This is a genomic window from Tistlia consotensis USBA 355 (assembly GCF_900177295.1).
GTDB classification, from domain to species: Bacteria; Pseudomonadota; Alphaproteobacteria; order Kiloniellales; family DSM-21159; genus Tistlia; species Tistlia consotensis.
This window is the reverse complement of sequence record NZ_FWZX01000003.1, coordinates 1-51,666: the sequence shown is the minus strand read 5'-3', so window position 1 is coordinate 51,666 and position 51,666 is coordinate 1. Positions and strand designations below refer to the sequence as shown.

The window sequence follows — 51,666 nt, the reverse complement described above, 5'->3', positions numbered from 1 at the left end:
AGGGCAAGCACCACTCGATCTTCGTCGAGCCGGGCGAGCGGGACAGCGCCGAGTACCGCTCCTTCTGGGACAACCTGCGGCGCGGCGAGTTCCAGGCCGGCGAGTTCAAGCGGCTCGGCAAGGGCGGCAGGGAGGTCTGGATCCAGGCCACCTACAACCCGATCCTCGACGCCAGCGGCCGGCCCTTCAAGGTCGTCAAGTTCGCCAGCGACGTGACCCGCCAGGTCATCGCGCGGATGCGCAGCGAGCACGTCCGCAAGATGATGGAGAGCGTCGCGGCCGGTGCCGAGGAGCTCAACGTCTCGGTGCGCGAGATCGCCGATTCGATGACCAAGTCCAAGGCGACCTCGGAGGGTGCCTTCGACCTGGTCGCCTCGGCCGGCGAGTCGACCGGGCGCCTGGCGGAGGCGGCGAAGTCGATGGGCGGCATCGTCGACGCGATCGACAGCATCACGGCGAAGATCAACCTGCTGGCGCTGAACGCCTCGATCGAGTCGGCGCGGGCCGGCGAGGCCGGCAAGGGCTTCGCGGTCGTCGCCAACGAGGTCAAGAGCCTGGCGACCCAGGCCAAGGGGGCGACCGAGCAGATCGCCCGCGAGATCGAGGGCATGCGCGGCGTCTCCGGCGACGTCGTCTCGGGCCTCGGCTCGATCCGGCATGCCATCGAGCAGGTTCGCGAGTACGTGACGGCGACCGCGGCGGCGGTCGAGGAGCAGAGCGCCGTGGCCAACGACATGTCGGCCTCGATGCAGCGCGCCTCCCAGGAGGCCGCCGCCATCGGGCAGTAGGCGCGGCGTGCCGGCCGGCGTGGGCCGTCAGCCCGTCGCCGGGCCCGAGGCGTGACGGCGGGCGTAGTAGCCGCTCTCGATCTCCTCGATCAGTCCCGGACGGCTCGGCGACCAGCCGAGCCGCTCGCGGGCCCTCGCCGCCGAGACCCGGCTGTTCGAACCGAAGGTGTAGTGGGCGCCGGACGGCCCCCAGCGCTGCACCGCCTCGTTGAGGTCGAGCGGCTCGGTGCGGTCGCCGAGCCGCAGCATGCGCCCGATCGCGACCGCGATGTCCCTGAGCCGGGCCTCGCCCTGCGCGGCGAAGAAGAAGTCGCCGGGCTCGGCGCCGTCGAGGGCCAGCAGGTAGAGCGCGACCAGGTCGTCGATCTGGACGTGCGACCAGATGTTCTCGCCCGGGCCGAGGTGGCGGGCGACGCCGCTCTGCTTGGCCAGCAGGATCAGCTCCGGCACCTGCACGCTCTCGGGCTTCGGGCCGCTGCCCTCGCCGTAGATCATCGAGGGGCAGACGACGATGCCGCGGACCTTGTCCGCCGCGGCGGCCATGACGGCGCGGTCGATGGCGTGGCGTCCGGCCTTCTCGAAGCGCGGGCCGACGAAGCTCTCCTCGGTGACCGTCGGCGCGTCGTGGCGGCCGGCCGCCATGTCGCCGACGATGCTGGTGCCGCTGGTCCGGATCAGCGTCTTGCCGCTGCCCTCCAGGGCCGTGAGGAAGGCCGAGACGCCATAGGGGTCGTCGGCACTGGCCGCCTCGATCACCGCGTCGTGAGCCTTCGCCTCGGCGATCAGCAGCGACCAGTCGGCGAGGCTGCCGGCAACCGGGCGGGCGCCCATCGCTTCGACGGCGGCCTGGCCGACCGGGTCGCGGGCGAGGCCGCTGACGCTGTCGCCGCGCGCGACCAGGGCGCGAACCAGCGAGCCGCCGATGTAGCCGGTGGCGCCGGTGACGAAGACCTTCATGCTTGCTCTCCTGTCTCCGGCCGAGCCTCGGCCGGCCCGCGAGGATGGGCCGGCGCGGCGGCGGGTGCAACGGCGGGCGCCTTCCGGCCGCGGCTTCGGCTCGGCCCGACCGGTAACGGACGCGCGGGCCCGCGGTTCCGCATCTCGGCGGGCCGGCTTGCGGGACCGGAGGCGCCGGGCCAGACTGGCGGCCGGACGAGGAGGGGAGCGGGGATGGCCTTCGGACGGATCCTGGAGCTGCGGCGCTATCCGGTCAGCTCGCTCGGCGGCGAGCGGCTCGAGGCCGCGATGCTGGAGAGCGGCGAGCCGGGCGGCATCGTCGGCGATCGGCTCTGGGGTCTGGTCGCCGAGGACGACGGCGAGATCGCCAAGCCCGAGAAGCGCCGGCGCTGGCGGCCCGTGCCGGAGCTGCACGGCCGCTCGGCCGCGGGCGGTGTGGAGGTTGGCCGCGACGGCGGGCCCTGGCACCCGGTCGGCTCGGCCGGGGCCGCGGCGCTGGCCAGCGGCCATCTCGGCTTCGCGGTCGGCTTCCGGCCGCACGGCGGGAGCGAGGGGCAGGGCGCCGTCGCGCCGCGCTACCAGCGGGCCGACCTGCATCTGCTGACCACCGCGTCGCTGCGCCACCTGGCCGGCCTGCTGCCGCCGACGGCGCGGCTCGAGCCGCCCCGCTTCCGGCCCAACCTGCTGGTCGAGACCGGCGAGGCCGAGGGCTTCGTCGAGGCCGGACTGGTCGGGCGGAGCCTGACGGTCGGCACGGCGCGCGTCACCGTCGTCGAGCCCTGCAAGCGCTGCGCCTTCACGACCCTGGCCCAGGGCGACCTGCCGCTCGACCCGGCGATCCTGCAGGCCATCGCCCGCGCCGGGGGCGGCAGCTTCGGCGTGCTCTGCCGCGTCGAGCAGGGCGGCGCGCTCGCCGTCGGCGATCCGGTGACGCTGTCCGCGGCGTGACCGCGGCGGCCGGACGGCAGCCGGTCAGAGCACCCAGCGGAAGGCGCGCCGGAGTTCCGCGACGCCGTCGGCCTCGTAGCAGCGGCCGTGGGCGAGGGCGATCCGCTCCGGCGCCCAGGCGATCATCCGCTCGACCGCGGCGCGCAGGCGCCGGCGGCGGCCGAGGAAGGAGAGCTGCATGTCGTAGGGCGCCTTGCCGTCCGGGTCCGCGGCGCCGGCGAGCTGCATGGCGAGGCGCCAGAAGCGCGAGCGGATGCGCCGCGGCTCGAAGTTCTCGATCAGGTCGGTCAGGATCAGCGTCCGCGTCGGCCGGTGGAAGAAGTCGACCTCGGTCAGCAGGCTGCCGGGCACCAGGACCTGGTCGAGCACCTCGGCCCAGGCCGGCGGCGGCGCGTCGCCGAGCGTGGCGTGGGCCGGCAGCGGGCGCTTCGCCTTGCGGGCCAGGCCGGGGGCGGCATGGACCTCGGCCCCAGGAAAGCGCGCGGCCCAGGCCGGCAGCCACCAGTAGTGCAGGCTGTTCGGCGCGACCAGGAAGCGCACCGGGCCGAGCGCGGCGAGCTGCTCGAGCAGCGGCTCGCTCGGATGCGTCGGCGAGTGCAGCCAGAGGCCGCCGTCCGGCAGGCGGACCACGGTCATGCGCGTCGGGAAGGGCACCTTCAGGCCGACATAGCCGAAGCGGATCTCGGGCCCGTCGATGACCCAGAGCTCCGGCGCCAGCGGCTTCGGAACGTCGAGCGGCGCGTAGGGCTCGAAGGCGAGGGTCGTCAACGACCTGCCTCCTTCCGCGGTGTCGCCACGATTCGCCGTCAGCTTCCCACCCGCGCCGCCGCGGAACAAGGGTCTGTGAACCGGCGCCGCCGGGCCGCGGAAGACCGACTCGGCCGGCCGGAGCGATCATCACCGTGCCATTCCCCGGAGACGCGCCCATGGAAGGGGCCGGCCTGACCATCGCCCTGCTCGATTCCGGTGTCGGCGGCCTGTCGGTGCTGCGCGCGATGACGGCCGCGCTGCCCGACGCCGACATCCTCTACCTTGCCGACTTCGCCGGGCTGCCCTACGGCGCCAAGTCCGACGCCGAGCTGGCCGGCCGGCTGGTCGGGCTGCAGCGCCGCCTGGCCGCCGAGGCGGCGTCCGAGGCTCCGCTGGACGCCCTGGTCGTCGCCTGCAACACCGCCAGCACCCTGGCCCTCGAGGCCCTGCGCGCCGAGGCCGGCTTCCCGGTCGTCGGCACGGTGCCGCCGATCAAGACTGCGGCCGAGATGACCCGCAGCGGCGTGATCGGCCTGCTGGCGACGGCCGCGACGGTGCGCCGCCCCTACGTCGACCGGCTGATCGCCGAGCATGCCGCGCGCTGCCGGGTGGTCCGGGTCGGTGCCGCCGGCCTGGTGCCGCTCGCCGAGGCCGCGCTGCGCGGCAGCCCGCCCGACCCGGAGGCCGTCGCCCGCGAGCTGGCGCCGCTCGCCGTGGCCGAGGGGCTGGACGCGGTGGCGCTCGGCTGCACCCACTATCCGCTGCTGGCCGGCGTGCTGGCCGCGGCGCTGCCGGGCGTCGCCCACTGGATCGACGCCGCGCCGGCGATCGCCCGCCAGCTCTGCCGCGTGCTGGCGCCGCGCCTCGCCGCCGGAACGGACGGCGTCGAGGGCGAGACGCCCCGGCGCCGCTTCCTCTTCACCGGCCCGGCGGCCGGCATCGAGGGGCTGGCGCCCGCGCTCGCCGGCTACGGCTTCGCCGAGGCGCGGCCGCTGGGGCGGGCCGATTCCCTGCCGCCTAGTTCGCCGGCGGCAGCTTCACGGTGATCTCGATCGAGGAGTACCAGGCCGCGACGTTGGCGATGTCGGCGTCGCTGAGGCCCTTGGCGACCACCGACATCATCTCGTTGGTGCGCTGGCCCGAGCGGAAGGCCTCGAGCTGCTTGCGCAGGTAGAGCTCGTTGTTGCCGGCGAGGTTCGGCGCCATCGGGATCTTGGCGATGCCGTCGAGGCCGTGGCAGGGCTGGCAGACCTGGGCCTTCTTGCGGCCGGCGGCGGCATCTCCGGCGGCGGCCGGGCCGGCGGCCAGCAGGGTCGCGGCGAGCAGGCCGCAAAGCAGGGCGAAAGCGGTGCTTCGGGTCATGGGCTCTCGGGGTCGGAAAAGTGGTCGGGACGGCGGACGGCCGGGACGCGGAGCCCCGGCCGTCCGGTTCTCAGGTCTCGCCGCGGCTCACATGCCGTAGGAGATGCGGTAGATCGCGCCGACCAGGTCGTCGGAGACGATCAGCGAGCCGTCGGGCAGGGTCTTCACGTCGACCGGGCGTCCGAGGTACTCGCCGGCGTCGGTCAGCCAGCCCTCGGCGAAGGGCACGGTCTCGCCGACCGAGCCGTCCGGGTTGACCGAGGTGAACATGACCCGGGCGCCGATCGGCTTGGTGCGGTTCCACGAGCCGTGCTCGGCCGAGAAGATGCCGCCCTTGTAGGCCGCCGGGAACATCGAGCCGCTATAGAAGGTCATGCCCAGGTCGGCCGCGTGGGCGACCATCTCGACCGCCGGGAACACGACGTCGGCCGGCGGCTCCTGGTCCTTGTACTCGTTGGTCCGCACGTGGCCGCCGCCGTACCAGGGGAACCCGAAGTTCTGGCCGGCCGCGGTCTGGCGGTTCAGCTCGCCCGGCGGGACGTCGTCGCCCATGCCGTCGACCTGGTTGTCGGTGAACCACAGCTCGCCGTTGGCCGGGTTGAAGTCCAGGCCGACCGAGTTGCGGACGCCGTAGGTGTAGACCTCGCGGCCGGTGCCGTCGGTGTTCATCCGGACGATGCCGCCGAGGCCCCACTTCTTGTAGCCGTCGAGCTTCTCCGCGGCAGGCACGTTGAAGGGCTGGCCGAGCGTGATGTAGAGCTTGCCGTCGGGCCCGATCTTGCAGACCCGGGCGGTGTGGTTGTAGCTCTCGTCCTCCTTCGGGATCAGCTTGCCCTGGGGCACGACCTCGAAGGCGGCGACGTCCGGGCTCTCGTAGAAGAACTCCGCGGCCGGGTAGACCAGCACGCGGTTCTGCTCGGCGATGTAGAGGAAGCCGTCGGGCGAGAAGCAGGGCCCGTTCGGGATCGTGAAGTCGATCGAGGGGGCGAAGCGCTTGACCTCGTCGGCGACCCGGTCCTTGTCGCGGTCGGTCACCGCCCAGACGTCGGTCTTGCGGGTGCCGACGATGGTCACGATGCCCTGCGGCCCGACCGCCATGTGGCGGGCGTCGGGCACGATGGCGTAGAGCGAGATCTTGAAGCCGTCGGGCAGCTTGATCTTGTCCAGGGTCTTCTGGATCGCGGCGGCGCGCTCGCCGCCCTGCTCGACGACCTTGAAGTCCTTGATCCCCGTGGTCTCGAACTTGCCGAGCTTCTCCAGGTTCGTCTCGGCCCTGGCCGGCCCGGTCGCCAGCAGGGCCGCGAGCGCGGCGGCCCCGAGGCTCGTCAGGACTGTGGATGCGAGCTGTACCGTCCTCTTCTGCGAACGCATATCTGCCTCCAAGTCATTCGTTTCCCCACCCGCGCGGCCCGATTCTGCTGCCGGGCCGCCGGTTCTTCTTCTCCTGGATCCGCAGGGAATCCGGCTCGTGCTTAGGTAGATTTGCCCGGCCGCTCCCCTGGGAACCAGGGGTAGCATAGGGGATCCGGAGGCGCTTGGCGATTGAGTTTAAAGAGATTCTAATCGCCCATTCGAGCAGCGCCCAGGCGACCGAGCAGAAGGCGCCGGCGGTCAGAATCGCGCTGACGGCGTGGCCGTATTCCCAGTGCCGGCGCAGGCGCTCCCAGTCTGGCGGCACGATGGTCCAGTTCGCCGTCGCCTGGTTGGTCGGGAAGACCCAGACGAAGAACACGGCCAGGCTCGCGACCATCAGCAGGGCGCCGGCCAGGGCCCAGGGAAAGGCCGCCGGCTGCCGGCGCCGCGCCGCCGCGGCGAGGCCGCAGTCGGCCAGGATCGCGCCGACGAGGGCGATGCCGAAGAAGGCCCAGCCGCGGTAGATCGCCTGGACCGTGAAATAGGCGTGCTGGTCGAGCCCGAGCTTGTTCGGCAGCTCGAAGAAGTGCGCGCCGACCGGCACGAGGGAGAGCGCGGTCAGCAGCAGGGCGATGAAGGGCAGCGGCTTCGACGACAAGGGGTCGGCCTCCGGTGGTTGGGCGGCCTCCCGTCGGCGCGGTCGGACGGAACCGGTCGGGCGGTCGCGGCATTGGTCGGCTGCGCTCGGGGCGAGGCGACGTGACGAAGGTGCCACGAAGAAGGCATGGATTGCATGTCTGCTCGGCCGTGCCGAGACCGATGCCGGGCGCCCGGGCCCGGCCGCGACACCTGGAGGAAAGCGATGACCCGTCCGTCGAGCACCCTGCCGTCCGCCCTGCTGCTGTCCCTGGCCCTGGCCGCGCTGCTCGGCGCCTGCCAGCCTGCGACGCAGGGCGAGATCCCGACGCCGGCCGCGCCGACGGCGGGGCGCAGCGTCGGCGCGGGCGGCGTCTGCGGCGGCCTCGCCGGCATCACCTGCGGCGATCCCACGACCTATTGTCGCACCGGCCCGGCGGAGCAGTGCGGGGCCGGCGACCGGACCGGCATCTGCGTGCCGCTGCCCCAGGCCTGCACCCGCGAGTACAAGCCGGTCTGCGGCTGCGACGGCAAGACCTACGGCAATGCCTGCGAGGCGGCGGCCAAGGGCGTCAGCGTGGCGCGCGAGGACGCCTGTTCCTGAGCGGCGGCCCGGCTCAGTAGCCGAGCAGCCGCGGCAGGCCGAGCGCCAGCCCGGGCACCAGCGTGACCGCCAGCAGCACCGCGAGCTCGGCGAGCAGGAACGGCCAGATCTGCCGGACGATGGCGGCCAGGCCGACCTTGGCGACGCCGTCGGCGACGAACAGGCAGAGGCCCATCGGCGGCGTGATCAGGCCGATCATCAGGTTGAGCACCACGACCGTGCCGAAGTGGACCGGATCGACGTGCAGCGCCTGGGCGACCGGGAACAGGATCGGCACCAGCACGATCATCGCCGCGAGGCCCTCGATGAAGCAGCCGACGACCAGCAGCAGGACGTTGGTCAGCAGCAGGAAGGCGACCGGGTCCTTGACCGTGCCGAGCACGAAGGCGGCGAACTGCTGCGGCACCTGGTCGGTGGTCAGCAGCCAGTTCACCAGGCTGGCCGAGGCCATGACGATCAGGATGATCGAGGCGAGCAGCATCGAGGAGGCGAAGATGCGCAGCAGCGACGCGAGCTTCAGGGTGCGCAGCACGAAGAAGCCGATCAGCAGGGCATAGAGCACGGCCACGGCGGCGGCCTCGGTCGGCGTCACGACGCCGGAGAGGATGGTCGCCAGGATGATCACCGGCATCAGCATCGGGATGATGCCCTGGCGCAGGGCGGCCAGCAGCTCGCGGGCGCTGCGCCGCGGCTTGGGCTCGGGCGCCAGCCGGCGGATTCGCAGGTAGCCGGTCAGCGCGATGCCGAGGCCGAGCAGCAGGCCCGGCACGACGCCGGCCAGGAACAGCGAGGCGATCGATTCCTGGATGATCAGGGCGAAGATGATCATCGGGATCGAGGGCGGGATGATCGGCCCGATCACCGAGGCGGCGGCGATCAGGGCGCCGGAGAAGGCGCGCGGGTAGCCTTCCTCCTCCATCGCCGGGATGAACACGCGGCCGAGCGCCGAGGCGTCGGCGACCGCCGAGCCGGAGATGCCGGCGAAGATCACCGACGACAGGATGCCGACCTGGCAGAGCCCGGTGCGCAGGTGGCCGACGAAGGCGTCGGCGAGGTCGATGATGCGCCGGGTGATGCCGCTCTCGTTCATCAGCTCGCCGGCCAGGATGAACAGCGGCACGGCCATGATCGGAAAGGAGTCGAGGCCGGTGAAGAGGCGCTGGGCGATCAGCATGGCGGGCAGGCCGCGCTCGGCCACGGCGAGCCCGCAGGCGAGGATGATCGAGAAGGCGATCGGCAGGCCGAGCAGCAGCAGGCCGACCAGCAGGCCGAGGGCGCCGGCGCTCACGACGGGGCGCCCGCCGTTCCGAGGGCCCGAGGCTCGGTGCCATCGCGACCGTCGAGCTCGGCCGGAATCAGGCGCAGCGCCTCGATCGCCAGCAGGGCGGCGCCGGCCGGGATCGCGGCATAGGCCCAGACCATCTGGATGCCGCTGGAGGGCGCTTCCAGCATGCCGAGGCTGCGCGCCAGCGGCAGGCCGCTCCAGGCCAGCAGGCCGGCGGTCGCCAGGGTCAGGACGTGCGAGGCCAGGCGGAACCAGCGCAGCAGGCGCGTCGGCAGCGCGTCGGTGGTCACGGTGATGACGATGTGGTGCCCGGCCCGGTAGGCGAGCGCGACGCCGATCATCACGCCCCAGACCATGGCGTAGCGCGAGATCTCCTCGCCCCAGACCAGCGGCGCGTCGAACAGGTAGCGCAGCAGGGCGTTGCCGATCGCGAGGCCGAACATGACCGCGCCGCACAGCGCGAGCAGGGCAGTCGTCGCCAGGTCGTAGGCGCGCCAGAACATGGCGGGTCTCCGGAGCGGCAGGAGAGGGGCCTCGCCCCGCGGCGGGCCGCCGGGCGAGGCCGGCGGGCCTAGTTCGCGAGCGACGCCTCGGCGTCGGCGACGGCGGCCTCGAGGTCGTCGAGCCAGCCCGGCTCGACCTGGCTCTTCAGGTAGGCCAGGACCGGCGGCTGGGCGGCCTTGCGGAAGGCCTCCAGCTCGGCCGAGGTCGGCTTGTAGACGACCATGCCGTGCTTCTGCAGCTCGGCGACGCCCGCCGCCGAGTTGAACTGCTGGATCGAGCGGCCGACGTTGCCGGCGATGATCGCGTCGCGCTTCAGCATCGCCTTGTCCTCGTCCGACAGGCCCTGGAAGAAGGCCTCGTTGACCAGGACGAAGTCGGTGCCATAGACGTGCTGATCGAGCGTCAGATACTTCTGGAACTCGTAAAACTTGTTGCCGAGGATCACCGAGACGGGGTTCTCCTGGCCGTCGACGACGCCGGTCTTGAGGGCGCCGGGGGTCTCGGGCCAGGCGACCGGGGTCGGGATGCCGCCCAGGCCCTTGACCATCTCGACGTAGAGCGGGATCTCCTGGACCCGCAGCTTCAGGCCCTTCACGTCGGCCGGCGACCTGATCTCGTGCTTGTTGTTGGTGAAGTCGCGGAAGCCGGTCTCGCCGTAGGCCAGGGTGCGCAGCGCGGTCTTCTTCAGGCAGTGCTCGGCCAGCTTCCTGCCGAACGGGCCGTCCAGCACCTTCCAGGCGACCGGCGCCGAGGCGAAGAGGTAGGGCGTGTCGAGGATCGAGGCTTCCTTGCAGAAGCTGCCGTAGACGCCCGAGACCATGGTCATCTGGATGGCGCCGGACTGGGCCTGGGCGACCAGCTCCTTCTCGCCGCCGAGCTGGCCGGCCGGGTAGAGCTCGACCTTGATGCGGCCGCCGGACTCGGACTCGACCAGGTTCTTGAAGATCTCGGAGGCGGCGCCCTTCTTGGAGCTCGTCCAGTCCGCCGGGTCGACGTGGGCGAACTTGATGGTGGTCTGGGCGGCGGCGAGGCCGCTGCCGGAGGCGGTGAGGGCGGCCGCGGTCGCGGCTGCCAGGAGCAGGCTTCTCGATCCGATCATCTTGTTCCTCCCATCGGGCCGGTGGTTCTTCGGGCGCCGCCGAGCTGTCCGAGGACTCCGCTGGCCCGTCGTTGCAGGGACGGGCCGGTGGCGGCTCGGCGGAAGCGCTTCGGTCGTCGGTCTTTTCTGACGCCCGCCGCGGGCGCCGCCCTCGGACGGGCCCGCGTCGGCGCTGTTTCGTGCAACGATGTACGAACTAGTTAGTTCGGTCAACGGCCGAGTCGGACGCGACCCGGACCGGCGCTGCCGGTGCGGCTGGGGTCAGGCGGCGACGGAGCGCAGGATGGTGGCGACGACGCTCTCCCGCCGCGCCTCGAGCGCCGCGCGGGAGGTCATGTCGAGGTCGAAGATCGTCGAGAAGGTGTGGCGGTTGGCGACGGCGAAGAAGCAGAGCGCGCTGATCGTCATGTGCAGGTCGATCGGCTCGACGTCGGCGCGGATCGTGCCGTTGGCGCGGCCGCGCGCGCAGATGTCCCTGAGGGCGTCGATCACCGTCAGGTTGGTCTGCCGGATCGCCTTGGAGCGGGCGATGAACGCGCCGTTGTGGATGTTCTCGACCATGACCAGGCGGACGAACTCCTCGTTCGAGCTCTGGTAGTCGAAGGTGAAGCGGACCAGCCTGGCCAGGGCTTCGAGCGGCGGCAGCGCCTCGAGCTCGAGGGTGCTCTCATGGGCGCGGATCCGGGCGTAGGCCTCTTCCAGGACCGCCAGGTAGAGGCCCTCCTTGCTGCCGAAGTAGTAGTAGATCATCCGCTTGCTGGTCGCGGTGCGGTCGGCGATCTCGTCGATCCGGGCGCCGGACAGGCCCTTGGTGGCGAACTCGTGGCGCGCCACCGCCAGGATGTTCTCGCGGGTCTTCTCGGGGTTGTTGGTGCGCTTCGCCTCGGTCGTCCCGGGGCGCGGCGCCTCCCCGGCCTTTCCGGCGGTCGGTCTGGTCATCGGCTGGCGGATCCTTCCTGCTCCGGGCACTGGTGCAGATCGCGACCGGACGGACTCGCTTCGCTGCCCCGGTCCGGCGGCATCCTGCCACGGAAAGGGCGGTCAGAGCTCGGCGAAGCGGTGCAGCATGCGCTCGGCGTCGGGCCTGATGCCGGTGAACAGCTCGAAGGCGCGCACCGCCTGGAACACCGCCATGCCGCCGCCGTCGAGCGTGCGGCAGCCGCGCTGTCGCGCCGCCTTCAGGAGCTCGGTCTCGAGCGGCACGTAGACCACGTCGGCGACCCACTGGCCGGCGTGCAGCAGGTCGGGGTCGAGCGCGATGCCGCCATGGCCGGCCATGCCGGTCGGCGTCGCGTGGATCAGGCCGTCGGCAGCGGCGAGGGCGCTCCGCAGATCGTCGACCCGCTCGACCGTGGCGTCGCCTGGCCGGGCCGAAAGCCGCTCGACCAGGGCATCCGCGCGCGCGGCCTCGCGGTCGTGGATCAGCAGGCGCCGCACGCCGAGGTCGAGCGCGGCGACCGCGACCGCCGCACCGGCACCGCCGGCGCCGAGCTGGACCACGACCTCGCGCTCGGCGTCCGGCAGGCCGCGCCGGAAGCTTTCGGCGAAGCCCCAGCAGTCGGTATTGTGGCCGGAACGGCGGCCCTCGGCGAAGACCACGGTGTTGACCGCACCGATCGCCGCCGCCGCGGGCGACAGCTGGTCGAGCAGGGGGACGACGGCGTGCTTGCAGGGATGGGTGACGTTGGTCCCGGTGAAGCCGGTCAGCTCCATGGCCTCGAGCAGGCGCGGCAGGATCGCCGCGTCGCCACCGAGCCGCTGCAGGTCGACCAGCTTGTAGAGGTAGCGCAGGCCCTGGGACGCGGCCTCGCTCTCGTGCAGCGCCGGCGAGCGGGAGCCGCCGATGCCGCTGCCGATCAATCCGACGAGGTAGGAGCGGTTGTCCGCAGGCGCGGCCATGGCGAGGCTCTCCCGGTGATCGAGGAAGGTAATATGTGCGAACTGGTTAGTACAGTCAATCGACCGCGGCCTCGACCGCAGCCCTGGCCGGCGCGCCGAGCGGGGTGCCGTGCGTGCCGGCGGCGCGCTAAGCTGCGCCCGGCCACCACGACGACCGGAAGGGATTGACGCCGATGGACCAGCCGCTCGCCGCCAGCCCGGCGGCGCTCGACGCCGCGCAGCGCATCACCACGGAAGCCGAGCTCGACGCGCTCTACGGCGCGCCGGTGCCGGCGGCTGTGACCAAGGAACTCGACCATATCGCGCCCTTCTACCGCACCTTCATCGAGAAGGCGCCCTTCGTGCTGATCGCGACGGCGGGGCCGGAGGGGCTGGACTGCTCGCCGCGCGGCGACCCGCCGGGCTTCGTCCGGGTGGTCGACGAGAAGACCCTGCTGCTGCCCGACCGGCGCGGCAACAACCGGGTCGACACGCTGCGCAACATCGTGCGCGACCCGCGGATCGCGCTGCTGTTCCTGGTCCCCGGGGTCGGCGAGACCCTGCGGGTCAACGGCCGGGCCGAGATCCTGGTCGAGCCGTCGCTCTGCGCGGCTTTCGAGATGCAGGGCAAGCCGGCCTGCGCGGTCGTCCGGGTCACTGCCGAGCGGGTCTATGTCCAGTGCCAGAAGGCGCTGGTCCGATCGAAGCTCTGGGATCCGGAGACGCGGATCGCGCGCTCGGAGCTGCCGAGCGTCGGCGAGATGCTGCAGGCCATCGACCGCGGCTTCGACGGAGGGGCCTATGATGCGGCCTACCCGGAAAGGTTGAAGAGGACGCTCTATTAGCGACGATGGTATCGGGGTACCTTGTTCGCGATATGGTCGCACAGACAATGGTTAACCGCGCGTAAATCTCCTCCTGAAACAGTCGCATTGCGCGCATTATGCTGCAATGCACTTGCGCGATGCGTTCCGGGCCAGCCTGTCCTGGCTCGCCTTGCCGGCCCTGGCGGTTCTGCTGCTGCAGATCGGAGCCGTATCGTCGGCCGTCCGACTGGAGCAATCGTCGGTCCCGGGCCTGCAGCTGCTCCACGCGCCGACCCTGGTCGGTCTCGCTCTGGTAGTGTTGGGCGGCAGTCTTGCGCTCTGGGTCGACACCCTGCTGCGCCGCCGCGACCTCGCCGTCGCGCGCCGCGACGGCGCCTATGGCCGCCGGCGCCGCTACACCCAGGTGGCCGCGGAGCCGGCCGTGGCGACCGGCCCGTCGCGCGACGTCGGCCTGGCCGAGGCGCTGGCCTACGTCAGCTTCCGCAGCTGGGGCCGCAGTCCGGCCGAGGTGGCGGCGCTCGGCGAGGAAGCCGAGCAGGACCGCTGCCGCCAGCTGCTGGAGGCGCTCTGCGACGGCTCGCTCACGCTCTGGGGCCGTCGCCGCGACGACGGCGGCCTCGAGGCGATCCCCTCGGCCGACTGGCGCGCTCTGCGCGACGCGTGCGACCCCGGTCGGGCGCTGGCGCTGACGGCCTTCCGCGCAGGCCCGATCGCCGAGCGCTACGACCATCTGCTGGCCAGCCGCGACGACCTGGAGCGGCGCTGGCCGCCCTACCGCGACGGCAGCGGCCTGCGCTTCGGCGAGCCGCGCGTCGCGACCCGCGAGGATTTCCACGGCCGTCCGGTCCTGGTGCGCTGCCTGCTGACCCTGGACAATCTCGGCGCGACCCGGCTGCGGGGCTGCACGGTGGTCGCCGAGACGCTGGAGACGCCGCGCGGCGAGCAGAGCCTCGGCTTCGCCCTCTCGTCGCGCCCGCGCGGCTCCGGCTCGGCCTATGCCGGCGCCTGGGCGACCCAGTTCAGCCTGCCGGCCGGCGATCGCCGGGAGCTGATGATCACCGAGCGCGTGATCGAGAAGCGGGGACGCAACGGCCCGCACCGGCTGAAGCTCGACGGCGGCGACCTGCCGCTCGATCCGGGGGCCAGCTACCTGCTGTCGATCGCCGCGGCGGGCGAGCGCGGCGCGCCGCTGCGCGTCCGGCTGCGCCTGACGATCGACGCCGACCAGCGCCTGACCGCCGAACTCGCCTGACCGCCGAACTCGCCTGACCAGCGAACTCGCCTGACCACCGGGCCCTGACGCTCCGCGCCGGGTCCGTCGCCGGCAGCGGCGCTTCGGTGCTATGCTGCGCGAGGGGGATGGCAGTCCGGCACCGCAACAGAAGAGGGGAGGATTCGGCCATGGAAGCGGCCGTTCGAGCCTGTCTGCAGAACTACGCCACCTTCTCGGGACGCGCGGCGCGTCCGGAGTTCTGGTGGTGGGTCCTGGCGCTCTTCCTCGCCAGCCTCGTCCTGAGCGTCATCGACTATCTGCTGTTCGGCCATGGCCGGGGGCCGATCTCGTCGCTGTTCTCGTTGGCCGTGCTGCTGCCCAACCTGGCGGTCGGCGCGCGCCGGTTGCACGACGGCGAGCGCTCGGGCTGGTGGCTGCTGATCGGCTTCCTGCCGGTGATCGGCGTGATCGTGCTGATCGTCTTCTTCGTGCAGGACGGCACGGTCGGGCCCAATCGCTACGGTGCCGATCCCAAGGGCCGGACGCCGGACTCGGTGGGCCCGCAGCCCGACCCCGAACCGACGGCCTGAGCCGGGCTCAGGCGTCCTGAGGCAGGAGCGCCGCCAGCCAGCCGGCGACCGCGGCGATCCGGGCGAGGCCGCGCAGCTCGGCATGGACCAGCAGCCAGAGCTCGCGGACCGGCAGCCCCGCCGGCCCGGCCGGTCCGGACAGGCGCCGCAGCCGCGGGTCGCGCCCGGCGACCGCATCCGGCAGCAGCGTCCTGCCGAGGCCCGCCGCGGCCGCCTCGAGCAGCGTCGCGCCGTCGTTGGCCGCCAGCGCCGCGGGCCGGCCCTCACGCGCGAGGGCGGCGGCGATCCAGCGCGCCGGCGGCAGGTGCGCCCAGGCCTCGTCGAAGGTCAGCCAGGGCAGGGCCTCGGCGTCGGCGGCCGGCATCGCGGCCGGTGCGTAGACCCCGTAGGCGAGCCGGCCGATCCGGCGTGCGACGACGCTGCGGCTGCTGCCGCGCGGCCGGGCGAGGCGCAGCGCCATGTCGGCCTGGCGCCGCGTCAGGCTGAGGTCGGCGGGCTCGGCGACCAGTTCCAGGCGCAGGCCGGGATGGGCGGCGAAGAGGTCGGGCAGGGCCGGGACCAGCAGGCGCTCGGCGATCAGCGGCACCGCGGTCAGGCGGACGGTGCCGGCGCTCTCCCTGTCGGCGCCGGCGACGCTGCCGCCGAGGCGGCCGGCGGCGCGCTCGATCTCCTCGGCATGGACCAGGGCGCGACGCCCGGCCTCGCTCGGCCGCAGGCGGCCGTCGCCGGCGCGCTCCAGCAGCCGGGCGCCGAGGGCGCGCTCCAGGGCGGCCAGGCGCCGCGAGACGGTGGTCGCGTCGACCCCGAGGTCGGCGGCCGCTCCGGCCAGGGTGCCGGCGCGCGCCGCCGCCAGCAGATGACGCAGGTCGTTCCAGTCGAGCGGCTGCATTTCTGCATTCTGGTCCGGCGGAACTTCGCCTTCCAGCGGGATTTGCGCCGGCCGAGGATCGGCCGGTCGCCAATCCGATCGGGAGATCCGTCATGCTGTTCGCCGTGCTGTTCGAAGACGAGCCCTCGGCCCCGGCCGACCTGCGCCGCCGCCACATGGCCGACCACCTGGCCTTCCTCGAGGCGAACGCCGCTTCGGTCCGGGCGGCCGGTCCGCTGGCCGAGCGCTCCGGCGCCGTCGGCAGCGGGCTCTGGCTGGTCGAGGCCGAGGATGCCGCGGCGGTCGAGGCGCTGGTGCGCGCCGACCCCTTCTGGCCGACCGGCCTGCGCCGCGGCGTGCGCATCCTGGCCTGGCGGCAGGTCTTCGCCGAGGGCCGGCGCCTGATCGAGCCCGATGGCAGCGGAGGGCAACGCAGCGTTTCGTGAAACGGCGGTGCTGCCGGTTTGACCGAGCGCGGCGCTGGGGTATCGTCCGGCCCGCCAGTTCGCGGCCGCCGGCCGCGGCAACCCCAGACGAGGACAAGCCCAGACCATGACCGAGACCTATCGCCTGCTCGCCGTCTCCGGCAGCCTGCGCCGCGACTCCTACAACACCATCGTGGCCCGCTCCCTGGCCGAGAAGGCGCCGTCGGGTGTCTCGATCGAGGTCCTGACCCTCAACGAGCTGCCGGTCTACAACGCCGACGACGACGGCGAGGCGGCCCCGGCCGCGGCCAAGGCGTTGCGCGGGAAGATCGCCGCCGCCGACGGCCTGATCGTGGTCTCGCCGGAATACAATTACGGCATCCCCGGCGCCGTGAAGAACGCCCTCGACTGGGCCTCGCGGCCCGGCTTCAACTCGGTGCTGAAGGACAAGCCCTCGCTGATCATGACCGTCTCGCAGGGGGCGACCGGCGGTGCGCGCGCCCACGCCCAGATCCGCGAGACCCTGGCGGCCTGCCTGTCGCGCGTCGTGGTGCGGCCGCAGGTCACGATCGCCCAGGTCGCCGGCAAGGTCGAGAACGGCAAGCTGGTCGACCAGGCGGTGGTCGATTTCGCGCTGGCCGCGATCGCCGACCTCTGCCGCGAGGTGCGGCGCATGCGCGCCGAGGTCAGCTGAGCGGCCGGCCGATAAGGTCGACGGGCCGCGGGTGGGGCACCATCCGCGGCGGCGTGCGTTCTCCGAATCGGTGTCGGGGCGGCGGCCGCCAGTTGGTCGGCCGCCACTCTTCCTTCAGTTCAATCGATTACCGGCGAAATTTAATGCTCTTGATGAGCAAGACGGCCGGGCGGCCGCTCTGAGCTCTGCGCAGTGCTAGTGCGACAAAATAATATCCTAACAAAACAATATTGGCGGGCTACAATGCCATCATGCCTCAGCGATCCGCGCCCGAGCCGACGGTCGGCTTCCTCGTCAACGAGGTCGCCCGCCTGATCCGGCGCAACTTCAACCATCGCGCCCGCAACCGCGGCCTGACCCAGGCGCAGTGGCAGACGCTGGCGGTGCTCTACCGCCACGAGGGCGTCAACCAGGCGACCCTGGCCGAGCGCATCGAGATCCATCCGGCGACCCTGACCAAGGTGATCGACCGGCTGGCGGCGGCCGGCTGGGTCGAACGGCGGCCCGACCCCTCGGACCGGCGCGCCTTCCTGCTGCACCTGACCGAGGCCGCCGAGCCGCTGATCGACGAGATGCGGGGGCTGGCCGCCGAGGTCCGCGACCAGGCCCTGGCCTCGGTGCCAGAGGCCGCGCGGCGCCAGCTGCTCGACACCCTGCTGACCATGAAAGCCAACCTGCAGCCCTGCGAAACCGATGCCTTCAGAGACCAGCGTGACCGAGCAGACGCAGAACAGGGCTGAGCAGGGCCGCCCCGCGGCGAGCCGCGCGGTGCCGATCCTCGAGGCGCGGCGCCAGCCGCACAGCTTCGATCCGGAGGCCGAGCGCTCGGTGCCGGAGGACGACAAGGCGGCGCCGCGCCGGCCCGGCCGCAAGCGCCGGCTGATCCGCCGCGCCCTGCTGCTGCTCGGGCCGCTGGCCGTGCTCGCCGTGGGCATCGGACTCTACCTCTCGGGCGGCCGCTACGTCGCCACCGAGAACGCCTACCTGCAGGCGGACATGGTGATGATCGCGCCGCAGGTCGCCGGGCCGATCGCCCGCGTCGCGGTCACGGCCAACCAGGAGGTCGAGACGGGCCAGGTGCTGTTCAGCATCGATCCGGCGCCCTTCCGCCTGGCGCTCGACAAGGCCCAGGCGAAGCTGGCGGCGACGCGCAGCGACGTCGAGGCGCTGAAGGCGACCTACGCCCAGAAGCAGGAGCAGCTGAAGGTCGAGCAGTCGAACCTGGCCTACGCCCAGCAGCAGTTCAACCGGCAGAGCGCGCTCGCCAGCAAGCGGGTCGCGACCCAGTCGGCCCTGGACGAGGCGCGGCGCAACCTCCAGGTCGCCCGCGACACGATCTCCGTGGTGCAGCACCAGATCGAGCAGGTCGCCGCCCAGCTCGGCGGCGATCCCAACCTGCCGGTCGAGCAGGAGCCGAGCTACCGCGAGGCCCTGGCGGCGCGCGACCAGGCGCAGCTCGACCTGGAGCACACGGTGGTGCGCGCGCCCTTCGCCGGCGTCACCGGCAAGAAGCCGGAGCTGGGCCAGTACGTCTCGCCGGGCAGCGCGGTGATCGGGCTGGTCGCCGACCGGAACCTCTGGATCGACGCCAACTTCAAGGAAACCGAGCTGACCGACATCCTGCCGGGCCAGCCGGTGACCATCGAGGTCGACACCTATCCGGACCACAGGTGGCACGGCACGGTCGAGAGCATCAGCCAGGCGACCGGCTCGGAGTTCTCGGTGCTGCCGGCGCAGAACGCGACCGGCAACTGGGTGAAGGTGGTGCAGCGCATCCCGGTCCGGATCGCCGTCGAGGCCGATCCCGACGGGCCGCAGCTGCGCGCCGGCATGAGCACCTGGGTCCAGGTCGACACCGGCCGCTCGCGCACGCTCGCCGATCTCGTCTCGCCGGTCCTGAAGCTGCTCGGCGTCGAGACCGCGACGGCCACCGCCTCGAAATGACCGCCGCCGCATCCGGCGGGGCGGGGGGCGAGCCGAACCGGGCCCTCGTCACCGTCTCGATCATGCTGGCGACGATCATGCAGGCGCTCGACACGACGATCGCCAACGTCGCCCTGCCGCACATCCAGGGCAGCATGTCGGCGACCCAGGACCAGATCTCCTGGGTGCTGACCTCCTACATCGTCGCCGCCGCGATCATGACGCCGCCGACCGGCTTCCTGGCGGCGCGCTTCGGGCGCAAGCGCATCTTCGCGGTCTCGATCATCGGCTTCACCGTCGCCTCGATGCTGTGCGGCGCGGCGACCTCGCTGCCCGAGATCGTCGCCTTCCGGCTGCTCCAGGGCATGTTCGGCGCCGGCCTGGTGCCGCTGTCCCAGTCGGTGCTGCTCGACACCTACCCGAAGGAGCAGCACGGCCAGGCGATGGCGATCTGGGGCATGGGCGTCATGGTCGGCCCGATCCTCGGCCCGACCCTCGGCGGCTACCTGACCGACCTCTACAGCTGGCGCTACACCTTCTACGTCAACCTGCCGTTCGGCGCCCTGGCGCTGACCGGCATCCTGCTGTTCGTCCACGAGACCGAGCGCGACGGCCGGCGGCCCTTCGACCTGTTCGGCTTCGCGCTGCTGTCGATCGCCATCGGCGCGCTGCAGATGATGCTCGACCGCGGCCAGTCGCAGGACTGGTTCTCCGCGCGCGAGATCATCTTCGAGGCCGTGGCGGCGGGGCTGTTCTTCTATCTCTTCCTGGTCCAGATGTTCACCGCCGAGCATCCCTTCCTGGAGCCGAAGCTGTTCACCGACCGCAATCTCGCGGTCGGCCTGTTCTTCATCTTCATCGTCGGCATCGTGCTGCTGGCGACCCTGGCGCTGCTGCCGCCCTTCCTGCAGGACCTGATGGGCTTCCCGGTGCTGACGGCGGGCCTGGTGCTGGCGCCGCGCGGCATCGGCACGATGGCCGCGATGTTCCTGGTCGGGCGGCTGATCCGGCGGGTCGACATCCGCCTGCTGGTCCTGTTCGGGCTCGGCATGACCGCCTATTCGCTGTGGCAGATGGCCGAGTTCACCACCGAGGTCAGCAGCTGGACGGTGATCCGCAGCGGCATGACCCAGGGCATGGGTCTCGGCTTCCTCTTCGTGCCGCTCTCGACCGTCACCTTCGCGACGCTGGATCCCAAGCTGCGCACCGAGGGCGCGTCGATGTTCAGCCTGATGCGCAACATCGGCTCCAGCATCGGCATCTCGGTGGTCGTCACGCTGCTCGCCGAGAACACCCAGGTGCTGCACAGCGCGCTGGCCGCCCATGTCTCGCCGCTCAACCCGATGATGCACGCGCCGTTCCTGCCCGGGGCCTGGAGCCTGGGCTCGACGGCCGGCCTCGCGGCCCTGAACCAGCAGATCACCGACCAGGCGCTGACGATCGGCTACCTCGACGACTTCCGCCTGATGATGTGGCTGGTGCTCGGCGCGATCCCCTTCCTGCTGCTGCTGCGCAGCCCGAAGCGCACGGCGCAGCGGCAGGCCGAGATGGCCGCCGCGCTGGACTGATCGCCCGGCGCGCTGCCGGCCTGCGGTCAGGTGCAGTCGAGCTCGTGCAGGAAGCAGGGCGGCGAGGCGTAGCCCTCGGCCGTGTCGGAGAGCGGCCGGCCGCGGCTGCGGTGCCAGGCGATGCCGCGCTCGGTGACGATCGCGTCGAGCGGGATGTCGTGGGGCTGCGGGTGGATCGTCGGCAGGCGCCCGAGCTCGAAGCCCAGGCCGAGCGTCAGCGGGCGCGGGCTGAGCGCCGCCAGGGTGCGGTCGTAGTAGCCGCCGCCGTAGCCGAGGCGATAGCCCGCCTCGTCGAAGCCGACCAGGGCGACCAGCAGGACGTCCGGCTGGACGGGCGCCCGCTCGGCCGGCACCGGGATGTTCCAGATGCCCGGCTTCATCTTCATGCGCGGCTGCCAGGCCCAGAACTCGACCGGCCGGCCCTTCTCGACGACCACCGGCAGCGCCGCCCGCGCGCCCGTCTTCAGGCAGTCGCGCACGAAGGGGCGCAGGTCGATCTCGCGCTTGAAGGGCCAGTAGAAGCCGATCAGCCCGGTCGCCAGCTCCGGCACCTCGGCGGCGCGCAGGTTGGCGACCACCGCCGCCGCCTCGGCGCCGTCGGTCGCCGGCAGGGCCAGGCGCCGCTCGATCAGCTCGGCCCGCTTCGCCTTGCGCCAGGCGCGGACCTCGGGCCAGTCCCGCATGGAATCGTCCTGCATCGGCAGCTCCTCCTTCGGCGGCCGGGCCGAGGCCGCGGCAGCACTCTTCTTGATTCGAATCCTTCGCCAGGGTGCGACCTGCGCCGGCCTTTGGCAAACGCCGTCGACGGCGAGCGGGACTTGGCGGGACTCCGATGCGCCGCCGAAGATGAAAAATCGCAGTGCGTGCAGTGAAACAATTATCGGCCCCGGCGCGTTGGATGGCTCAGGGGATTGGGATCGGCACGATGTCCGACGGCAGGCCACGAATTCTTTTCGTCGAGGACGAAGTCTTCATCGGCTTCGAGACCAAGCTGTTGCTCGAGGAGGCCGGCTATCACGTCATCGGTCCGCTCGCCTCCGTGCAGGAGGCCCTGCGGACCCTCGAGTCGACGACCCCCGACATCGCGCTGCTCGACGTCAACCTGAACGGCGTGCGGGTCACGCCGGTGGCGGAGCGGCTCAACGAACGGGCGGTGCCCTTCGCCCTGCTGACCGGCTATTCGCCCGAGACGCTGCACGAGCCGGTGCTGCGCCAGGCCGTGGTGCTGCGCAAGCCCTTCAACGAGCAGCAGGCCTTCGGCGTGCTGCGCCGCCTGCTGGAGCGGGGCGGCGGGTCGGGGGCCGGTCCGGCGCCGTCATGAGCGGCGAGGGGCGGGCAGCCGGTCCGGGCTCCGCCGGCCGGGTCGCGCAGGCCATGGAGACGGTCAACGCCCGGCTGCGCGAGCGGGTCGGCGACCTCGAGGCGCTGCTCGAGGTGGCGCCGGTCGGCATCGTCTACACCGACTCGCCGGACTGCCGCGAGATCGTCGTCAACGACCACGGCGCGCGCATCATGGGGATCCAGAGCGTCGTGCCGCCGGCCGGCGCCGGCGCCCCCTACCGCTACCTGCGGGACGGCCGGGAGCTGCCGGCCGAGGAGCTGCCCCTGGAGACGGTCTGGCGCAGCGGCCGGCCGGTGCACGACTTCCGGGCGACCTACGCGCACGACAACGGCACCCGCTTCGAGCTGATCATGGCCGCGACCCCGGTGTTCGACGGCGAGGGGCGCATCCGGCGGGTCATCGCGGTGTTCGACGACATCACCCGGATGGTCGAGGCCCAGGCCGACGCCGAGCGGCGCGTCCGCCAGCAGGACTACGTCGCCAAGCTGGGCACGCGCAGCCTGCGCGGCGAATCGTTCGACGAGCTGCTGGCGAGGCTGCCGGTCGAGGTCGCCGAGGTGCTGTCGGCCGACTTCGTGAAGGTGCTGGAGTACCGTCCGGCCTCCAACGACTTCCTGCTGCGTGCCTCCTTCGGCTTCGCGACCGGGCCGGCGGCGGCGCTCCTGGTGCCCGGCGGCAACCGCAGCCAGGCCGGCGTCGCCCTGGAGAGCGGGCAGCCGATCTTCGTGCAGGACCTGCCCAGCGACCCGCGCTTCGTCGGCCCCGAGCTGCTGGTCAGCCACGGCGTGAGGAGCGGTCTCAGCGTGGCGATCGGCGACGTCGGCTGGCCGCTCGGCGTGATCGGGGTCCATTCGCGCGAGATCCGCTCGTTCGACGAGCACGACGTGCAGTTCCTGCAGGCCGTGGCCAACGTCCTGGCGGCGACGATCCAGCGCGACGAGACGGCGCGGCACCAGGAGGTGCTGCTGGCCGAGCTGCAGCACCGGGTCAAGAACTCGCTGGCGACGGTCCAGGCGATCGCCTCGCTGTCGTTCCGCAACACCACCGGGATCGGGGCCGACCTGCAGGTCTTCCGCGACCGGATCCGCGCGCTCAGCGCGGCGCACGACCTGCTGTTCCGCACCGGCTGGCGCGCCATCGAGCTGGCGCAGATCGTGCGCAGCCAGCTCGGGCCGTTCCAGGACCGCACCAACCGCATCATCGTCGAGGGCGGCGGGCCGGTTGCGCTGTCGTCCAACGAGGCGATGGAGATGGGCATGGTGCTGCACGAGCTGGCGACCAATGCCGCCAAGTACGGCGCCCTGTCCAGCGAGGCCGGCGGCGTGCGCATCGCCTGGTCGGCGACGAAATCCGGCGCCGGGCGGCGCCTGGTCTTCGACTGGCGCGAGAGCGGCGGCCCCCCGGTCAGCCCGCCGGCGACGCGCGGCATCGGCACGACGCTGATCGCCTCGGCCTTCCACGGCCTGCGGGGCGCGTCGGTCGACCTGGCCTTCGAGCCCGAGGGCGTGACCTGCCGTCTCGACCTGCCGATCGGGCGCGACGGCCGGTCGGCCGCCTCGTCCGGAGAGGCCTAGGCGCGGCGGCCGGTCCGGCGCGTCAGCGGGCGTCCCCGACGGTCAGGACCTTGGCGCCCTTGATCCGGCCGCGCCTGAGCGCACGCAGCGCCTCGTTGGCGCGCGCCAGCGGATAGCGCTCGACCGTCGGCGCCAGCTTCAGGGCGCCGGCCAGGGCCAGGAACTCGGTCAGGTCGGCGTGGGTCACGTTGGCGACCGTCTTGATCTCGCGCTCCAGCCAGAGGTGCTCGGCGTAGGACAGGCGCAGCAGCGCCGCCTTGTCGGCCTCCTCCTTGCGGATCGCATTTATCACCAGGCGGCCGCCGGGACGCAGGCTGGCCAGGGCCTCGACGACCGGCGTCCAGGCCGGGGTCGTGTCGATGATCGCGTGGCAGGGCTCGGGCGGCCGCTGCTCGGTGGCGCCGGCCCAGTCGGCGCCCTGCTCCAGGGCGAAGGCGCGGGCCTCGGCGTCGCGGGCGAAGACCATGACCTTCGCCTTCGGGAAGCGGTGGCGCACGACCGGCAGGACCAGGTGCGCCGAGCCGCCGAAGCCGGTCAGGCCCAGCACCTGGCCGTCCTCCAGGCCGGTCAGCTTCAGCGCCCGCCAGCCGACCGCGCCGGCGCAGAGCAGCGGCGCCGCCTCGACGTCGTCCAGCGTGTCGGGGATCGGCACGGCGTAGGCCTCTGGCACCAGCATGTACTCGGCGTAGCCGCCGTCGGCGTCGCGCCCCGTCGCCTCGAAGGCCGGGTCCAGGTTCTCGTGGGCGCCGCCGCAGGAGCGGTGGATCCAGCCGACGCCGAGTCGCGTGCCGGGGGCGTAGCGCCCGGCGCCGGGGCCGGCCTTGTCGACGCGGCCGACGACTTCGTGGCCGGGCACGACCGGCAGCCGCGGCGGCGCGGTCCGGCCCTCGATCTCGTCGAGCTCGGTGTGGCAGACGCCGCAGGCCGCGACCTTCAGACGCAGCTCGCCGGGTCCCGGCTCGGGCAAGGGCCGCTCGACCAGCGCCAGCGGTCCCTCGCTGGCGTCGGGATCGATCGGCCCCAGCCGGTCTATCACCCAGGCCTTCATGCAGACGCTTCCCCCGCGCAACAGCCCGGTTTCGCGGCTCCCGCTGCCGGAGAGCCCCCGGGCCGGCAGCGCCCTCCGGCCCTGCCGCCATCGGCGTCGGAGCATAGCGCGGCCGGGGCCCATTAGGGCAGGGGCCTCGGCGCCGCACCGGAACGAGGGGCCGGCCGGGCCGCCCACCGCCAGGGGTTGTATGCGCCCTCCGCTTTGGCCACAATTCGTGCGGCACGACAGACCGAAGAGGTTGATATGCTCGAGCGCCTTTCAGCCGCTCTGGCGGTGCTCGTCGTGCCGCTGGCGCTGGCTTCCTGCCAACCCCTCGACAACCAGCAGGGCAGCGTGACGCTGGCGCCCAGCCAGGTCGCCACGATCGCCTACAGCGAGCAGCACGCCGATTTCGTCTGCGGCCTGGACACCCGGCCGTTGCCGCCCTTCATCGGGCAGGGCGATCTCGGCATCGCCGACGTCGGCGCCGGCTTCCGCAACTGGCAGACGCGCCTGAACCTCTGCGGGCGCCTCTACAGCTGGGACGACGAGGGCCTGGTCGCCTTCAACGCGACGCCGCTGACCAGCCTCTCCGGCCTGGTCGCGATCTCCAGCGCGACGCTGCACCTGCACAAGCGGGTCAGGACGATCGCCGGCCGACCGGTGCGCTCGATGTCGGACGGCCTGGAGAGCACGAACTGCCCGGAGGTCCGCTATCCGACCGAGGCCTGGGAGGGCGGCTACCACGCCGTGACCGATCGCAACGCGCTGGTCGACAGCCAGGCGATCGCGACGCATCCCGTCGAGCTCTATCCGGCGGAAGGCAGTGTCGACGCCTCCTACGACGTGACGCGGCTGGTCAAGCGGCTCTATCTCCAGCACCGTCCGATCCAGTTCGCCATGGTCTCGACCTCGGACCTGATCGGGCAGCCGAACAACGACTACTGCATGATGATCCTCGGCAACCTCGCGCTCGAGATCCACTTCCGGAGGCTGACCGCCGCCGGCTCCTGAGCCGGCCCATCCGGGGGCCGCTCAGGCGCGCTCGATGCGGGCGGCGTAGCAGCCGCGCCTGGCGTAGTGGGCGTGCAGGTAGGCGGTCTTCGGATCGGCGAGGAAGCGCTCGATCAGCGGCTCCAGCGCGGCGCCCTCGACCAGGTCGGCATCGATCATCATGTGGCCGGCGTCGAAGGCGCGCAGCGAGAGGGTGCGGGCGAGCAGCGGCGCCGGGACCTCGCCGATGCGGTCGTAGGTCTCCGTTGCTCCTTCGAGCACGAAGACGGCGTGGCTGGAGCGGTAGGGCGTGCCGGCCGGCTGGTGCAGGTAGTTGACCAGCAGCAGGGCCTCGCCGGGCTCGGCGTCGCGCAGCTCGATGCGGTCGGGAAAGCCCGGCTTCTCGTCGGCGACGACGCGCCGGGCGCCCTCTGCGGCGAGCGCCGCCTCGGAGAGCCCGAAGAGCGGGCGGAAGGGGGCGGGCGACAGCCCGGTGATGCGGTAGCTCATGGCGGCGGCTCCTGCGGTTGGCTGCCCTAAGAGCTACGGCCGGCGGCGCGCGCCCGCGATCCGCTTCTTGCGGCGGTCTTCCGGGACGCTCAGACCTCGCGATCGGCCTTGTGGCGGCCGAGGGCGCGGGCGTAGCGCGGCATGACCTCGGGCATGATCGAGCCGCGGGGCGCCGGCCGCGGCACGCCGAAGACCGTGCGCGGGAAGTCGAGCGGCTGCTGGATCTCCCAGATCCGCTCGTGCGCCTCGGGGGGCAGGATCTCGGCCGGGTCGCCGACCGCGATCCAGCCGAGCGGCACCACGGCCTCGGCGGGCAGCACGCTCCGCAGATGGACGATGCCGTTGACCCGGACCTCGGCGCGGCGGCCGATCCGGGCGCCGTTGAAGACCGCGCAGCCGGTCGCCAGGAAGGCCTCGTCCTCGACGGTGCAGCCGGACAGGCTGGCGTGCGGCCCGACCAGGACGCGCGCGCCGAGGCTGAGCGGATGGCGGCGGCTGCCGCGCAGCACGGCGGTGTCCATGACCACGCAGTCGGCGCCGAGCTCGACCGGGCCGCTCTCGGTGACCAGCACGGCGCCGAAGCCGATCGAGCAGCCGGGGCCGATCCGCACGTCGCCGCAGAGCGTGGCGTTGGGGGCGATCCGGGCGGTCGGGTCGACCTGGGGGCGGCGCCCGTCATGCTCCAGCAGCATCGCGTCTCTCCTTCTCGCCGGCGGCGCTGCCGACCGGGCAGGCCGGCCCGTCGCAGAGGCCGTGGTCGCAGAAGCGGCAGAGATGCCGGGCCTGGCTGCGGTCCTCGGTCAGGCCGCCGAGCGCCTTGGCGAGCAGCTTGTGCAGGGTGCCGCGCTCGGCCGTCGACAGCGCTTCGAGCGCGCGGCGGCTCGCCGCCAGGCGGGCGGCCTGCAGCCGCTCTGCGCGGCGGCGGCCGGCAGCGGTCAGGGCCAGGGGCACGCTCCGGCCGGCGGCCTCGGCCTTGCGCGCAACCAGGCCCTCGGCTTCCAGGCGGTCGAGCAGGCGGGTCGCCGCCGGCTGCGACAGGTTGAGGATCGCGGCCAGCGCCGTCGTCGCCAGGGGGCCGTGGTGGCGCAGCGTCAGCAGGGCCGCTGCCGAGCTCGGCGACAGCGGCTCGAAGCCCTGCTGGCTGCGGTCGCTCAGCGCCGTCGCCAGCGCGCCCAGCAGGTTCGCTGTCAGATCATCATGCATGCAGAATGCATGACTCGGATCCGGAGGGAGGTCAAGGCTGGGGCGGATCGGAGGAGGGTGCGAGGCGCCGTCCGGGATCCGTCTGCCCCCCGACCGACGGGCCGGCGGCGCCGCGCACCCCCTCCTCGGACGGAGCCCGAGGGCGCCGTCCTAGGGTTGGATCGCCCGAACGGCGCGGATGGCGCGCGTAAGGCGATCATTTCCCGGGGAGATTTTTCGCCCAAGCGTGTTAAGCGCGGGTTAAGCGGCGCGACCCGGGCGCGTTAGCTCGTCGGGTCGTCGATCAGCGGCGAGGGCTTGGCGAGGCCGCGCAGGTCCTCGGGCTTGTCCAGGAACAGGGTCCGGCCCTCGACGCGGACGCCGTAGGGCGCCAGCGTGCCGAAGGCGCGCGACAGGTTCTCCGGGGTCATGCCGAGCAGCGAGGCGATGGTGCGCTTGTCGACCGGCAGCTCGACGCGCGGGCCGTCGTCCTGCTCCTGCTGCAGGCGCAGCAGGTAGTTGGCGAGGCGCTCGACGGAGCTGCGCAGCTTCTGGTTCTTCAGCGCCTTGACGACCGTGCGGAAGCGCCCGGCCAGCTCGTCGACGATGGCCCGGGCGAAGGCCTCGTCGGCGGCGAAGACCTCGCGCACGCTGGTCGCCGGGATCATCAGGATCTGCGAGCGCTCGAGGGTGCGCGCCGACATCAGGTAGGCCTGGTCGCGCAGCACGGCGGCCAGGATGAAGGTCGAGACCGGGCGGACCAGCTCCAGCGTCGTCTCGCGCCCGCCGGCCGAGGCGTAGAGCTCGACGGCGCCGGCGGTCACGACGTGCAGGAAATCCGCCGGATCGCCCTCGCGGATCAGGGTCACCTGCTCGGGAAAGCGCTGCAGGAAGGCGGCCTGGGTCAAGGCCTCGAAGTTCTCCGGCCGCATGTTGGCGAAGAGGTCGAGGTCGCGGATGCGCTTCAGGTCCTCGTTGCGCACGCCAATGCCCTTTCCCCGTTTCGACCGATAGATTCTTGATTTTTATCAATCATCAGTCAATCAAAATCAATCTGCTAGTCATAATTCCTCAACCGATCAATATAAGTTTGTCACCGACAGTCTTGTTTCAGTATTGAACGATCGTCCCTTGATCTGCGTCAAACAAATCCGTGCTGCGTTGCCGCAAAAGCGACCCCGAAGGCAGCGGCCGGCGTGCCGCTCGCCCGCAGAAAGGGGATCGACGCGATGAACCACCTGGATGGCATTCCGGCCGGCAGACAGCACCGCATGCTCGGCATGAGCACCCTGGCCTTCACCGCCTGCTTCGCGGTCTGGACGATCTTTTCGATCATCGGCATCCGCATCAAGCAGGAGCTCGGGCTCAGCGACACGGCCTTCGGCATCCTGGTCGCGACCCCGGTGCTGACCGGCTCGATCAGCCGCATCTTCCTCGGCGTCTGGACCGAGCAGTTCGGCGGCCGTCTGATCTTCACGCTGCAGATGCTGACCACGGCCGTGGCCGTCTTCCTGCTGTCGATGGTGCACACCTACGAGGTCTTCCTGCTGGCCGCGCTCGGCGTCGGCCTGGCCGGCGGCTCGTTCATCGTCGGCATCGCCTACGTCTCGCGCTGGTACTCCAAGGGGGCCCAGGGCACGGCGCTGGGCATCTTCGGCGCCGGCAACGCCGGCGCGGCGGTGACCAACTTCGGCGCGCCCTTCCTGGTGGTCGCCTTCGGCTGGCAGCAGACCGCGCAGATCTACGCCGTGCTTCTGGCGATCGTCGCCGTGCTCTTCTACCTCTTCACCCAGGACGACCCGGCGCACGTGGCGCGCAAGGCGCGCGGCGAGAAGCCGGTCAGCGCCGCCATGCAGCTGGCGCCGCTGAAGAACCTGCAGGTCTGGCGCTTCGCGACCTACTACTTCTTCGTCTTCGGCGGCTTCGTCGCGCTGGCCAGCTGGCTGCCGCGCTACTACGTCGGCGCCTACCACCTGGACCTCGAGACCGCCGGCATGCTGGCCGCGGCCTATGCCCTGCCGGGCTCGGTGTTCCGGGCGCTCGGTGGCTGGATGTCGGACCGCTGGGGCGCCAGGGCGGTGATGTACCTGACCTTCCTGGTCTCGCTCGGCTGCCTCTTCGTGCTGAGCTATCCCGAGACCCAGTACGTGGTGACCGGCATCAAGGGCCCGATCGCCTTCTCCTTCGGCATCGGCCTGCCGGCCTTCGTCGCGCTGACCGTGCTGCTCGGCTTCGTCATGTCCCTGGGCAAGGCCGCGGTCTACAAGCACATCCCGGTCTACTACCCCGAGCACGTCGGCTCGGTCGGCGGCCTGGTCGGCATGATCGGCGGCCTGGGCGGCTTCGTCCTGCCGATCTCCTTCGGCATCCTCAACGACCTGACCGGCGTCTGGACCGCCTGCTTCATGCTGCTGTTCGCGCTGGTGCTGGTCAGCACCGTGTGGATGCACGTGGCGATCCGCCGGATGGAGCGGCGCAAGTTCCCCGAGCTGACCGCCGAGACCTTCCTCAGCGACCTGCCCGAGGTGCCGCCGGGCCTGGAGCCGGCGAGCCAGCCGGCTGCCCGGCCGGCCGCTCAGGGCGCCGCCCGGCCGCGCGCCGTCCACTAGCCGCTTCCGCCCAGCCAACCCGGGCGGCGGCCGGCAACGGAGATCGTGGGGCGCCGCCGCCCCGTCGGAGACCAAGACCATGGCAAACACCACCGTCGACACCGCCGGCCACGTCCTCAAGCACTGGCGACCGGACGAGCCGAGCTTCTGGGACAGCGCCGGACGGCGCGTCGCCCGGCGCAACCTCTGGATCTCGATCCCCTGCCTGCTGCTGGCCTTCTCGGTCTGGATGGTCTGGAGCGTGGTCGTCGCCAAGCTGCCGCTGATCGGCTTCAGCTACTCGACCAGCCAGCTGTTCTGGCTGGCGGCGCTGCCCGGCCTGTCCGGCGCGACGCTGCGCATCTTCTACTCCTTCATGGTGCCGATCTTCGGCGGCCGGCTCTGGACGACGATCTCGACCGCCTCGCTGCTGATCCCGGCGGTCGGCATCGGCTTCGCCGTGCAGAACCCGGCCACCCACTACCTGGTGTTCCTCGCCCTGGCGCTGCTCTGCGGCTTCGGCGGCGGCAACTTCGCCTCCTCGATGGCCAACATCTCGTTCTTCTATCCGAAGAAGGAGAAGGGCAACGCCCTGGCGCTCAACGCCGGGCTCGGCAACGCCGGCGTCTCGGTGATGCAGTTCCTGGTGCCGCTGGTGATCACCGCCGGCGTGTTCGGCACGCTGGGCGGCGCGTCGCAAGCGACCAGTGCGGGCGGTCAGCTGTGGCTGCAGAACGCCGGCTTCGTCTGGGTGCCCTTCCTCGTCGTCGCGACGCTGGCCGCCTGGTTCGGCATGAACGACATCGCCGACGCCAAGGCCTCCTTCAAGGAGCAGTCGGTGATCTTCAGCCGGCGCCACAACTGGATCATGTGCATCCTCTACACCGGCACCTTCGGCTCCTTCATCGGCTACTCCGCCGGCTTCCCGCTGCTCGCCAAGACCCAGTTCCCCGAGGTCGACTCGCTGCAGTTCGTCTTCCTCGGGCCGCTGGTCGGCGCGCTGAGCCGGGCCGCGACCGGCTGGATCTCCGACAGGTTCGGCGGCGGCCGGGTCACCTTCTGGACCTTCCTGGTGATGATCGCCGCGGTCGCCGGCGTGCTGTTCTTCCTCGGCATCAAGACCCAGCCGGGCGCCTTCTGGGGTTTCTTCGCCATGTTCATGGTGCTGTTCTTCGCGACCGGCGTCGGCAACGCCTCGACCTTCCAGATGATCCCGACGATCATGCGGCAGGAGATTGGCCGGCTGATGCCCGAGCTCTCCGTCGAGCAGCACCGCCGCCAGGCCGATCGCGAGTCGGCGGCGATCATCGCCTTCACCTCGGCGATCGCCGCCTACGGCGCCTTCTTCATCCCCAAGGCCTACGGCACCTCGATCGCCCTGACCGGCGGGCCGGCCATGGCGCTCTACGTCTTCATGGCCTTCTACGCGCTCTGCCTGGTGCTGACCTGGCTGTTCTACACGCGGCGCAACGCCACCGTGCCCTGCTGACCGGCGCCCTGCCGGGCCCGGCGCCGCCGGGCCCGGCCACGTCGCGCCGCTTCCGACCGACCGGAGAGACCTGATGAGCCTTCTGCTGGACCGCCTGAACTTCCTGGCCCCCAAGAACGTCGGCAGCTTCGCCGAGGGCCACGGCACCACGACCAACGAGGACCGCCGCTGGGAGGACGGCTACCGCAAGCGCTGGCAGCACGACAAGATCGTGCGCTCGACCCACGGCGCGAACTGCACCGGCTCCTGCTCCTGGAAGATCTACGTCAAGGGCGGGATCGTGACCTGGGAGACCCAGCAGACCGACTACCCGCGCACGCGTCCGGACCTGCCGAACCACGAGCCGCGCGGCTGCTCCCGCGGCGCCAGCTACAGCTGGTACATGTACTCGGGCAACCGGGTGAAGTACCCGATGGTCCGCTCGGCGCTGCTCAGGCTGTGGCGCGAGGCGCGGGCGGTGCGGACGCCGGTCGCGGCCTGGGCCTCGATCGTCGAGGACAAGGCGAAGCGCGACTCCTACACCACGCGGCGCGGCCTCGGCGGCTTCGTGCGCGCCAAGTGGGACGAGGTCAACGAGCTCGTCGCGGCGGCCAACGCCTACACCGCGAAGACCTACGGCCCCGACCGCATCATCGGCTTCTCGCCGATCCCGGCGATGTCGATGGTCTCCTACGCCGCGGGCTCGCGCTACCTGTCGCTGATGGGCGGCGTCTGCATGTCCTTCTACGACTGGTACTGCGACCTGCCGCCGGCCAGCCCCCAGACCTGGGGCGAGCAGACCGACGTGCCGGAGAGCGCCGACTGGTACAACGCCGGCTTCCTGATCCTCTGGGGCTCCAACGTGCCCCAGACCCGGACCCCGGACGCCCACTTCTACACCGAGGCGCGCTACAAGGGCGCCAAGAGCGTCGTGGTCAGCCCGGACTACTCGGAGGCCGCCAAGTTCTCCGACCTCTGGCTGAACCCGAAGCAGGGCACCGACGCTGCCCTGGCCCTGGCCATGGGCCACGTCATCCTGCGCGAGTTCCACCTCGACCGGCAGGCCGCCTACTTCGAGGACTACTGCCGGCGCTACAGCGACATGCCGATGCTGGTGCGCCTGGTCGAGCGCGACGGCGCCTACGTGCCGGAGCGGCTGCTGCGCGCCTCCGACTTCGCCGGGGCTCTCGGCCAGGACAAGAACCCGGAGTGGAAGACCGTCGCGCTCGACCGCGCGACGGGCTCGGTCGTGGTGCCCCGGGGCTCGGTCGGCTTCCGCTGGGGCGACGCCGGCCAGTGGAACCTGGAGGCCAAGGACGCCGAGGGCCGCGAGGTCGAGCTCGAGCTGTCCTTCGTCGAGGAGGACAAGCACGACCAGGCGGTCGAGGTCGCCTTCCCTTATTTCGGCAGCCGCAAGCACGAGCACTTCGCCAGCACCGAGCATCCCGAGGTGCTGCGCCGCCGCGTGCCGGCGCGTGCCCTGGCGCTGGCCGAGGGCGAGGCGCTGGTCGCCACGGTCTTCGACCTCTTCGTCGCCAACTACGGGCTCGACCGCGGCCTCGGCGGCGACAACGTCGCGACCTCCTTCGAGGACGACGTGCCCTACACGCCGGCCTGGGCCGAGCGCATCACCGGCGTGCCGGCCGAGCGCATCGTCGCGGTCGCCCGGGAGTTCGCGCTCAACGCCGAGAAGACCAAGGGCAAGTCCATGGTCATCCTCGGCGCCGGCCTGAACCACTGGTACCACATGGACATGAACTACCGGGGGATCATCAATCTCCTGGTGATGTGCGGCTGCGTCGGGCAGTCGGGCGGCGGCTGGTCGCACTACGTCGGCCAGGAGAAGCTGCGCCCCCAGACCGGCTGGCTGCCGCTCGCCTTCGGCCTCGACTGGGGCCGGCCGCCGCGGCAGATGAACGCGACCTCCTTCTGGTACGCCCACACCGACCAGTGGCGCTACGAGACGCTGGAGGTCTCCGAGCTGCTGTCGCCGACGGCCCCGGCCGGGCCCTGGGACGGCGCGCTGATCGACTACAACATCCGCGCCGAACGGATGGGTTGGCTGCCCTCCGCGCCGCAGCTCGAGGCCAACCCGCTGGAGGTCGCCAAGGTGGCCGCCGCCGCCGGCAAGGAGGTCAAGGACTATGTCGTCGAGGGCCTGAAGGACGGGTCGCTGAAGCTGTCCTGCGAGGATCCCGACGCGCCGCGCAACTGGCCGCGCAACCTCTTCGTCTGGCGCTCCAACCTGCTCGGCTCCTCGGGCAAGGGCCACGAGTACTTCCTCAAGCACCTGCTCGGCACCAGCCACGGCGTGCTCGGCAAGGACCTCGGCGAGGAGGGCCGCCAGAAGAGCCACGAGGTCGCCTGGCACGACGAGGCGCCGGAGGGCAAGCTCGACCTGCTGGTCACGCTCGACTTCCGCATGTCGACGACCTGCGTCTACTCCGACGTCGTGCTGCCGACCGCGACCTGGTACGAGAAGAACGACCTCAACACCTCGGACATGCATCCCTTCATCCACCCGCTGTCGGCGGCCGTGGATCCGGTCTGGGAAAGCCGGTCGGACTGGGAGATCTACAAGGGCCTCGCCAAGACCTTCTCCGAGGTCGCCCCGGAGGTGCTGGGCGTCGAGCAGGACGTCGTGCTGACCCCGATCCTGCACGACACGCCGGGCGAGATCGCCCAGGCCTTCGACGTCAAGGACTGGAAGAAGGGCGAGATCGAGGCGATCCCGGGCAGGACCATGCCGCAGATCGCCGTGGTCGAGCGCGACTATCCCAACCTCTACAAGCGCTTCACCGCGCTCGGCCCGCTGATGTCCAAGCTCGGCAACGGCGGCAAGGGCATCGCCTGGAACACCGAGCACGAGGTCGAGCTGCTCGGCCGCCTCAACGGCCTCGTCGCGGAGGAGGGGCCGACCAAGGGCCTGCCGCGGATCGACACGGATATCGACGCGACCGAGGTGATCCTGAGCCTGGCGCCGGAGACCAACGGCGAGGTCGCGGTCAAGGCCTGGGCGGCGCTCGGCAAGGCGACGGGCCGCGAGCACACCCACCTCGCGGTGCCCAAGGAGGACGAGAAGATCCGCTTCCGCGACGTCGTCGCGCAGCCGCGCAAGATCATCTCCTCGCCGACCTGGTCGGGCATCGAGTCCGAGAAGGTCTGCTACAACGCCGGCTACACCAACGTCCACGAGCTGATCCCCTGGCGCACCCTGACCGGCCGCCAGCAGCTCTATCAGGACCACCTCTGGATGCGGGCCTTCGGCGAGGGCTTCTGCGTCTACCGGCCGCCGATCGACACCAAGACCGTGACCCCGGCCCTGAAGGGCGACGGCAGCCGCAGGCAGGTCGTGCTGAACTTCATCACGCCGCACCAGAAGTGGGGCATCCACTCGACCTACACCGACAACCTGCTGATGCTGACGCTGAATCGCGGCGGGCCGGTGGTCTGGCTGAGCGAGACCGACGCCGCGAAGGCGGGGATCGCCGACAACGACTGGGTCGAGGCCTACAACGCCAACGGCGCCCTGGTCGCCCGCGCGGTGGTCTCCCAGCGCATCAAGGAGGGCACGCTCTTCATGTACCACGCGCAGGAGAAGATCGTGAACGTGCCGGGCTCCGAGATGACCGGCCAGCGCGGCGGCATCCACAACTCGGTGACCCGCGCGGTGCTGAAGCCGACCCACATGATCGGCGGCTACGCCCAGCTGTCCTACGGCTTCAACTACTACGGCACCGTCGGCTCGAACCGCGACGAGTTCGTGATCGTGCGGAAGATGGACAAGGTCGACTGGCTCGACGAGCCGGCCGTCGCGGCGAAGGAGGCAGCGGAATGAAGATCCGTGCGCAGATCGGCATGGTGCTCAATCTCGACAAGTGCATCGGCTGCCACACCTGCTCGGTGACCTGCAAGAACGTCTGGACCAACCGGGAAGGCATGGAATACGCCTGGTTCAACAACGTCGAGACCAAGCCCGGGATCGGCTATCCCAAGGAATGGGAGAACCAGAAGAAGTGGAACGGCGGCTGGGTCCGGACGAAATCGGGCCAGCTGCAGCCGAAGATGGGCGCCAAGTGGCGGATCCTGGCGAAGATCTTCGCCAACCCGGACCTGCCCGAGATCGACGACTACTACGAGCCCTTCACTTTCGACTACGAGCACCTGCAGACGGCGCCGGATTCCAAGGCCTCGCCGACCGCGCGGCCGCGCTCGCTGATCACCGGCGAGCGGATGGAGAAGATCGAGTGGGGGCCGAACTGGGAGGAGATCCTGGGCGGTGAGTTCGCCAGGCGCTCGAAGGACGTCAACTTCGAGGGCGTCGAGAAGGAGATCTACGGCCAGTTCGAGAACACCTTCATGATGTACCTGCCGCGGCTGTGCGAGCACTGCCTCAACCCGACCTGCGTCGCGGCCTGTCCCTCCGGTGCCATCTACAAGCGCGAGGAGGACGGCATCGTCCTGATCGACCAGGAGAAGTGCCGCGGCTGGCGGATGTGCGTCTCCGGCTGCCCCTACAAGAAGATCTACTACAACTGGTCGAGCGGTAAGTCGGAGAAGTGCATCTTCTGCTATCCGCGCATCGAGGCCGGCCAGCCGACCGTCTGCTCCGAGACCTGCGTCGGACGCATCCGCTACCTCGGCGTGCTGCTCTACGACGCCGACCGCATCGCCGAGGCGGCGGCCGCCGCCGACAAGCAGGACCTCTACGAGGCGCAGCTCGGGATCTTCCTCGATCCCAACGATCCCGAGGTGATCGAGCAGGCGCGGGCCGACGGCGTGCCCGAGGCCTGGCTGGAGGCCGCGAAGCGCTCGCCGGTCTACAGGATGGCGATGGAGTGGAAGGTCGCCTTCCCGCTGCATCCCGAGTACCGCACGCTGCCGATGGTCTGGTACGTGCCGCCGCTCTCGCCGATCCAGTCGGCGGCCGAGGCCGGCAAGCTGGGCCTCGACGGCGCCATGCCCGACGTGCGCAGCCTGCGCATCCCGCTGAGGTACCTCGCCAACCTCCTGACCGCGGGCAAGGAGGAGCCGGTCGCCCTGGCGCTCGAGCGCATGCTGGCGATGCGGACCTACATGCGCGCCAAGACGATCGACGGCGTGATCGACGCCCCCACCGCCGCCTCGGTCGGGCTCGAGCCCGGCCAGATCGAGGCGATGTACCAGATCATGGCGATCGCCAACTACGAGGACCGTTTCGTCATCCCGACCGCGCACCGCGAGATCGGCGAGGACGCCTACGACGTGCGCGGCTCCTGCGGCTTCAGCTTCGGCAACGGCTGCTCGGGCGGGACCAGTGCCGGCAACCTCTTCGCCCAGCCGAAGCGCAAGACCGTCAAGACCCCGACGGAGGTGTTCTGATGACCGTCAGCCTCAAGGTCCTGTCGCTGCTGCTGAGCTATCCGAGCGACGAGCTGCAGCAGGCGGCGCCCGAGCTGCGCGCGGCCCTGGCGGGGGAGGGCCTGCTCGATGCCGCGGCGCATCCCGGCGTCTACGCCCTGATCGACCAGCTGGCGGGCCGGGAGCTCCTCGACCTGCAGGAGCGCTATGTCCTGCTGTTCGACCGCACCCGCTCGCTGTCGCTGCACCTCTTCGAGCATGTCCACGGCGAGAGCCGGGACCGCGGCCAGGCGCTGGTCGACCTGCAGGCGCTCTACGCCGAGCACGGCCTGGTCGTCGAGGCGAAGGAGCTGCCGGATTACCTGCCGCTGTTCCTGGAGTTCCTCTCGACCCGGCCGCTCGGCGAGGCGCGCGGCCTGCTGGCCCAGCCGCTGCACGTGCTGACCGCCCTGCGCGAGCGCCTCGTCAAGCGCGGCAGCGACTACGCCGCGGTCTTCGCCGCCCTGGAGGCGCTGGCCGACGGCGCCGCCTCGGCCGAGGACCTGGCCGCGGCGCGCGCCGAGCCGGACGACGACCCGACCGACCTCGCCGCGCTCGACCGCGACTGGGAGGAGGCGGCGGTCACCTTCGGGCCGGGACTTGGCGGTCCGGGTGACGCCGGGGCCGGGCAGGAGGGCTGCCCCAAGGCCGAGGCAATGCTGAAGCAGATGGGCGCCGACGCGGCTGCGGCCGCGCCGCGCAGCCGGTGAGGAGGGCCGCGCCATGGCCGTTTGGCTGAACACCGTTCTCTACGGGATCTATCCCTACATCGCCCTGGTCGTGCTCGCCGTCGGCAGCATGCTGCGCTACGACCGCGAGCCCTTCACCTGGCGCTCCGGCTCCAGCCAGCTGCTGCGCCGGCGCCAGCTGATCTGGGGCTCGGTGCTGTTCCACGCCGGCATCCTGGTGATCTTCTTCGGCCACCTGGGCGGCCTGCTGACGCCGATCTGGGTGTTCGACGCCCTCGGCATCTCGCACGGCGCCAAGCAGCTGCTGGCGATCGGCCTCGGCGGCGTCGCCGGGGTCTTCTGCTTCGCCGGCGCCACCCTGCTGATCCACCGCCGCCTGTTCGATCCGCGGATCCGCAGCACCTCGAGCTTCAGCGACATCGCGATCCTGCTGCTGCTCTACGCCCAGCTGACCCTCGGCCTCGCGACCATCCCGGTCTCGCTCAACCACCTGGACGGCCACGAGATGGTCAAGTTCATGTCCTGGGCGCAGGGCATCTTCACCCTGGACCCCGCGGCCTCGAGCTACGTGCTGGACGCCAACCCGGTGTTCAAGCTGCACCTCTTCCTGGGCCTGACGATCCTGCTGCTGTTCCCCTTCACCCGCCTGGTCCACATGCTGAGCGCGCCGCTGCGCTACCTCTGGCGACCGGGCTACCAGGTCGTGCGCCGGCGCCAGGGCGGCCACGGGACCGCCAGTCGCCCGGCCGCTGCGGCGGAGTAGGGACCATGGACGCGATCACCATCGACGGCATCGCGCTGAGCCCGGCGGCGATCGCCGCCGAGGCCCAGCTGCATCCGGCCGACAGCGCCGAGACGGCCTGGCAGGAGGCGGCGCGGGCGCTCGCGATCCGCGCGCTGCTGCTGCAGGAGGCCCGGCGCCTCGGCCTGACGGCGGAGCCGGAGACCGACGGTGAGGGCCGTCGCGAGACCGAGGAGGAGGCGCTGGTCCGCCAGCTGCTGGCCCGCGAGGTCACGGTGCCCGAGGCCGACGGCGAGACCTGCCGGCGCTACTACGACAACAACCGCCGGCGCTTCCGCACGCCCGAGCTGGTCGAGGCCCGGCACATCCTCTTCGCCGCCGACCCCGACGACGAGGCGCGCCGCGCCGCGGCCGAGCAGGCGGCGCGGGAGACCCTGGCGGTGCTGCAGACCCGGCCCGATCTCTTCGAGGCGCTGGCCGCCGAGCGCTCGGACTGTCCCTCGGCCAGGCAGGGCGGCAACCTCGGCCAGCTGACCCGCGGCCAGACCGTGCCGGAGGTCGACACCTTCCTGTTCAACCTGGAGGCCGGCCAGCTCTGCCCGCTGCCCGTGAAGAGCCGCTACGGCTTCCACGTCCTGAAGGTCGAGCGCAAGGTCGCGGCCGAGCCGCTGCCCTTCGAGGCCGTCGAGGCGCGCATCGCCGGCTACCTCGCCGAGGCGAGCTGGCGGCGCGGCGTCGCCCAGTACCTGCGCCTGCTGGCCGGCAAGGCCGAGATCGTCGGCCTCGACCTGGAGGGCAGCGACAGCCCGCTGGTGCAGTAGGGGGTGAGGGGCGCGCGCCCAGGGTTCCCAGGGCTGCGGCGGACGGCGCCGGAAGGCGAAGCCGCCGGGGCTCACACGCCCCTCGACAAGCTCGGGACGAAGCCGAGGTCGGCGTGGCTGGCAGATCGCTTCATCCCGAGCTTGTCGAGGGATGTGGGAGCTCGGAAGCCGGCCGCCTTGGGGGGGACGGCCCCCAACGGCTTCACGGTGAGCTTGTCGAACCGCGAAGCCGTTCCGGCACCGTCGAAGCCAGCTTCGCTCCGACCTTCGACAGGCTCAGGACGAAACGAATGGGAGGGCACCTCTGACCTTCGGGGCCTTCACGACACCAGCCAGGGCTCCTGCTGGCCCTCGTAGTCGGGCAGGTGCTCGGGCGCGGCGGCGCGGAAGGCCTCGTGATCGCGGCAGGCCTGCTCGGCGGCGAGCAGGGCCGGGTAGGGGGTCAGGTCGCAGTCGTAGCGCCGGCAGTTGTAGAGCTGCGGCACCAGGTAGACGTCGGCCAGGCTCGGCTCGGGCCCGAAGCAGAACAGGCCGCGGCCGCTGCGGCGCTGCAGTGTGGCCTCCAGGCCGCCGAGGCCGAGCGAGACCCAGTGCCGGTACCAGGCCAGGATCTCGCGCTCCGACAGGCCGAGCGGATCGGCGAGGTAGGCGCGGGCGCGCTGGCTGTTCATCGGGTGCAGGTCGCAGGCGATCAGCTGGCAGAAGGCGCGCACCTCGGCGCGCTCGATGTCGTCGTCGGGCAGCAGCGGCGGCTCGGGATAGCGCTCCTCCAGCAGCTCCAGGATCGCGGTCGACTGGCCGACCACCGCGCCGTCGATCTCCAGGGCCGGCAGCAGGCCCTGCGGATTGATCTCGCGGTAGCGCTGCTCGCCCAGCTCGCTCGCCGGCGTGTAGTTGAAGGAGATGCCCTTGAGGTGCAGCGCGATGCGCACGCGCCAGCCGGCCGAGTTCTGGTGCAGGCTGTAGAGTCGCAAGCCGGGTCCTCCCGTCGGTGGCTTGTTCGTGTTTCTTTCCTATCGTAGCAGGGAACGCCGCCGCCGGGGGCGAAGATCCGGGATTCCGAGGGGGCCGGGCTTGGCCGCGGCGGCGGACGCCCCATCTCGAGCAGCAGTCGAGGCCCTGCCGGAGCCCAGCCATGCGCCAGCCTGCCCGACCCGTCACGCGCCGGCGCCTGCTCGCCGGACTCGCCGCCGTCGCCGCGCTCGCCGCCGCCGGCCTGCGCGGGGCCCGTGCCGCGGCGGGGCCGCCGATCACCCGGATCCTGCCGGCGACCGGAGAGGCGCTGCCGGTCATCGGCATGGGCTCCTGGATCACCTTCAACGTCGGCGACGATCCGGCGCTGCGCGCGGCGCGGGTCGAGGTGCTGCGCGCCTTCTTCGCGGGCGGCGGCCGGGTCATCGACTCCTCGCCGATGTACGGCAGCTCGGAGGCGGTGATCGGCCACTGCCTCGGCGCGCTCGGCCGGCCGTCCCAGGCCTTCGCCGCCACCAAGGTCTGGACCTGGCGGCAGTCGGACGGCCCGGAGCAGATGGCCGAATCGCGCGCGCTCTGGGGCGTCGAGCGCTTCGACCTGATGCAGGTCCACAACCTGCTCGGCTGGGAGGGACACCTGGAGACGCTGCAGGCCGACAAGGCGGCGGGCCGCCTGCGCGCGATCGGCGTCACGACCTCCCACGGCAGCCGCCACGCCGAATTGGAGCGGATCATGACCGGCCAGCCGATCGACGCCGTGCAGTTCACCTACAACCTCCTCGACCGCGCGGCCGAGGCGCGGCTGCTGCCGCTCGCCGCCGAGCGGAAGCTGGCGGTGATCGTCAACCGGCCGTTCCGGCGCCGGGAGCTGTTCCGCCTGTTCGCCCGCCATCCGCTGCCCGGCTGGGCGGCCGAGCTCGACTGCGCCAACTGGGCCCAGTTCTTGCTGAAGTTCGTCGTCTCGCACCCGGCGGTCACCGTGGCGATCCCGGCGACCTCGCGGGTCGACCACATGGTGGAGAACATGGGCGCGCTCTACGGCCGCCTGCCGGACCAGCGTCTGCGCCGGCGCATGGTCGACTATGTCGAGAGCCTCTGAGGTGCTGCCCTACGACGCGGAGACGCTCGACGCCTTCCTGGCGCTGCTCAACCGCTCGCTCTGGCCGATCCAGCCGCTCGCCCTGCTGCTGGCCGCCGCCGCGCTGGCGCTGGCCCTGCGGCCCCGTGCGGTGCCGCAGGCGAGCCGGATCGTGTCGGGGCTGCTGGCGCTCGCCTGGGCCTGGGTCGGCTGGGACTTCTTCCTGCAGCGTTTCGCCGAGCTCAACTTCGCGGCACCGCTCTACGGCGCCGGCTTCCTGCTGCAGGCCCTGCTGCTGCTCGGGCTCGGCCTGCTGCGCGGCCGCCCGGCCTTCGGCCCCCGCGCCCCGCGCTTCGCGCGGACCGGGGCGGCGCTCGCGCTGCTCGCGCTCCTCGCCTGTCCGCTTGCCGGCGCCCTGCTCGCCGGTGACTGGCAGGCGGCGCCGCTGGTCGGCCTGACGCCGGGGCCGACGGCGCTCTTCACCCTGGGCCTGCTGCTGCTTTCCGGGCGCGGGGCGCTGCCGCTGGCCGTGCTGCCGTCGCTCTGGTGCCTGGTCGCCGGCTTCGAGGGCTGGGCGCTCGGCCTGCCGCAGGACCTGGCCCTGCTGGCGCTCGGTCTCGGCGGAGGCGCGCTGCTCGTGCTGAGGGGGCGGCCCGCCGGGGCCTCGGGCTGACCGCCGGAGTCGGCGCCCGTCGTGGCTTGCCGGAGCGGCGCTCCGCGACAGCTTAGGGACCTCATCACCTGCCGCGAAAGCGGGTATCCGGCTACGCAACCGCAAGCTCGGGGAAAACTGTACTTTCGGGTACATCCGTGATTGTCAAGGCGTGCGGCGACCATTACATCTGCGTTGCATTCTCAGGACAGATCGGAGTCGACACCTTGTCGAAGATACGCATCGCCATCGCGGGAGTCGGAAACTGTGCCAGCTCGCTGCTGCAGGGGCTGGAGTACTACCGCAACCATTCGGCCGAGCAGCTCGCCGGGCTGATGCACCCGAGCATCGACGGCTGGGGCGTGACCGACGTCGAGGTCGTGGCGGCCTTCGACGTCGATCGCCGCAAGGTCGGCCTGCCGGTCGAGAAGGCGATCTTCGCCAAGCCGAACTGCACGAAGGTGTTCCAGCGCGCGCTGCCGGTCTCGGACGTGCTGGTCGAGATGGGCCCGGTGCTCGACGGCGTGCCGGCGCACATGGAGGACTATCCGGAGGACCAGGCCTTCCGCGTCTCCGAGGCCGAGCCGGTCGACGTCGCGCGGCGCCTGCGCGAGACCGGCGCCGAGGTGCTGGTCTGCTACCTGCCGGTCGGCTCCGAGCAGGCGGTGCGCTACTACGCCGAGGCCTGTCTCGCCGCGAAGGTCGGCATGGTCAACTGCGTGCCGGTGTTCATCGCCTCGGATCCCGCCTGGGCCGCGCGCTTCCGCGAGGCCGGCGTGCCGATCGTCGGCGACGACATCAAGAGCCAGGTCGGCGCCACCATCACGCACCGCGCGCTGACCCGCCTGTTCGGCGACCGCGGCGTCAAGCTGGACCGCACCTACCAGCTCAACGTCGGCGGCAACACCGACTTCCTCAACATGCTCGAGCGCAGCCGCCTGCAGTCCAAGAAGAAGTCGAAGACCGAGTCGGTGCAGTCGCAGCTCGACAGCCGGCTCGAGGACGCCGCGATCCACATCGGCCCCTCGGACTACGTGCCCTGGCACAACGACAAGAAGGTCGCCTTCATCCGCATGGAGGGCCGCGGCTTCGGCGACGTGCCGATGGAGCTGGAGCTGCGCCTCTCGGTCGAGGACTCGCCGAACAGCGCCGGCGTCGTCATCGACGCCCTGCGCTGCGTCAAGGTCGGCCTGGACCGGGGCATCGGCGGACCGCTCGAGGCGCCCTCATCCTACTACATGAAGAGCCCGCCGCTGCAGGTCCGCGATTCCGTGGCCCACGACCTGACCAACGCCTTCATCGGCGGCGCCTCGCCCAACGTGCCCCGTGACAAGGTGGTCGGCCGCAAGCCGGCGGCGGTCGCGGCGACCCGGGCGACCCGGCGCGAGGGCGGGCAGCCGCGCAGCGCGCTGATCCTGGCCGCCGGCCTGGGCTCGCGCCTCTTCCCGCGCGCGACCCTGCCGAAGCCGCTGGCGCCGATCCAGGGCATCACCCTGGCCGAGCGGGTGATCGGCACGCTGCGCCGCTCGGCCGGCGTCGAGCGCTTCGTCGTCTCGCTGGGCCACGAGGCCGAGACCGTGCGGGCGCACTTCCAGTCGGTCGCCGCGCGCAACGGCGTCGCCGTCGAGTTCGTCCAGGCCGACGACTGGGCCAAGGGCAACGGCGCCAGCACCCTGGCCGCGGCCGAGGCGCTCGGCGACGAACCGTTCCTGCTGTCGATGTGCGACCACCTCTACGACGACGAGCTGCCGGCACGCCTGCTCGAGGCGCCGCTGCCGGCCGACGGCATGGCGCTGGCCTGCGACTTCGCCAAGGACGAGATCATGGATCTCGACGACGTCATGAAGGTCAAGGCCGCGGGCGGCCGGATCGCGGCAATCGCCAAGACGCTGGGCGATTGGGACTGCGCCGACACCGGCGTCATGGCCTGCACGCCGGCGATCTTCGAGGCCCTGAGCGAGGCGGCCGCCGAAGGCCGTCACGGCCTCGCCGACGGCGTCGCGGTGCTGGCGGCGCGCGACCGCGCCTCGATCGTCGACGTCACCGGCTGCTGGTGGGTCGACGTCGACACGCCGGAGGCGGTCCAGGTCGCCGAGCAGCGCGCCTCGACCGACGAGCTGCGCGCGGCCGGCTGATCGGCGCGGTTCGGGTTCCGGAAGCGGCGGCCGTCAGGCCGCCGCCCGGCGCCGGCGCTCGCCCAGGGCGGCGCCGAGCAGGGCGAGCAGGAACAGCGGCGCGCCGATGCCGCTGAGCGCGACGAACCACTGCGCCTTGCCGAAGGCCGCGAAGGCCAGCACCAGGTAGATGAAGTCGCGCCGCGACAGCTCGTCGAGCAGCCGGGTGACGCGCCCGGGCTGCCCGTCGGCGCTGACCGAGGTGTAGACCGGGCCGCTGCCGGCCTTGCGGCGCAGCGTCAGCCAGTAGACCGAGAAGGCCGAGCCGGCGGTGCCGGCGACCGCGCCGAGCCCGGCCAGCAGCGGCCAGGGTGAGCCGGCGGCGGCGCTCCAGCCGAGCGCCATGCAGGCGAAGACCGCGACGTGCACCAGGTTGTCGCTGGCGAAGTCGAGCAGGCCGCCGAGCCGCGTCTCGTGGAAGGTCAGGCGCGCCAGCTCGCCGTCGCAGCCGTCGAGCACCGAGTGGGCGACGAACAGCAGGGCGCCGACGACCTGCCAGGCCGGCGCGGCCGACAGGAAGAAGGGCGCCGCGGCGAGCCCGATCAGCATCGAGACCAGGGTCATCGCGTTCAGCGTCACGCCGAGCGGCGCGAGGCGCCGCGACACCGCGATCGAGATCGGCCGCGCGAAGACCCGCGCCATGAAGCCGTCGGTCTGCTTGCGCAGGGCCTGCAGCAGGCGCCGCTCGGCGCCCGGCAGGTCGGCCGGCTGCCCGAGGCGCAGCGGCCGCGGCTCCAGGGCCAGCGGCTTCGCCGCGACCTCGCTCGCCGCGGCGGGCGCCACGGCGCGGCCGAGCAGCAGCGCGCCGTCGGCGGAGCGGCGCTCGTCCGGACCGACCGGCGTCCGTGCCAGGCTCGACAGCCAGGAGGTCTCGCCCAGGACGTCCGCCGGCAGCAGGATCGTCGGCCCGCCCGCGGTCGCCGGAAGCTGCTCGGCGAAGGCGACCGACGGCAGGCCGGCGAGCAGGGCGCTCAGGCGCTCCCGGCTCTCGGCCGGCGCCACCACCAGGCAGTCGGAGAGGCCGGCGCGGCGCGCCGCCAGCACGAGGCGGCGCAGCAGGCTCAGGCCGAGCAGGCGGTGGCCGGGATCGAGCGCGCCGAGCGCCTGCGGCCGTGCGTCGACCACCAGGCGCGGCGCCTGGCTGCCGTCGCTCGCCATCGCTGCGCTGGCCTGCTCCATGGCGGGGGTGATAGTCGAGCCGCCGACGGCGTGCAACCGGGCGCCTCAGGCGGCCCGGTCCGAGGCCGCAGGAAAGGCGATCCAGCCCGTCGCCAGGCCGGCGCCGATCCACAGCAGCTCGCGGAAGCGCTTGATCAGGGCGACCGCCAGGCCCAGCGAGGCGCCGCCCGACAGCGGCGCCAGCATCAGCACCAGGATGCCTTCCTGGGCACCCAGGCTGGCGGGGATGAAGAAGGTCGCGGCGCGCACCAGCTCGACCACCGACTGCAGGCTCCAGGCGTAGGCGAGGCTGACCGGCTCGCCCATGAAGCGCAGGATCGCGTAGAGCTCGACGGCGCCGAGCGCCCAGTTGACCAGGGTCAGCAGGGTCGCGAGCAGGAAGCGGCGGCGCTGGGTCGTGTAGGCCTCGACGAGGTGGTCGTCGAAGGCCTCGAGGGACTCCAGCAGGTGCACCAGCCGCCGGCCCCAGCGGGCGCGGCCGACCAGGCCGCCGAGCCGGGAGGCGGCGCGCAGCCGCTGCGCCGCGAAGACCGCGCCGATGCCGACGACCAGGACGCCGAGGCCGACGGCGACCGCGACGCGGTAGTCCGGCGGCAGGCGCCCGCCGGCCAGGGCGAGCAGCACGCCGCCGGTCAGGAACACGACCAGCGCCACCAGATTCGCGGTCTTGGCGACGAACAGCGAGGCGCCGCCCTCGCGGTAGCCGATGCCCAGCCGCCGCTTCAGCAGCATGGCCTTCAGCGGCTCGCCGGCGAGGCCGACGACCGGGGTCACCTGGTTCACCGCCATGCCGACCAGGCGGATCTTCCAAAGCTCGGCGAACCAGGACCAGTCGAGCCGCGCCGGGCCCAGCACCAGCTGCCAGGACAGCGTGTCGACCGCGAAGGCGCCGACATAGATGGTCAGCACCGGCAGCAGGCCCCAGCCGAGGTCGCCGATGTAGCCGAGCGCGCTGCCGAGATCCGTGCTCCAGAGCAGGAATCCGAACAGGGCGGCACCGATCAGCAGGAACAGCAGTCTGAACGAGGGCAAGGCGCGGCCTTCGGCGGGTCCGGCGGCCGCCGGGACGGCGGCCGGCACGGGGACGGGGCGGCGGCGGGAGGCTCTGCGTCGCGCGCCGCCGCCGTCTCAATAGCCGAGATGGCGGCTCAGAGGTAGAGGCGCAAGACTCCGCTCATCTGGTCGTCGCCGTAGCCGGCCTCGACGGCGCGGGCGAAGACCCGGCGTGCCGCGTCGCCGAGCGGCACCTCGGCGCCGGCCGCGGCGGCGATCTCGTGCAGGTAGCCCAGGTCCTTCTCGATCATGACCGCCGGGAACAGCGGATCGAAGGCGCGGTCGCGCATCTGCCTGAGGGCGACCGCCGCGGCCGGGCTGCAGACCGGCAGCTCGGGCAGGATCTCGGCGGCGCGGGCGGCGTCGATGCCGTAGCGCCCGAGCAGGCCGACCAGCTCGCCCATCGCCGCGATCTGCAGGCCGAGCAGGGCGTTGACCGAGAGCTTGAGGGCGGCGGCGCTGCCGACCGGGCCGGCGTGGTGGATCGCCCGGCCCATGACCTGCATCAGCGGAGTCGCGCGCTCGACCAGCCGGGCGTCGCCGCCGACCAGGAAGACCAGCTGGCCGGCCTCGGCCTGGGGCCGCGAGCCGGCGACCGGCGTCTCCAGGAAGCCGACCTCGCGCTCGGCGCAGGCGGCGGCCAGCTCCTGCGCCCAGGCGACGGTGACGGTCGAGCTCTCCAGCGCCAGGGCGCCCGGCGCCATGCCGCCGAGCGCGCCGGTCTCGGCGTCGAGCCAGGTCTCGCGGGCGGCCGGGTCGTCGCGCACCATCGAGAGCACGACCTCGGCGCCCTGCGCGGCCTGCCGCGGCGTCGCCGCCACGCTGGCGCCGGCCTCGGCGAGCGGGCGGGCCTTCTCGGGACTGCGGTTCCAGACCGCGACCCGGTAGCCGGCCTTGACCAGGTTCATGGCCATGCGCGAGCCCATGGCGCCCAGGCCCAGGATGGCGACTGACTGCATGATCTTCTCCTTCCCGTATCCGGTCGAGGCCGACCTCCCGAGCGATGCCAGGGCGGCTTCGTCCCGAGCCTGCCGGAGGGCGGCGCCCAGAGGCCGCCGCCGTCACCCCGCGGCCTGCACCTCGGCCGTGTCGCCGACCAGCTCCGCCAGCAGCTCGTAGGAGCGCAGGCGGGCGTCGTGGTCGTAGATCGCGGCGGCGACGATCAGCTCGTCGACGCCGGTCTCGGCGGCGAAGGCCTCGAGGCCCTGGCGCACGGTCGCCGGCGCACCGACGAAGGAGCAGGCCAGCATGCGCGAGGCCTGGGCCTTCTCCATCGGCGACCAGTAGCTCTCGATGTCGTCGATCGGCGGCTGCAGCTTGCCGCGGGTGCCGCGGATCAGGTTGGTGAAGGACTGCTGCGGCGTGGTGAAGAGCCGCTGCGCCTCGGCGTCTGTCTCGGCGACGAAGGCGTTGACGCCGGCCATGGCGTAGGGCCGCTCGAGCTGTGCCGAGGGCCGGAAGCGCTCCCGGTAGACCTGGAGCGCCGGCATCAGGGCCTCGGGCGCGAAGTGCGAGGCGAAGGCGTAGGGCAGGCCGAGGTGGGCGGCGAGCTGCGCGCCGAACAGGCTGGAGCCGAGGATCCAGAGCGGCACGTGGGTGCCGGCGCCGGGCACGGCGCGGATCGCCTGGTCGGGCTGGACGTCGTCGAGCAGCGCCTGCAGCTCCAGCACGTCCTGGGGGAAGGCCTCGGCCGCGCCCGGGTCGCGCCGCAGCGCCCGCCAGGTCCGCTGGTCGGTGCCGGGCGCCCGGCCCAGGCCGAGGTCGATGCGGCCGGGATAGAGCGATTCCAGCGTGCCGAACTGCTCGGCGATGACCAGCGGCGAGTGGTTCGGCAGCATGATGCCGCCGGCGCCGACGCGGATCGTCTCGGTGCCGCCGGCGAGGTAGCCGATGACGACGGAGGTCGCGGCGCTGGCGATGCCGGTCATGTTGTGGTGCTCGGCGACCCAGAAGCGCCGGTAGCCCCAGCGCTCGGCGTGGCGGGCGAGGTCGAGGCTGCGGCGCAGGGCGTCGCCCGGCGTGGCGCCGAGCGGCACGGGCGCGAGGTCGAGAATGGACAGCGGTGGCAGCGGCATCGGATTCCTCCCGGGCGGCGTCGGCTGAGGCAAGAGGTCAGGCCCAGCAGACATCAGCCTCCCGGGCGCTCGATGCAACCGTGTCGGCGGCCGTCGAAAGATCCGTGCCGCGACGGCACAGCAGCCGTGACCGTCGCGGCGGCCGGGCCAGCAGGCAGCGTCGGGGCCGGGCAGGGGCCGGGAGAGGCTCAGAAGCTGTCGTGGTGGGCTGCCGCCATCAGGCGGTTCCAGGCGTTCATCGTCGCGATGCTGACCGTCAGGGTGCCGATCTCCTCGGCGCCGAGATGCCGGGCGAGCTCGGCGTGCAGCGCGTCCAGGTCGTCCTCCCGCTGCAGGGTCAGCGCCTCGGCCCAGGCCAGCGCCGCCCGCTCGGCCGGGCTGTAGTCCGGGGCGTTGCGCCAGACCGCGACGTGGTCGATCCGGACCTGCTCCTCGCCGTCCGCACGGGCGTCGCGCAGGTAGTTGTCGACGCAGTGGGTGCAGCCGTTGATCTGCGAGACGCGCAGCTTGACCAGGTGCCGCAGCCGCGGCTCGAGGGGCAGCTCCTTGAGGATCGCCTCGACCTGGCGCAGGCCCTGCATGGCCGGGGCGGCGGTCTTGGCGAGCCGGAGGCGGTCACGCTGCGACATGGGTCGGGTTCCTTCGGTCCGGAGGCGCGGCCGCGGCTGGCCGCGCGCCGGATCTTCGGCAAGCGCAGCGGTCTCGGCACTGCGGCAAATCAATCCGGGGAGGGGAGGCGAACGACTCTTCTCCCTCTCTGCTCCCCTCGGGGAGGGGAGAGGGCGGGGGAGAGGTGAGGGGGTGATACCGTTGGCTCGGCTTGTAGCAGGATCCGCGAGGCTTGCTCCCCCACCTCTCCCTGACCCTCTCCGCCCCCGGAGGGGAGCAGAGAGGGGACTCGTCGGCCGGCGCCGGGCGATCAGTGCCGCGTCGCGGCCGGCAGGTCCTGCAGGTGGCGCAGCTTGTCCGGATTGCGCTGGATGTAGATGCGCAGGCAGCGCCCTTCGGCGTCGGCGGAGAGCGACAGGGTGCCGGTGACCAGCCCGGCCTCGCGAATCAGCAGGCCCTTCCCGCCGTTGAGCGGCACGGGCTCGACCTGCTGCGCGCGGTAGTGCAGCCGCCAGATGCCGGCCAGGAAGCGCGCCACGGCGCGCGGCCCGCGCACGACCTTGGAGGCGACCGATGCCTTGCCGCCGCCGTCGCTCAAGAGCTCGACGTCGGCCGCCAGCAGGCCCTCCAGCCGGCCGGCGTCGCCGCTGCTGAGGGCTGCCAGGAAGCTGTCGAGCAGCGCGCCGCCCCGGGCCGCCGGCGCCGCCGACTCCGGGGCCGCGGCCAGGGCCCGCCGGGCCCGCGCGACCAGCTGGCGGCAGGCCGGCTCGCGCTTGCCGAGGATCGCGGCGACCCGCTCGTAGTCGTAGTCGAAGATCTCGCGCAGCAGGTAGGCGGCCCGCTCGGCCGGCGTCAGGCGTTCCAGCAGGTGCAGGAAGGCGAGGGTCAGGGACGAGGCCAGCTCGGCCTGCTCGGCCGGGTTCCTCGCCGGCGTGCCGAGCAGCGGGTCGTCCGGCACCGGCTCGGGCAGCCACAGGCCGACGTAGTCGACCCGCGAGCGGTCGGCGGCGCGGCGCAGGTCGAGGCAGGTGCGCGTGCAGGTCGTCACCAGCCAGGCCTCCGGCTGCTCGACGGCGGCGCTGTCGGCGCCGCGCCACTTCAGCCAGGTGGTCTGCACCGCGTCCTCGGCGTCGGCGACCGAGCCGAGCATGCGGTAGGCGAGGCTCCAGAGCCGCGGCCGTGCCTGCTCGAAGGCCGCCGTCGCCGCGTCCCTTCGCTGCTCCCTCCGCCCGTCCCGGTCGCCCATCGCGCCCTCCTCAGAAGCGCGCGTGGAGGGAAGCCACCATCAGCCGGTTCCAGCCGTTGATCATGGTGACGCTGGCCGTCAGGGCGGCGATCTCCTCGGCGCCGAAGTGCTCGGAAAGCGCGGCGTGCAGGCTGTCCAGGTCCTCGCCGAGACGGGTCGTCAGCGCCTCGGCCCAGGCCAGGGCGGCGCGCTCGGCCGGGGTGAAGTCCTCGACGTTGCGCCAGACCACCAGGCGGTCGAGGCGTGGCTGGCTCTCGCCGTCCTGGCGCGCCTCGCGCAGGTGCATGTCGACGCAGTGGGCGCAGCCGTTGATCTGCGAGACGCGCAGCTTGACGAGATGACGCAGGCCGGCGTCGAGCGGCCCCGCGGCGAGGACCGATTCGACGGCGACGAGGCCCTTCATGGCCTCGGGAGCGGACTTGGCGAGCTGGAGACGGTCGTGCTGGGACATGGCTTCGATTTCCTCATCTAAGGGTCTGGATCTAAGGGGCTGGCCGGGGGCGGCAAGAGTCCCCCTGCCTCCTAGACGATCAGGCTCGCGGCCCTGTGACTCGCTCCGGCGACTTTCCCTGCGACAATCCGATCCCGGCTGCCGGCGACGGGCCCGCGCCGCCGGCGCGTTGCAGGCACGTCACCTTTCGAGAGGAGCCGCCGGATGACCCTTTCGCCCTCGCGCCGCGCCCTGCTGGCCGGCGCCGCCGGCCTCGCCGGCAGCGCGCTGCTGCGTCCCGCCGTCGCCGTCGGCCCGACCTGGCCCGCCGGCTGGCCCGCCGACTGGCCCGCGGATCCCGGCACGGCCGCGTGCCGGGCCCCGGCCGCCGCGACGCCGCCCGAGACCGAGGGACCCTACTTCAAGCCGGGCACGCCGCTGAAGCAGGACCTCCGGGCCGACGGGCGGGGCGGCAGCCTGCCGGGCCGGCCGCTCGACCTGGTCGGCCGGCTGCAGGGCCGCGACTGCCGGCCCCTGGCCGGCGCCGTGGTCGAGCTGTGGCACGCCGACGACGGCGGCCGCTACGACAACAGCGGCTTCACCTTCCGCGGCCACCAGCTGACCGACGGCCAGGGCCGCTTCGGCTTCAGGACCGTCGTGCCGGGGCTCTATCCCGGCCGGACCCGCCACCTCCACCTGATCCTGGCGCCGGCCCGCGGGGGCGACGGCGCCGCGCCCCTGACCACCCAGCTCTACTTTCCCGACGAGCCGCGCAACGCCCGCGACGGCCTCTACGATCCGGCCCTGCTGCTGCGCCTCGAGCGGCAGGGCGACGGCCTGCTCGGCCGCTACGACTTCGTCGTTGGATGATGTGGAGGCAAGGGCCTCGTTCTTAGCGTCCTTCGCGGGGAAGGCATCATCTGGATAAAATAAAAACGATAGTAAAATTAAATACATGTGCAAATTCTCTGTGCCTGGTTCTAGGTGCATGATGCGTCGTCCGCCCCGGAGTACGTCATGGTTGCAAGCGAGATTTGCTTCTGCATCAAAGCGGACTGAATCAGCAGGCTGTAGGAAGAGTTAGCGCCCGACGAGTCCCGATTCGTGTCGGTATCGACGCGGCGTGCATGTTGATAATTTCGCAACCTGGTCGATCTCGGGGACTGTCGATGCTGGCAATCCCTGGGTGTTCAGTCTGAAGCGCAACCTCACACCTGATCTAGGGAGCCTATGCCTGATGTTGCCCCAACTACTGACTAGCGCTCGGGCCATGATCCCTTACGTAAGCGCTTAGGCGATGCCCTTTGGCTTCGGGCTTGACGCCTTGCGGAAGTTCCAGGGCATGAGGTCTTCGACCCTGCTCTGCGGGTGGCCGTTGAGGATGGCCTCCAGGATTTCGGCGAGATAGGCGACCGGGTTGACGTCGCTGAGCTTGCAGGTGGCGACAATGGAGGCTAGCAGCGCCCAGTTCTCTGCTCCGATCTCGTGTCCCGCAAAGAGCGCATTCTTTCTTGTGAGGGCCACCGGCCTGATGGCGTTCTCGACCGGGTTGGTATCCAGTTCCAGTCGGCCGTCCTCAAGGAAGCGGGTCAGGCCTTCCCAATGGCT

Annotated in this window: 52 protein-coding genes; 26 read left to right on the top strand and 26 right to left on the bottom strand. The window is 71.9% G+C overall.

Annotation, left to right across the window (positions count from 1 at the left end; all coding sequences use genetic code 11):
* Window positions 1–788: methyl-accepting chemotaxis protein (locus B9O00_RS33395; RefSeq protein ID WP_200808411.1), on the top strand; the 788-nt coding region annotated here is incomplete at its 5' end.
* Between the two features lie 27 nt (window positions 789–815).
* Here B9O00_RS33395 and B9O00_RS05700 read toward each other — a convergent pair.
* Entirely contained in the window at window positions 816–1,745 is a 930-nt protein-coding gene (locus tag B9O00_RS05700) for an NAD-dependent epimerase/dehydratase family protein (protein WP_085121505.1), read from the bottom strand.
* A gap of 213 nt (window positions 1,746–1,958) precedes the next feature.
* Between B9O00_RS05700 and B9O00_RS05695 the strand changes: the two genes are divergently transcribed.
* Window positions 1,959–2,693, top strand: coding sequence for an MOSC domain-containing protein (locus tag B9O00_RS05695; protein ID WP_085121504.1), 735 nt, complete (start codon window positions 1,959–1,961; stop codon window positions 2,691–2,693).
* Between the two features lie 24 nt (window positions 2,694–2,717).
* Here the strand turns inward: B9O00_RS05695 and B9O00_RS05690 are convergent, their stop codons facing one another.
* Window positions 2,718–3,461, bottom strand: coding sequence for a DUF4336 domain-containing protein (locus tag B9O00_RS05690; RefSeq protein WP_085121503.1), 744 nt, complete (start codon window positions 3,459–3,461; stop codon window positions 2,718–2,720).
* Between the two features lie 158 nt (window positions 3,462–3,619).
* On the opposite strand from B9O00_RS05690, the gene murI reads away from it, so the two are divergent.
* Window positions 3,620–4,489, top strand: coding sequence for a glutamate racemase (murI, locus tag B9O00_RS05685; protein ID WP_085121502.1), 870 nt, complete (start codon window positions 3,620–3,622; stop codon window positions 4,487–4,489).
* Here murI and B9O00_RS05680 read toward each other — a convergent pair.
* The 3 genes from B9O00_RS05680 to B9O00_RS05670 all read right to left on the bottom strand — a co-directional run bounded on the left by B9O00_RS05680 (window position 4,461) and on the right by B9O00_RS05670 (window position 6,816).
* Entirely contained in the window at window positions 4,461–4,805 is a 345-nt protein-coding gene (locus tag B9O00_RS05680; RefSeq protein ID WP_085121501.1) for a c-type cytochrome, read from the bottom strand. The two genes, murI and B9O00_RS05680, sit on opposite strands and share 29 nt — an antisense overlap.
* Window positions 4,806–4,892: 87 nt before the next feature.
* Complete coding sequence (locus tag B9O00_RS05675; RefSeq protein WP_085121500.1) at window positions 4,893–6,176, bottom strand: PQQ-dependent sugar dehydrogenase; 1,284 nt, start codon at window positions 6,174–6,176, stop codon at window positions 4,893–4,895.
* Window positions 6,177–6,189: 13 nt separating this feature from the next.
* Window positions 6,190–6,816, bottom strand: a complete 627-nt coding sequence (locus tag B9O00_RS05670) for a DUF1772 domain-containing protein (RefSeq protein WP_143596158.1) — start codon at window positions 6,814–6,816, stop codon at window positions 6,190–6,192.
* 204 nt (window positions 6,817–7,020) lie between these two features.
* Between B9O00_RS05670 and B9O00_RS05665 the strand changes: the two genes are divergently transcribed.
* Window positions 7,021–7,398: a Kazal-type serine protease inhibitor family protein gene (locus B9O00_RS05665; RefSeq protein ID WP_085121499.1), complete on the top strand. Its 378-nt coding sequence runs from the start codon at window positions 7,021–7,023 to the stop codon at window positions 7,396–7,398.
* 13 nt (window positions 7,399–7,411) lie between these two features.
* Here B9O00_RS05665 and B9O00_RS05660 read toward each other — a convergent pair whose 3' ends face one another.
* From B9O00_RS05660 to B9O00_RS05640, 5 genes are all read right to left on the bottom strand, one after another.
* Entirely contained in the window at window positions 7,412–8,686 is a 1,275-nt protein-coding gene (locus B9O00_RS05660; protein WP_235017044.1) for a TRAP transporter large permease, read from the bottom strand.
* The gene (locus B9O00_RS05655; protein ID WP_085121498.1) at window positions 8,683–9,186 is read right to left on the bottom strand and encodes a TRAP transporter small permease; all 504 of its coding nucleotides are present in this window, start codon (window positions 9,184–9,186) and stop codon (window positions 8,683–8,685) included. Before B9O00_RS05655 ends, B9O00_RS05660 begins: the two co-directional genes overlap by 4 nt.
* Before the next feature lie 68 nt (window positions 9,187–9,254).
* Window positions 9,255–10,286 (bottom strand): DctP family TRAP transporter solute-binding subunit, encoded by a 1,032-nt coding sequence (locus B9O00_RS05650; RefSeq protein WP_085121497.1) that lies wholly within the window; start codon window positions 10,284–10,286, stop codon window positions 9,255–9,257.
* Window positions 10,287–10,547: 261 nt separating this feature from the next.
* Window positions 10,548–11,225, bottom strand: a complete 678-nt coding sequence (locus B9O00_RS05645) for a TetR/AcrR family transcriptional regulator (protein ID WP_085121496.1) — start codon at window positions 11,223–11,225, stop codon at window positions 10,548–10,550.
* 102 nt (window positions 11,226–11,327) lie between these two features.
* Window positions 11,328–12,185, bottom strand: coding sequence for a shikimate dehydrogenase (locus B9O00_RS05640; RefSeq protein ID WP_085121495.1), 858 nt, complete (start codon window positions 12,183–12,185; stop codon window positions 11,328–11,330).
* A gap of 173 nt (window positions 12,186–12,358) precedes the next feature.
* On the opposite strand from B9O00_RS05640, the gene B9O00_RS05635 reads away from it, so the two are divergent.
* The 3 genes from B9O00_RS05635 (at window position 12,359) to B9O00_RS05625 (ending at window position 14,794) form a co-directional block, all read left to right on the top strand.
* Window positions 12,359–13,009, top strand: a complete 651-nt coding sequence (locus B9O00_RS05635; protein ID WP_085121494.1) for a pyridoxamine 5'-phosphate oxidase family protein — start codon at window positions 12,359–12,361, stop codon at window positions 13,007–13,009.
* A gap of 106 nt (window positions 13,010–13,115) precedes the next feature.
* Window positions 13,116–14,243: a hypothetical protein gene (locus B9O00_RS05630; RefSeq protein WP_085121493.1), complete on the top strand. Its 1,128-nt coding sequence runs from the start codon at window positions 13,116–13,118 to the stop codon at window positions 14,241–14,243.
* A 149-nt stretch (window positions 14,244–14,392) separates the two neighbouring features.
* Window positions 14,393–14,794 (top strand): DUF805 domain-containing protein, encoded by a 402-nt coding sequence (locus B9O00_RS05625; protein WP_085121492.1) that lies wholly within the window; start codon window positions 14,393–14,395, stop codon window positions 14,792–14,794.
* Window positions 14,795–14,801: 7 nt separating this feature from the next.
* Here B9O00_RS05625 and B9O00_RS05620 read toward each other — a convergent pair whose 3' ends face one another.
* Complete coding sequence (locus B9O00_RS05620) at window positions 14,802–15,683, bottom strand: LysR family transcriptional regulator (RefSeq protein WP_085121491.1); 882 nt, start codon at window positions 15,681–15,683, stop codon at window positions 14,802–14,804.
* A 92-nt stretch (window positions 15,684–15,775) separates the two neighbouring features.
* On the opposite strand from B9O00_RS05620, the gene B9O00_RS05615 reads away from it, so the two are divergent.
* The 5 genes from B9O00_RS05615 (at window position 15,776) to B9O00_RS05595 (ending at window position 20,272) form a co-directional block, all read left to right on the top strand.
* On the top strand, window positions 15,776–16,108 hold the full coding sequence (locus B9O00_RS05615; protein ID WP_085121490.1) for a YciI family protein: 333 nt from the start codon (window positions 15,776–15,778) through the stop codon (window positions 16,106–16,108).
* A gap of 106 nt (window positions 16,109–16,214) precedes the next feature.
* Window positions 16,215–16,781 (top strand): NADPH-dependent FMN reductase, encoded by a 567-nt coding sequence (locus B9O00_RS05610; RefSeq protein WP_085121489.1) that lies wholly within the window; start codon window positions 16,215–16,217, stop codon window positions 16,779–16,781.
* A gap of 251 nt (window positions 16,782–17,032) precedes the next feature.
* Window positions 17,033–17,521 carry a MarR family winged helix-turn-helix transcriptional regulator gene (locus tag B9O00_RS05605; RefSeq protein ID WP_085121701.1) on the top strand — a complete coding sequence of 163 codons (489 nt, stop codon included), beginning with the start codon at window positions 17,033–17,035 and terminating at the stop codon, window positions 17,519–17,521.
* Window positions 17,493–18,725 (top strand): HlyD family secretion protein, encoded by a 1,233-nt coding sequence (locus B9O00_RS05600; RefSeq protein ID WP_200808410.1) that lies wholly within the window; start codon window positions 17,493–17,495, stop codon window positions 18,723–18,725. Before B9O00_RS05605 ends, B9O00_RS05600 begins: the two co-directional genes overlap by 29 nt.
* Entirely contained in the window at window positions 18,722–20,272 is a 1,551-nt protein-coding gene (locus tag B9O00_RS05595) for a DHA2 family efflux MFS transporter permease subunit (RefSeq protein WP_085121487.1), read from the top strand. Before B9O00_RS05600 ends, B9O00_RS05595 begins: the two co-directional genes overlap by 4 nt.
* 26 nt (window positions 20,273–20,298) lie before the next feature.
* On the opposite strand, the gene B9O00_RS05590 is transcribed toward B9O00_RS05595, so the two are convergent.
* Window positions 20,299–20,970 (bottom strand): 5-formyltetrahydrofolate cyclo-ligase, encoded by a 672-nt coding sequence (locus B9O00_RS05590; RefSeq protein WP_085121486.1) that lies wholly within the window; start codon window positions 20,968–20,970, stop codon window positions 20,299–20,301.
* 227 nt (window positions 20,971–21,197) lie between these two features.
* On the opposite strand from B9O00_RS05590, the gene B9O00_RS05585 reads away from it, so the two are divergent.
* Window positions 21,198–21,593: a response regulator gene (locus B9O00_RS05585; protein ID WP_159460119.1), complete on the top strand. Its 396-nt coding sequence runs from the start codon at window positions 21,198–21,200 to the stop codon at window positions 21,591–21,593.
* Window positions 21,590–23,188, top strand: coding sequence for a sensor histidine kinase (locus B9O00_RS05580; RefSeq protein ID WP_085121484.1), 1,599 nt, complete (start codon window positions 21,590–21,592; stop codon window positions 23,186–23,188). Before B9O00_RS05585 ends, B9O00_RS05580 begins: the two co-directional genes overlap by 4 nt.
* Window positions 23,189–23,210: 22 nt before the next feature.
* On the opposite strand, the gene B9O00_RS05575 is transcribed toward B9O00_RS05580, so the two are convergent.
* Window positions 23,211–24,236: an alcohol dehydrogenase catalytic domain-containing protein gene (locus B9O00_RS05575; RefSeq protein ID WP_085121483.1), complete on the bottom strand. Its 1,026-nt coding sequence runs from the start codon at window positions 24,234–24,236 to the stop codon at window positions 23,211–23,213.
* 246 nt (window positions 24,237–24,482) lie between these two features.
* Here B9O00_RS05575 and B9O00_RS05570 point away from each other — a divergent pair, with 246 nt between their 5' ends.
* A complete protein-coding gene (locus tag B9O00_RS05570) occupies window positions 24,483–25,232 on the top strand; it encodes a hypothetical protein (RefSeq protein ID WP_085121482.1) in 750 nt (249 codons plus the stop codon).
* A gap of 21 nt (window positions 25,233–25,253) precedes the next feature.
* Here the strand turns inward: B9O00_RS05570 and B9O00_RS05565 are convergent, their stop codons facing one another.
* The 4 genes from B9O00_RS05565 to B9O00_RS05550 form a co-directional block, all read right to left on the bottom strand.
* Complete coding sequence (locus tag B9O00_RS05565; protein ID WP_085121481.1) at window positions 25,254–25,721, bottom strand: DUF1203 domain-containing protein; 468 nt, start codon at window positions 25,719–25,721, stop codon at window positions 25,254–25,256.
* An 89-nt stretch (window positions 25,722–25,810) separates the two neighbouring features.
* Entirely contained in the window at window positions 25,811–26,413 is a 603-nt protein-coding gene (locus B9O00_RS05560) for a gamma carbonic anhydrase family protein (RefSeq protein ID WP_085121480.1), read from the bottom strand.
* Window positions 26,397–26,924: a MarR family winged helix-turn-helix transcriptional regulator gene (locus B9O00_RS05555; RefSeq protein ID WP_085121479.1), complete on the bottom strand. Its 528-nt coding sequence runs from the start codon at window positions 26,922–26,924 to the stop codon at window positions 26,397–26,399. The genes B9O00_RS05560 and B9O00_RS05555 overlap by 17 nt, the downstream gene beginning before the upstream one ends.
* Before the next feature lie 263 nt (window positions 26,925–27,187).
* Entirely contained in the window at window positions 27,188–27,886 is a 699-nt protein-coding gene (locus B9O00_RS05550) for a cyclic nucleotide-binding domain-containing protein (RefSeq protein WP_085121478.1), read from the bottom strand.
* A 246-nt stretch (window positions 27,887–28,132) separates the two neighbouring features.
* On the opposite strand from B9O00_RS05550, the gene B9O00_RS05545 reads away from it, so the two are divergent.
* The 7 genes from B9O00_RS05545 to B9O00_RS05515 all read left to right on the top strand — a co-directional run bounded on the left by B9O00_RS05545 (window position 28,133) and on the right by B9O00_RS05515 (window position 38,590).
* Complete coding sequence (locus tag B9O00_RS05545) at window positions 28,133–29,512, top strand: MFS transporter (protein ID WP_085121477.1); 1,380 nt, start codon at window positions 28,133–28,135, stop codon at window positions 29,510–29,512.
* Window positions 29,513–29,591: 79 nt separating this feature from the next.
* Complete coding sequence (locus tag B9O00_RS05540; protein ID WP_085121476.1) at window positions 29,592–30,980, top strand: NarK family nitrate/nitrite MFS transporter; 1,389 nt, start codon at window positions 29,592–29,594, stop codon at window positions 30,978–30,980.
* 73 nt (window positions 30,981–31,053) lie between these two features.
* Window positions 31,054–34,797, top strand: a complete 3,744-nt coding sequence (locus B9O00_RS05535; protein WP_085121475.1) for a nitrate reductase subunit alpha — start codon at window positions 31,054–31,056, stop codon at window positions 34,795–34,797.
* On the top strand, window positions 34,794–36,320 hold the full coding sequence (narH, locus tag B9O00_RS05530; RefSeq protein WP_085121474.1) for a nitrate reductase subunit beta: 1,527 nt from the start codon (window positions 34,794–34,796) through the stop codon (window positions 36,318–36,320). Before B9O00_RS05535 ends, narH begins: the two co-directional genes overlap by 4 nt.
* Window positions 36,320–37,048: a nitrate reductase molybdenum cofactor assembly chaperone gene (gene narJ, locus B9O00_RS05525; RefSeq protein WP_085121473.1), complete on the top strand. Its 729-nt coding sequence runs from the start codon at window positions 36,320–36,322 to the stop codon at window positions 37,046–37,048. Before narH ends, narJ begins: the two co-directional genes overlap by 1 nt.
* Before the next feature lie 13 nt (window positions 37,049–37,061).
* Window positions 37,062–37,790 carry a respiratory nitrate reductase subunit gamma gene (gene narI / locus B9O00_RS05520; protein WP_085121472.1) on the top strand — a complete coding sequence of 243 codons (729 nt, stop codon included), beginning with the start codon at window positions 37,062–37,064 and terminating at the stop codon, window positions 37,788–37,790.
* Window positions 37,791–37,795: 5 nt separating this feature from the next.
* A complete protein-coding gene (locus tag B9O00_RS05515) occupies window positions 37,796–38,590 on the top strand; it encodes a peptidylprolyl isomerase (protein WP_085121471.1) in 795 nt (264 codons plus the stop codon).
* A 320-nt stretch (window positions 38,591–38,910) separates the two neighbouring features.
* On the opposite strand, the gene maiA is transcribed toward B9O00_RS05515, so the two are convergent.
* A complete protein-coding gene (gene maiA / locus B9O00_RS05510; RefSeq protein ID WP_085121470.1) occupies window positions 38,911–39,564 on the bottom strand; it encodes a maleylacetoacetate isomerase in 654 nt (217 codons plus the stop codon).
* A 161-nt stretch (window positions 39,565–39,725) separates the two neighbouring features.
* On the opposite strand from maiA, the gene B9O00_RS05505 reads away from it, so the two are divergent.
* The 3 genes from B9O00_RS05505 to B9O00_RS34335 all read left to right on the top strand — a co-directional run bounded on the left by B9O00_RS05505 (window position 39,726) and on the right by B9O00_RS34335 (window position 43,427).
* The gene (locus B9O00_RS05505; RefSeq protein ID WP_085121469.1) at window positions 39,726–40,661 is read left to right on the top strand and encodes an aldo/keto reductase; all 936 of its coding nucleotides are present in this window, start codon (window positions 39,726–39,728) and stop codon (window positions 40,659–40,661) included.
* 1 nt (window position 40,662) lies between these two features.
* Entirely contained in the window at window positions 40,663–41,313 is a 651-nt protein-coding gene (locus B9O00_RS05500) for a DUF6064 family protein (RefSeq protein WP_085121468.1), read from the top strand.
* Between the two features lie 206 nt (window positions 41,314–41,519).
* Window positions 41,520–43,427: an NTP transferase domain-containing protein gene (locus B9O00_RS34335; protein WP_085121467.1), complete on the top strand. Its 1,908-nt coding sequence runs from the start codon at window positions 41,520–41,522 to the stop codon at window positions 43,425–43,427.
* Between the two features lie 33 nt (window positions 43,428–43,460).
* Here the strand turns inward: B9O00_RS34335 and B9O00_RS05490 are convergent, their stop codons facing one another.
* The 7 genes from B9O00_RS05490 to B9O00_RS05460 all read right to left on the bottom strand — a co-directional run bounded on the left by B9O00_RS05490 (window position 43,461) and on the right by B9O00_RS05460 (window position 50,079).
* Window positions 43,461–44,645, bottom strand: a complete 1,185-nt coding sequence (locus B9O00_RS05490; protein WP_143596157.1) for a CDP-alcohol phosphatidyltransferase family protein — start codon at window positions 44,643–44,645, stop codon at window positions 43,461–43,463.
* Between the two features lie 45 nt (window positions 44,646–44,690).
* On the bottom strand, window positions 44,691–45,677 hold the full coding sequence (locus tag B9O00_RS05485; protein ID WP_159460118.1) for a lysylphosphatidylglycerol synthase transmembrane domain-containing protein: 987 nt from the start codon (window positions 45,675–45,677) through the stop codon (window positions 44,691–44,693).
* Between the two features lie 116 nt (window positions 45,678–45,793).
* A complete protein-coding gene (locus B9O00_RS05480; RefSeq protein ID WP_268810744.1) occupies window positions 45,794–46,708 on the bottom strand; it encodes an NAD(P)-dependent oxidoreductase in 915 nt (304 codons plus the stop codon).
* Between the two features lie 51 nt (window positions 46,709–46,759).
* Window positions 46,760–47,773, bottom strand: coding sequence for an LLM class flavin-dependent oxidoreductase (locus tag B9O00_RS05475; RefSeq protein ID WP_179244008.1), 1,014 nt, complete (start codon window positions 47,771–47,773; stop codon window positions 46,760–46,762).
* A 188-nt stretch (window positions 47,774–47,961) separates the two neighbouring features.
* Complete coding sequence (locus tag B9O00_RS05470; protein ID WP_085121463.1) at window positions 47,962–48,402, bottom strand: carboxymuconolactone decarboxylase family protein; 441 nt, start codon at window positions 48,400–48,402, stop codon at window positions 47,962–47,964.
* A gap of 290 nt (window positions 48,403–48,692) precedes the next feature.
* Window positions 48,693–49,628 carry an RNA polymerase sigma factor SigJ gene (sigJ, locus tag B9O00_RS05465; RefSeq protein ID WP_085121462.1) on the bottom strand — a complete coding sequence of 312 codons (936 nt, stop codon included), beginning with the start codon at window positions 49,626–49,628 and terminating at the stop codon, window positions 48,693–48,695.
* 10 nt (window positions 49,629–49,638) lie between these two features.
* On the bottom strand, window positions 49,639–50,079 hold the full coding sequence (locus B9O00_RS05460) for a carboxymuconolactone decarboxylase family protein (protein ID WP_085121461.1): 441 nt from the start codon (window positions 50,077–50,079) through the stop codon (window positions 49,639–49,641).
* Window positions 50,080–50,283: 204 nt separating this feature from the next.
* Here B9O00_RS05460 and B9O00_RS05455 point away from each other — a divergent pair, with 204 nt between their 5' ends.
* On the top strand, window positions 50,284–50,928 hold the full coding sequence (locus tag B9O00_RS05455) for a dioxygenase family protein (protein ID WP_085121460.1): 645 nt from the start codon (window positions 50,284–50,286) through the stop codon (window positions 50,926–50,928).
* A 420-nt stretch (window positions 50,929–51,348) separates the two neighbouring features.
* Here the strand turns inward: B9O00_RS05455 and B9O00_RS05450 are convergent.
* Window positions 51,349–51,666, bottom strand: a 318-nt coding sequence (locus tag B9O00_RS05450) for an IS66 family transposase (protein ID WP_143596156.1), incomplete at its 5' end; no start/stop codon positions are given.

What these genes read in the sequence shown, in the direction of transcription:
- B9O00_RS05635 (WP_085121494.1), top strand. Translation starts at nt 12,359, where the DNA reads ATGGACCAGCCGCTCGCCGCCAGCCCGGCGGCGCTCGACGCCGCGCAG.
- B9O00_RS05545 (WP_085121477.1), top strand. Translation starts at nt 28,133, where the DNA reads ATGAACCACCTGGATGGCATTCCGGCCGGCAGACAGCACCGCATGCTC.
- B9O00_RS05655 (WP_085121498.1), bottom strand. Translation starts at nt 9,186, where the DNA reads ATGTTCTGGCGCGCCTACGACCTGGCGACGACTGCCCTGCTCGCGCTG.
- B9O00_RS05620 (WP_085121491.1), bottom strand. Translation starts at nt 15,683, where the DNA reads ATGCAGCCGCTCGACTGGAACGACCTGCGTCATCTGCTGGCGGCGGCG.
- B9O00_RS05565 (WP_085121481.1), bottom strand. Translation starts at nt 25,721, where the DNA reads ATGAGCTACCGCATCACCGGGCTGTCGCCCGCCCCCTTCCGCCCGCTC.
- B9O00_RS05475 (WP_179244008.1), bottom strand. Translation starts at nt 47,773, where the DNA reads ATGCCGCTGCCACCGCTGTCCATTCTCGACCTCGCGCCCGTGCCGCTC.
- B9O00_RS05470 (WP_085121463.1), bottom strand. Translation starts at nt 48,402, where the DNA reads ATGTCGCAGCGTGACCGCCTCCGGCTCGCCAAGACCGCCGCCCCGGCC.
- B9O00_RS05540 (WP_085121476.1), top strand. Translation starts at nt 29,592, where the DNA reads ATGGCAAACACCACCGTCGACACCGCCGGCCACGTCCTCAAGCACTGG.
- B9O00_RS05605 (WP_085121701.1), top strand. Translation starts at nt 17,033, where the DNA reads ATGCCTCAGCGATCCGCGCCCGAGCCGACGGTCGGCTTCCTCGTCAAC.
- B9O00_RS05680 (WP_085121501.1), bottom strand. Translation starts at nt 4,805, where the DNA reads ATGACCCGAAGCACCGCTTTCGCCCTGCTTTGCGGCCTGCTCGCCGCG.
- B9O00_RS05585 (WP_159460119.1), top strand. Translation starts at nt 21,198, where the DNA reads ATGTCCGACGGCAGGCCACGAATTCTTTTCGTCGAGGACGAAGTCTTC.
- B9O00_RS05615 (WP_085121490.1), top strand. Translation starts at nt 15,776, where the DNA reads ATGCTGTTCGCCGTGCTGTTCGAAGACGAGCCCTCGGCCCCGGCCGAC.
- B9O00_RS05595 (WP_085121487.1), top strand. Translation starts at nt 18,722, where the DNA reads ATGACCGCCGCCGCATCCGGCGGGGCGGGGGGCGAGCCGAACCGGGCC.
- B9O00_RS05640 (WP_085121495.1), bottom strand. Translation starts at nt 12,185, where the DNA reads ATGGCCGCGCCTGCGGACAACCGCTCCTACCTCGTCGGATTGATCGGC.
- narH (WP_085121474.1), top strand. Translation starts at nt 34,794, where the DNA reads ATGAAGATCCGTGCGCAGATCGGCATGGTGCTCAATCTCGACAAGTGC.
- B9O00_RS05650 (WP_085121497.1), bottom strand. Translation starts at nt 10,286, where the DNA reads ATGATCGGATCGAGAAGCCTGCTCCTGGCAGCCGCGACCGCGGCCGCC.
- B9O00_RS05630 (WP_085121493.1), top strand. Translation starts at nt 13,116, where the DNA reads ATGCACTTGCGCGATGCGTTCCGGGCCAGCCTGTCCTGGCTCGCCTTG.
- murI (WP_085121502.1), top strand. Translation starts at nt 3,620, where the DNA reads ATGGAAGGGGCCGGCCTGACCATCGCCCTGCTCGATTCCGGTGTCGGC.
- B9O00_RS05570 (WP_085121482.1), top strand. Translation starts at nt 24,483, where the DNA reads ATGCTCGAGCGCCTTTCAGCCGCTCTGGCGGTGCTCGTCGTGCCGCTG.
- B9O00_RS05580 (WP_085121484.1), top strand. Translation starts at nt 21,590, where the DNA reads ATGAGCGGCGAGGGGCGGGCAGCCGGTCCGGGCTCCGCCGGCCGGGTC.
- B9O00_RS05505 (WP_085121469.1), top strand. Translation starts at nt 39,726, where the DNA reads ATGCGCCAGCCTGCCCGACCCGTCACGCGCCGGCGCCTGCTCGCCGGA.
- B9O00_RS05460 (WP_085121461.1), bottom strand. Translation starts at nt 50,079, where the DNA reads ATGTCCCAGCACGACCGTCTCCAGCTCGCCAAGTCCGCTCCCGAGGCC.
- B9O00_RS05610 (WP_085121489.1), top strand. Translation starts at nt 16,215, where the DNA reads ATGACCGAGACCTATCGCCTGCTCGCCGTCTCCGGCAGCCTGCGCCGC.
- sigJ (WP_085121462.1), bottom strand. Translation starts at nt 49,628, where the DNA reads ATGGGCGACCGGGACGGGCGGAGGGAGCAGCGAAGGGACGCGGCGACG.
- B9O00_RS05560 (WP_085121480.1), bottom strand. Translation starts at nt 26,413, where the DNA reads ATGCTGCTGGAGCATGACGGGCGCCGCCCCCAGGTCGACCCGACCGCC.
- B9O00_RS05675 (WP_085121500.1), bottom strand. Translation starts at nt 6,176, where the DNA reads ATGCGTTCGCAGAAGAGGACGGTACAGCTCGCATCCACAGTCCTGACG.
- B9O00_RS05625 (WP_085121492.1), top strand. Translation starts at nt 14,393, where the DNA reads ATGGAAGCGGCCGTTCGAGCCTGTCTGCAGAACTACGCCACCTTCTCG.
- B9O00_RS05695 (WP_085121504.1), top strand. Translation starts at nt 1,959, where the DNA reads ATGGCCTTCGGACGGATCCTGGAGCTGCGGCGCTATCCGGTCAGCTCG.
- B9O00_RS05575 (WP_085121483.1), bottom strand. Translation starts at nt 24,236, where the DNA reads ATGAAGGCCTGGGTGATAGACCGGCTGGGGCCGATCGATCCCGACGCC.
- B9O00_RS05490 (WP_143596157.1), bottom strand. Translation starts at nt 44,645, where the DNA reads ATGGAGCAGGCCAGCGCAGCGATGGCGAGCGACGGCAGCCAGGCGCCG.
- B9O00_RS05665 (WP_085121499.1), top strand. Translation starts at nt 7,021, where the DNA reads ATGACCCGTCCGTCGAGCACCCTGCCGTCCGCCCTGCTGCTGTCCCTG.
- B9O00_RS05515 (WP_085121471.1), top strand. Translation starts at nt 37,796, where the DNA reads ATGGACGCGATCACCATCGACGGCATCGCGCTGAGCCCGGCGGCGATC.
- B9O00_RS05645 (WP_085121496.1), bottom strand. Translation starts at nt 11,225, where the DNA reads ATGACCAGACCGACCGCCGGAAAGGCCGGGGAGGCGCCGCGCCCCGGG.
- B9O00_RS05700 (WP_085121505.1), bottom strand. Translation starts at nt 1,745, where the DNA reads ATGAAGGTCTTCGTCACCGGCGCCACCGGCTACATCGGCGGCTCGCTG.
- B9O00_RS05555 (WP_085121479.1), bottom strand. Translation starts at nt 26,924, where the DNA reads ATGCATGATGATCTGACAGCGAACCTGCTGGGCGCGCTGGCGACGGCG.
- B9O00_RS05455 (WP_085121460.1), top strand. Translation starts at nt 50,284, where the DNA reads ATGACCCTTTCGCCCTCGCGCCGCGCCCTGCTGGCCGGCGCCGCCGGC.
- narJ (WP_085121473.1), top strand. Translation starts at nt 36,320, where the DNA reads ATGACCGTCAGCCTCAAGGTCCTGTCGCTGCTGCTGAGCTATCCGAGC.
- B9O00_RS05590 (WP_085121486.1), bottom strand. Translation starts at nt 20,970, where the DNA reads ATGCAGGACGATTCCATGCGGGACTGGCCCGAGGTCCGCGCCTGGCGC.
- narI (WP_085121472.1), top strand. Translation starts at nt 37,062, where the DNA reads ATGGCCGTTTGGCTGAACACCGTTCTCTACGGGATCTATCCCTACATC.
- B9O00_RS05535 (WP_085121475.1), top strand. Translation starts at nt 31,054, where the DNA reads ATGAGCCTTCTGCTGGACCGCCTGAACTTCCTGGCCCCCAAGAACGTC.